The sequence below is a fragment of the Halomonas sp. MS1 genome (genome assembly GCF_024182575.1).
Taxonomy (GTDB): domain Bacteria; phylum Pseudomonadota; class Gammaproteobacteria; order Pseudomonadales; family Halomonadaceae; genus Vreelandella.
In genome coordinates this window covers 3,684,851-3,742,521 of sequence record NZ_CP098926.1, presented here as the reverse complement: position 1 = coordinate 3,742,521, position 57,671 = coordinate 3,684,851, and the positions used below count along the sequence as shown (strand labels likewise).

At 51.0% G+C, this 57,671-nt stretch carries 56 protein-coding genes (2 of these 56 running past the window's edge); 45 read left to right on the top strand and 11 right to left on the bottom strand.

Features of this window, described 5'->3' with window-relative positions; translation table 11 throughout:
• The 5 genes from uvrB to NF683_RS17225 all read left to right on the top strand — a co-directional run.
• Positions 1–1,517 carry the 3' portion of an excinuclease ABC subunit UvrB gene (uvrB, locus tag NF683_RS17245; RefSeq protein WP_253920522.1) on the top strand. 508 nt of this gene lie to the left of the window's left edge, so only the last 1,517 of its 2,025 coding nucleotides appear in the window; its start codon lies off the left edge, out of view; the stop codon is at positions 1,515–1,517.
• Between the two features lie 3 nt (positions 1,518–1,520).
• Positions 1,521–2,342, top strand: coding sequence for an endonuclease VIII (gene nei / locus NF683_RS17240; RefSeq protein WP_253920520.1), 822 nt, complete (start codon positions 1,521–1,523; stop codon positions 2,340–2,342).
• A 176-nt stretch (positions 2,343–2,518) separates the two neighbouring features.
• The gene (locus tag NF683_RS17235; RefSeq protein WP_089038405.1) at positions 2,519–4,024 is read left to right on the top strand and encodes a fumarate hydratase; all 1,506 of its coding nucleotides are present in this window, start codon (positions 2,519–2,521) and stop codon (positions 4,022–4,024) included.
• Between the two features lie 118 nt (positions 4,025–4,142).
• Positions 4,143–5,561: a cardiolipin synthase gene (gene cls / locus NF683_RS17230; protein ID WP_089038404.1), complete on the top strand. Its 1,419-nt coding sequence runs from the start codon at positions 4,143–4,145 to the stop codon at positions 5,559–5,561.
• Positions 5,562–5,613: 52 nt separating this feature from the next.
• Entirely contained in the window at positions 5,614–6,531 is a 918-nt protein-coding gene (locus NF683_RS17225) for a LysR substrate-binding domain-containing protein (protein ID WP_089038403.1), read from the top strand.
• Positions 6,532–6,563: 32 nt separating this feature from the next.
• Here NF683_RS17225 and NF683_RS17220 read toward each other — a convergent pair whose 3' ends face one another.
• Positions 6,564–7,658, bottom strand: a complete 1,095-nt coding sequence (locus NF683_RS17220; RefSeq protein ID WP_089038402.1) for a bifunctional nicotinamide-nucleotide adenylyltransferase/Nudix hydroxylase — start codon at positions 7,656–7,658, stop codon at positions 6,564–6,566.
• A 175-nt stretch (positions 7,659–7,833) separates the two neighbouring features.
• On the opposite strand from NF683_RS17220, the gene NF683_RS17215 reads away from it, so the two are divergent.
• On the top strand, positions 7,834–8,733 hold the full coding sequence (locus tag NF683_RS17215) for a YihY/virulence factor BrkB family protein (protein ID WP_089038401.1): 900 nt from the start codon (positions 7,834–7,836) through the stop codon (positions 8,731–8,733).
• Between the two features lie 144 nt (positions 8,734–8,877).
• Positions 8,878–9,153: an acylphosphatase gene (locus NF683_RS17210; RefSeq protein ID WP_089038400.1), complete on the top strand. Its 276-nt coding sequence runs from the start codon at positions 8,878–8,880 to the stop codon at positions 9,151–9,153.
• Here the strand turns inward: NF683_RS17210 and NF683_RS17205 are convergent.
• Complete coding sequence (locus tag NF683_RS17205) at positions 9,150–10,115, bottom strand: D-2-hydroxyacid dehydrogenase (RefSeq protein ID WP_089038399.1); 966 nt, start codon at positions 10,113–10,115, stop codon at positions 9,150–9,152. The genes NF683_RS17210 and NF683_RS17205 overlap by 4 nt on opposite strands.
• Positions 10,116–10,316: 201 nt before the next feature.
• On the opposite strand from NF683_RS17205, the gene NF683_RS17200 reads away from it, so the two are divergent.
• From NF683_RS17200 to NF683_RS17140, 13 genes are all read left to right on the top strand, one after another.
• Positions 10,317–10,598 (top strand): FmdB family zinc ribbon protein, encoded by a 282-nt coding sequence (locus NF683_RS17200; RefSeq protein ID WP_038484338.1) that lies wholly within the window; start codon positions 10,317–10,319, stop codon positions 10,596–10,598.
• Between the two features lie 66 nt (positions 10,599–10,664).
• Positions 10,665–12,446 (top strand): aspartate--tRNA ligase, encoded by a 1,782-nt coding sequence (gene aspS / locus NF683_RS17195; RefSeq protein WP_089038398.1) that lies wholly within the window; start codon positions 10,665–10,667, stop codon positions 12,444–12,446.
• Between the two features lie 117 nt (positions 12,447–12,563).
• The gene (gene ruvC / locus NF683_RS17190; RefSeq protein WP_089038397.1) at positions 12,564–13,115 is read left to right on the top strand and encodes a crossover junction endodeoxyribonuclease RuvC; all 552 of its coding nucleotides are present in this window, start codon (positions 12,564–12,566) and stop codon (positions 13,113–13,115) included.
• A gap of 70 nt (positions 13,116–13,185) precedes the next feature.
• Positions 13,186–13,794, top strand: a complete 609-nt coding sequence (gene ruvA, locus NF683_RS17185) for a Holliday junction branch migration protein RuvA (RefSeq protein ID WP_089038396.1) — start codon at positions 13,186–13,188, stop codon at positions 13,792–13,794.
• Between the two features lie 42 nt (positions 13,795–13,836).
• Positions 13,837–14,874 (top strand): Holliday junction branch migration DNA helicase RuvB, encoded by a 1,038-nt coding sequence (ruvB, locus tag NF683_RS17180; protein WP_089038395.1) that lies wholly within the window; start codon positions 13,837–13,839, stop codon positions 14,872–14,874.
• Positions 14,871–15,263, top strand: a complete 393-nt coding sequence (gene ybgC, locus NF683_RS17175; RefSeq protein WP_089038394.1) for a tol-pal system-associated acyl-CoA thioesterase — start codon at positions 14,871–14,873, stop codon at positions 15,261–15,263. The genes ruvB and ybgC overlap by 4 nt, the downstream gene beginning before the upstream one ends.
• A 182-nt stretch (positions 15,264–15,445) precedes the next feature.
• Positions 15,446–16,126 carry a protein TolQ gene (tolQ, locus tag NF683_RS17170; protein WP_226912576.1) on the top strand — a complete coding sequence of 227 codons (681 nt, stop codon included), beginning with the start codon at positions 15,446–15,448 and terminating at the stop codon, positions 16,124–16,126.
• Between the two features lie 11 nt (positions 16,127–16,137).
• Positions 16,138–16,575, top strand: a complete 438-nt coding sequence (tolR, locus tag NF683_RS17165) for a protein TolR (protein ID WP_089038393.1) — start codon at positions 16,138–16,140, stop codon at positions 16,573–16,575.
• 13 nt (positions 16,576–16,588) lie between these two features.
• The gene (tolA, locus tag NF683_RS17160) at positions 16,589–17,791 is read left to right on the top strand and encodes a cell envelope integrity protein TolA (protein WP_253920518.1); all 1,203 of its coding nucleotides are present in this window, start codon (positions 16,589–16,591) and stop codon (positions 17,789–17,791) included.
• The gene (gene tolB / locus NF683_RS17155) at positions 17,791–19,083 is read left to right on the top strand and encodes a Tol-Pal system beta propeller repeat protein TolB (protein ID WP_089038392.1); all 1,293 of its coding nucleotides are present in this window, start codon (positions 17,791–17,793) and stop codon (positions 19,081–19,083) included. Before tolA ends, tolB begins: the two co-directional genes overlap by 1 nt.
• A 46-nt stretch (positions 19,084–19,129) precedes the next feature.
• On the top strand, positions 19,130–19,675 hold the full coding sequence (pal, locus tag NF683_RS17150) for a peptidoglycan-associated lipoprotein Pal (protein ID WP_089038391.1): 546 nt from the start codon (positions 19,130–19,132) through the stop codon (positions 19,673–19,675).
• Positions 19,676–19,759: 84 nt separating this feature from the next.
• The gene (gene ybgF / locus NF683_RS17145) at positions 19,760–20,548 is read left to right on the top strand and encodes a tol-pal system protein YbgF (RefSeq protein ID WP_089038390.1); all 789 of its coding nucleotides are present in this window, start codon (positions 19,760–19,762) and stop codon (positions 20,546–20,548) included.
• A gap of 33 nt (positions 20,549–20,581) precedes the next feature.
• A complete protein-coding gene (locus NF683_RS17140; RefSeq protein WP_089038389.1) occupies positions 20,582–21,343 on the top strand; it encodes a YciK family oxidoreductase in 762 nt (253 codons plus the stop codon).
• A gap of 76 nt (positions 21,344–21,419) precedes the next feature.
• Here NF683_RS17140 and NF683_RS17135 read toward each other — a convergent pair whose 3' ends face one another.
• The gene (locus NF683_RS17135) at positions 21,420–22,085 is read right to left on the bottom strand and encodes an HAD-IA family hydrolase (RefSeq protein WP_089038388.1); all 666 of its coding nucleotides are present in this window, start codon (positions 22,083–22,085) and stop codon (positions 21,420–21,422) included.
• Entirely contained in the window at positions 22,086–22,829 is a 744-nt protein-coding gene (gene ubiG, locus NF683_RS17130) for a bifunctional 2-polyprenyl-6-hydroxyphenol methylase/3-demethylubiquinol 3-O-methyltransferase UbiG (RefSeq protein ID WP_193060448.1), read from the bottom strand. It abuts the gene before it with no gap.
• A 165-nt stretch (positions 22,830–22,994) separates the two neighbouring features.
• Here ubiG and NF683_RS17125 point away from each other — a divergent pair, with 165 nt between their 5' ends.
• The 6 genes from NF683_RS17125 to NF683_RS17100 all read left to right on the top strand — a co-directional run bounded on the left by NF683_RS17125 (position 22,995) and on the right by NF683_RS17100 (position 32,296).
• Positions 22,995–24,287 carry a nucleotide sugar dehydrogenase gene (locus tag NF683_RS17125; RefSeq protein WP_253920516.1) on the top strand — a complete coding sequence of 431 codons (1,293 nt, stop codon included), beginning with the start codon at positions 22,995–22,997 and terminating at the stop codon, positions 24,285–24,287.
• A 9-nt stretch (positions 24,288–24,296) separates the two neighbouring features.
• Positions 24,297–25,145, top strand: a complete 849-nt coding sequence (locus tag NF683_RS17120) for a hypothetical protein (protein WP_089038385.1) — start codon at positions 24,297–24,299, stop codon at positions 25,143–25,145.
• Between the two features lie 70 nt (positions 25,146–25,215).
• Entirely contained in the window at positions 25,216–27,069 is a 1,854-nt protein-coding gene (tamA, locus tag NF683_RS17115) for an autotransporter assembly complex protein TamA (RefSeq protein WP_089040870.1), read from the top strand.
• A gap of 9 nt (positions 27,070–27,078) precedes the next feature.
• The gene (gene tamB / locus NF683_RS17110; protein WP_253920515.1) at positions 27,079–31,086 is read left to right on the top strand and encodes an autotransporter assembly complex protein TamB; all 4,008 of its coding nucleotides are present in this window, start codon (positions 27,079–27,081) and stop codon (positions 31,084–31,086) included.
• A 9-nt stretch (positions 31,087–31,095) separates the two neighbouring features.
• The gene (msrA, locus tag NF683_RS17105; protein ID WP_089038383.1) at positions 31,096–31,716 is read left to right on the top strand and encodes a peptide-methionine (S)-S-oxide reductase MsrA; all 621 of its coding nucleotides are present in this window, start codon (positions 31,096–31,098) and stop codon (positions 31,714–31,716) included.
• 85 nt (positions 31,717–31,801) lie between these two features.
• Positions 31,802–32,296 carry a c-type cytochrome gene (locus NF683_RS17100; protein WP_253920514.1) on the top strand — a complete coding sequence of 165 codons (495 nt, stop codon included), beginning with the start codon at positions 31,802–31,804 and terminating at the stop codon, positions 32,294–32,296.
• A gap of 39 nt (positions 32,297–32,335) precedes the next feature.
• On the opposite strand, the gene can is transcribed toward NF683_RS17100, so the two are convergent.
• The gene (can, locus tag NF683_RS17095) at positions 32,336–32,983 is read right to left on the bottom strand and encodes a carbonate dehydratase (protein ID WP_089038381.1); all 648 of its coding nucleotides are present in this window, start codon (positions 32,981–32,983) and stop codon (positions 32,336–32,338) included.
• A 172-nt stretch (positions 32,984–33,155) separates the two neighbouring features.
• Between can and gorA the strand changes: the two genes are divergently transcribed.
• The 10 genes from gorA (at position 33,156) to yidD (ending at position 42,144) form a co-directional block, all read left to right on the top strand.
• A complete protein-coding gene (gene gorA / locus NF683_RS17090; protein ID WP_253920513.1) occupies positions 33,156–34,538 on the top strand; it encodes a glutathione-disulfide reductase in 1,383 nt (460 codons plus the stop codon).
• 235 nt (positions 34,539–34,773) lie between these two features.
• Entirely contained in the window at positions 34,774–35,352 is a 579-nt protein-coding gene (gene ectA / locus NF683_RS17085; RefSeq protein ID WP_030072977.1) for a diaminobutyrate acetyltransferase, read from the top strand.
• Positions 35,353–35,466: 114 nt separating this feature from the next.
• Positions 35,467–36,735 (top strand): diaminobutyrate--2-oxoglutarate transaminase, encoded by a 1,269-nt coding sequence (ectB, locus tag NF683_RS17080; RefSeq protein WP_089038379.1) that lies wholly within the window; start codon positions 35,467–35,469, stop codon positions 36,733–36,735.
• 84 nt (positions 36,736–36,819) lie between these two features.
• Positions 36,820–37,218: an ectoine synthase gene (locus NF683_RS17075; protein ID WP_009724424.1), complete on the top strand. Its 399-nt coding sequence runs from the start codon at positions 36,820–36,822 to the stop codon at positions 37,216–37,218.
• Between the two features lie 249 nt (positions 37,219–37,467).
• Entirely contained in the window at positions 37,468–38,307 is an 840-nt protein-coding gene (locus tag NF683_RS17070) for an ATP-dependent zinc protease family protein (RefSeq protein ID WP_253920512.1), read from the top strand.
• Positions 38,308–38,345: 38 nt separating this feature from the next.
• Complete coding sequence (locus NF683_RS17065) at positions 38,346–39,869, top strand: inactive transglutaminase family protein (protein ID WP_253921905.1); 1,524 nt, start codon at positions 38,346–38,348, stop codon at positions 39,867–39,869.
• Entirely contained in the window at positions 39,866–40,864 is a 999-nt protein-coding gene (locus NF683_RS17060) for an alpha-L-glutamate ligase-like protein (RefSeq protein ID WP_253920511.1), read from the top strand. The genes NF683_RS17065 and NF683_RS17060 overlap by 4 nt, the downstream gene beginning before the upstream one ends.
• Positions 40,865–40,895: 31 nt before the next feature.
• Positions 40,896–41,345: a transcriptional repressor gene (locus NF683_RS17055; protein ID WP_038484256.1), complete on the top strand. Its 450-nt coding sequence runs from the start codon at positions 40,896–40,898 to the stop codon at positions 41,343–41,345.
• Positions 41,345–41,812, top strand: a complete 468-nt coding sequence (gene hisI, locus NF683_RS17050; RefSeq protein ID WP_193068431.1) for a phosphoribosyl-AMP cyclohydrolase — start codon at positions 41,345–41,347, stop codon at positions 41,810–41,812. Before NF683_RS17055 ends, hisI begins: the two co-directional genes overlap by 1 nt.
• A 56-nt stretch (positions 41,813–41,868) precedes the next feature.
• Entirely contained in the window at positions 41,869–42,144 is a 276-nt protein-coding gene (gene yidD / locus NF683_RS17045; protein ID WP_205739042.1) for a membrane protein insertion efficiency factor YidD, read from the top strand.
• 26 nt (positions 42,145–42,170) lie between these two features.
• On the opposite strand, the gene NF683_RS17040 is transcribed toward yidD, so the two are convergent.
• Complete coding sequence (locus tag NF683_RS17040; RefSeq protein WP_038484250.1) at positions 42,171–42,587, bottom strand: SufE family protein; 417 nt, start codon at positions 42,585–42,587, stop codon at positions 42,171–42,173.
• Between the two features lie 38 nt (positions 42,588–42,625).
• Entirely contained in the window at positions 42,626–43,813 is a 1,188-nt protein-coding gene (locus NF683_RS17035; protein WP_193084861.1) for a tyrosine-type recombinase/integrase, read from the bottom strand.
• 202 nt (positions 43,814–44,015) lie between these two features.
• On the opposite strand from NF683_RS17035, the gene NF683_RS17030 reads away from it, so the two are divergent.
• Positions 44,016–45,050 (top strand): DNA-binding protein, encoded by a 1,035-nt coding sequence (locus NF683_RS17030; RefSeq protein ID WP_253920510.1) that lies wholly within the window; start codon positions 44,016–44,018, stop codon positions 45,048–45,050.
• 279 nt (positions 45,051–45,329) lie between these two features.
• Here the strand turns inward: NF683_RS17030 and nfuA are convergent, their stop codons facing one another.
• The gene (nfuA, locus tag NF683_RS17025; protein WP_038484241.1) at positions 45,330–45,941 is read right to left on the bottom strand and encodes a Fe-S biogenesis protein NfuA; all 612 of its coding nucleotides are present in this window, start codon (positions 45,939–45,941) and stop codon (positions 45,330–45,332) included.
• A gap of 287 nt (positions 45,942–46,228) precedes the next feature.
• On the opposite strand from nfuA, the gene metH reads away from it, so the two are divergent.
• The 4 genes from metH to NF683_RS17005 all read left to right on the top strand — a co-directional run bounded on the left by metH (position 46,229) and on the right by NF683_RS17005 (position 53,569).
• Positions 46,229–49,924 (top strand): methionine synthase, encoded by a 3,696-nt coding sequence (gene metH, locus NF683_RS17020; RefSeq protein ID WP_253920509.1) that lies wholly within the window; start codon positions 46,229–46,231, stop codon positions 49,922–49,924.
• Positions 49,924–51,240, top strand: a complete 1,317-nt coding sequence (locus NF683_RS17015; protein ID WP_253920508.1) for an MATE family efflux transporter — start codon at positions 49,924–49,926, stop codon at positions 51,238–51,240. Before metH ends, NF683_RS17015 begins: the two co-directional genes overlap by 1 nt.
• A 138-nt stretch (positions 51,241–51,378) precedes the next feature.
• Positions 51,379–53,037, top strand: a complete 1,659-nt coding sequence (locus tag NF683_RS17010) for a nitrite/sulfite reductase (protein ID WP_089038372.1) — start codon at positions 51,379–51,381, stop codon at positions 53,035–53,037.
• Positions 53,024–53,569, top strand: a complete 546-nt coding sequence (locus NF683_RS17005) for a DUF934 domain-containing protein (protein WP_253920507.1) — start codon at positions 53,024–53,026, stop codon at positions 53,567–53,569. Before NF683_RS17010 ends, NF683_RS17005 begins: the two co-directional genes overlap by 14 nt.
• Before the next feature lie 115 nt (positions 53,570–53,684).
• On the opposite strand, the gene smrA is transcribed toward NF683_RS17005, so the two are convergent.
• Entirely contained in the window at positions 53,685–54,275 is a 591-nt protein-coding gene (smrA, locus tag NF683_RS17000; RefSeq protein WP_253920506.1) for a DNA endonuclease SmrA, read from the bottom strand.
• Positions 54,276–54,396: 121 nt separating this feature from the next.
• Between smrA and NF683_RS16995 the strand changes: the two genes are divergently transcribed.
• From NF683_RS16995 to NF683_RS16985, 3 genes are read left to right on the top strand one after another with little or no spacing between them, the layout of a single operon-like run.
• Complete coding sequence (locus tag NF683_RS16995) at positions 54,397–54,867, top strand: gamma-glutamylcyclotransferase family protein (RefSeq protein ID WP_253920505.1); 471 nt, start codon at positions 54,397–54,399, stop codon at positions 54,865–54,867.
• A gap of 47 nt (positions 54,868–54,914) precedes the next feature.
• Positions 54,915–55,541: an NAD(P)H:quinone oxidoreductase gene (gene wrbA / locus NF683_RS16990; RefSeq protein WP_253920504.1), complete on the top strand. Its 627-nt coding sequence runs from the start codon at positions 54,915–54,917 to the stop codon at positions 55,539–55,541.
• Entirely contained in the window at positions 55,538–55,930 is a 393-nt protein-coding gene (locus NF683_RS16985) for a DUF2069 domain-containing protein (RefSeq protein WP_095602928.1), read from the top strand. Before wrbA ends, NF683_RS16985 begins: the two co-directional genes overlap by 4 nt.
• A gap of 30 nt (positions 55,931–55,960) precedes the next feature.
• Here NF683_RS16985 and NF683_RS16980 read toward each other — a convergent pair whose 3' ends face one another.
• Entirely contained in the window at positions 55,961–56,653 is a 693-nt protein-coding gene (locus tag NF683_RS16980; RefSeq protein ID WP_253920503.1) for a cytochrome b/b6 domain-containing protein, read from the bottom strand.
• A gap of 237 nt (positions 56,654–56,890) precedes the next feature.
• Here NF683_RS16980 and pdxH point away from each other — a divergent pair, with 237 nt between their 5' ends.
• Positions 56,891–57,535, top strand: a complete 645-nt coding sequence (gene pdxH, locus NF683_RS16975; protein ID WP_253920502.1) for a pyridoxamine 5'-phosphate oxidase — start codon at positions 56,891–56,893, stop codon at positions 57,533–57,535.
• Positions 57,536–57,651: 116 nt separating this feature from the next.
• Here pdxH and NF683_RS16970 read toward each other — a convergent pair whose 3' ends face one another.
• Positions 57,652–57,671 carry the 3' portion of a bifunctional acetate--CoA ligase family protein/GNAT family N-acetyltransferase gene (locus NF683_RS16970; protein WP_253920501.1) on the bottom strand. 2,728 nt of this gene lie beyond the right edge of the window, so only the last 20 of its 2,748 coding nucleotides appear in the window; its start codon lies beyond the right edge, outside the window; the stop codon is at positions 57,652–57,654.

The window sequence follows — 57,671 nt, the reverse complement described above, 5'->3', positions numbered from 1 at the left end:
GTGCTTTTTTACGCCGCTTGGCCGAGTTGCAATATACCCGCAACGATATGGATTTTCGTCGAGGCACCTACCGGGTGCGGGGCGATGTGATCGATATTTTCCCCGCGGACTCTGACGAAGAAGCGGTGCGGGTGGAGTTGTTTGACAACGAAGTTGATTCTATTCGCCTATTTGATCCATTAACTGGCGAGGTGCGTACCCATGTGCCTCGCATGACCATCTATCCTAAATCTCACTATGTTACTCCGCGAGAAACTATTTTAGGTGCTATTGATGCGATCAAGGCAGAGCTTAAGGAGCGTCTTGACTGGATGCGTAAGCACGAGCGTTTAGTTGAAGCGCAGCGCTTAGAACAACGAACCCTTTACGATATTGAAATGATGCTAGAGCTTGGCTACTGCAACGGCATTGAGAACTACTCGCGCTACCTTTCAGGCCGCGCACCTGGCGAGCCACCCCCGACGTTCTTCGACTATCTGCCGGATGACGCGTTACTGTTTATTGATGAGTCTCATGTGAGCGTACCCCAGGTTGGCGGTATGTATAAGGGCGACCGTTCTAGAAAAGAGACCCTGGTTGAGTATGGATTTCGGCTACCCTCAGCGCTAGATAACCGCCCAATGAAATTTGAAGAGTGGGAATCTATTTCGCCACAAACCATCTTTGTGTCGGCAACGCCAGGCAAGTATGAAGCAGAACATGCCAGTCAAATTGTCGAACAGGTAGTGCGCCCAACGGGGTTGTTAGATCCAGAAATAGAAGTGCGCCCCGCCAGTACACAGGTTGATGACCTGCTCTCAGAAATTGGCTTACGTACCGCCGTAGGTGAACGTGTTCTGGTGACGACGTTGACTAAACGCATGGCGGAAGATTTGACCGAATATTTTGATGAGCACGGTATCCGTGTACGTTATTTACATTCGGATATTGATACCGTTGAGCGGGTAGAAATCATCCGCGACCTGCGTCTTGGTAAGTTCGATGTTTTAGTGGGAATTAACTTACTTCGAGAAGGCTTAGATATTCCTGAAGTGTCGCTTGTTGCCATCTTGGACGCGGATAAAGAGGGCTTTTTACGTGCTGAGCGCTCACTGATTCAAACCATTGGCCGTGCAGCCCGTAACGCCCATGGTAAAGCTATTCTGTATGGTGACAAAATCACCGACTCAATGCGCAAAGCCATCGATGAAACCGAACGTCGCCGCGCCAAGCAGACCGCTCACAACGAAGAGCATGGTATCACGCCAACTACCGTGACGCGCTCCGTGGCGGATATTCTTGAAGCCGCCCAGGCACCAGGCAAGAAGAGCAGCCGTCGCCGTGGCAGCGAGCGCAAAGTGGCAGAGAGTGCTGCTGAGTATGATGTGGCCACGATGAGCAAGCACGATCTAATGGCGGCTATCAGCAAGCTAGAGGACGCCATGTTTGAAGCCGCGCAGAACCTGGAGTTTGAAGAGGCGGCGAGACTTCGTGATCAGCTTCATCAAATGCAAGAAAAACAGCTGGCGCTGGGGTAATCGATGCCTGAAGGCCCTGAAATCCGCCGTGCAGCAGACAGAATTGAGCAGCAGATAGGTGGCAAACATCTTGATGATGCGTGGTTTGCATTTCCTGAACTCGCCGTGCAAGCGGATTCATTGATTGGTCAACGGGTTCAGGCAGTTGATACGTGGGGCAAGGCCATGCTCGTCCGTTTTGCAGACCATCGTGTGCTGTATTCCCACAATCAGCTTTATGGCGTATGGAAGCTACATAGCGAGAATAGGCCGCCAAGCACGAAAAGGTCATTACGAGTTCGGCTGGTTGCTGAGGGCAGGGTGGCTAGTCTTTATAGCGCGTCTGATATTTCGCTCTGGCATGAGAGTGAGTTGAGCCATCACCCTTTCTTGTCTCGCTTGGGGCCTGATTTATTAAGTCAAAACGTATCGCCTGATGATGTGAAACAACGCCTGACTGGTTCAGCGTTTATGCGCAGAAGCCTGGGTGCATTGTTACTTGATCAAGGGCTTGTCGCTGGGTTAGGAAATTACTTGCGCTCTGAAATTCTTTTTTTATCTAACGTTCACCCTAAGAAGCGCCTATGTGACTTAACTGAAAATCAGTTAGACCTTCTCGCCACTATGATTGTGGAAACGACGCGTCAGGCGTATTTGGAAGCGGGTGTTACTAATCGTGAGGCCTGGATTAAACAAGCCATTGCCTCCGGTGAGCCACGCCGACAATGGCGCTTTAGTGTGTTTGAACGCGCTGGCCTTTCCTGCCACCGCTGCGGCTCAGTAATCGAACGCATAATGGTTGGCTCTCGCCGTTTATATTTATGCCCAACGTGCCAATCTCCATAATTTATACCGTTATCTTGTATGCGCTGATGAAAATCAGACTAATGCCCTAGTTATCAGATGTAGGTTAGCCGTGGTTGTGGCTGCCGCATATAAGACCAATACGGTATACTACCGGTACATCTAGACGGCCATTAAAAAGGCCGCAGCCAAGACGATAACCGAGGAGCTGTTTGTCCATGACCGTGATTCGCCAGGACGACGTCATTCAGAGCGTTGCCGATGCTCTACAGTACATCTCTTACTACCATCCTAAAGATTTCATTGATGCAATGTCAGCCGCTTACGAGCGTGAAGAGAACCCCGCGGCGAAAGACGCGATTGCACAAATCTTAATTAACTCAAGAATGTGTGCTACGGGACATCGTCCAATTTGCCAGGATACGGGCATTGTGACGGTGTTCGTTCACGTGGGTATGAACGTCACCTGGGACGCCGAGCTAAGCCTCGATGACATGATTAACGAAGGTGTGCGCCGCGCGTATCAGTTGCCTGATAACGTGCTGCGTGCTTCTGTTCTTGCTGATCCCGACGGTAAGCGAGCCAATACCAAAGACAATACCCCCGCGATTATTCACCATTCGCTTGTGCCTGGCGATAAGGTCGATATCCACGTCGCCGCGAAGGGCGGTGGTAGCGAAGCTAAATCTAAGTTTGCGATGCTAAACCCATCCGATAGTGTTGTGGACTGGGTGATGGAGCAGTTGCCCAAAATGGGCGCAGGCTGGTGCCCGCCGGGTATGTTGGGAATTGGTATTGGCGGCACCGCTGAGAAGGCGATGATAATTGCCAAAGAAGCGCTGCTCGACCCTATTGATATACAAGATTTGCAGGCGCGAGGACCTAGCAACCGCGCTGAAGAGCTGCGTCTGGAACTGTTCGATAAAGTGAATAAGAGCGGTATCGGCGCTCAAGGCTTAGGTGGGTTAACCACGGTGTTGGATATTAAAGTTAAAGACTATCCAACCCATGCGGCCAATAAGCCTGTGGCAATCATTCCCAACTGTGCAGCCACGCGTCACGCGCATTTCACGCTTGATGGCAGTGGCCCCGTGGCGCTTCCTGCTCCTAAGCTTGAAGACTGGCCAGAAATCACCCGCGAAGCAGGCGATAACGTCAAGCGCGTTAACCTGGATAGCGTCACTCCCGAAGAAGTCAAAACGTGGCAGCCGGGTGATACGCTGCTGTTAAACGGTAAGCTATTAACCGGCCGTGACGCGGCGCATAAGCGCATGGTGGACATGATTGCCAAAGGCGAGCCATTACCAGTTGATATGAAAGGCCGCTTTATTTACTACGTGGGTCCTGTTGATCCGGTAGGTGACGAAGTCGTTGGCCCCGCTGGTCCGACCACCGCGACTCGAATGGACAAATTCACCCGCACCATGCTTGAAGAGACCGGCTTGCTTGGCATGGTTGGTAAAGCGGAACGTGGTCAGGTCGCCATTGATGCCATTCGCGATAACCAGGCGGTTTATTTGATGGCTGTTGGCGGCTCTGCTTACCTTGTTGCCCAAGCAATTAAGAAGTCACGTGTTGTTGGTTTTGAAGACCTAGGAATGGAAGCTATCTACGAATTTGAAGTTGAAGATATGCCGGTCACGGTCGCTGTCGACAGCCAAGGAACTTCCGTCCACCAGACAGGCCCGGCCAAATGGAAGGAGATCATCGCTCAAAAGGCGTAGCATACTGATGGCGTAGAACCGCAGTCAGTGACAAATAAGCCCCGTCTCTCGCGGGGCTTTTGTGCATTAGCAGTGCAATAATCTGATCAACAGCTCACTTGATAGCGAGGAACAGGCAATGACCTCATGGTTGCTAGGGACCAGCATTATGCTGATACACCTATTGGGTATCGTGTCAGCGGTCATGGCGCTTATGTCGAGCAGAACGTCCCAGGGGGCTATCGCCTGGATTATTTCACTATTAACGTTTCCTTATGTTGCGCTGCCTGCGTATTGGTTTTTCGGACGCCCGCGTTTCTATGGCTATGTAACAGCAAGAGGGGAACGAGATAACGTATTACGTCGAGTGTTGGTACGTTATCGCCATAACATTAAGCCGCACCTTTCATCGCCGACTAGCACTGATATTCAGGCAGTGGAGCAGCTGGCAATGATGCCGTTGACTAAAGGTAATAGTGCCGACTTGTTGATCGATGGTGAAGCCACTTTCACAAGCCTTTTTGAGGGTATTGATCAGGCAAAAGATTACCTTCTGCTGCAGTTTTTCATTGTACGTAACGATGCTTTAGGCAAACGATTGCAGCATCATTTGATTAAAGCTGCACAGCGGGGTGTGCGTGTTTATTTTCTATACGATGAAGTGGGTAGCCGGAAACTAAACGATGGCTTTTTAAATGAGATGATCAAAGAAGGCATCGAAGTAAAAGCATTTCGTTCTTCTCGTGGCTTCAAACATCGCTTTCAGCTTAATTTTCGCAACCATCGTAAAATAGCCGTCGTAGATGGTAAGCAGGGCTGGGTAGGTGGTTTTAATGTTGGTGTAGAATACCTTGGGCAAAATCCACGGCATGGCCCCTGGCGTGATACCCATTTAGCGCTTGGTGGCCCGTGTGTGCTGGGTTTACAGGAAGCTTTTTGGGAAGATTGGCACTGGGCAACAGGGGAAGTCATTACCTTAAACTGGCATGCCGAGAGTCATCCGCAAGATGATCATCATGTGGTTATCGTGCCCTCCGGCCCGGCCGATAAACAGGACACGGCTAGCCTTTTAATCCAACAGTTAATTCATAGTGCTAATGAAAGGCTCTGGGTAACCAGCCCGTACTTCGTGCCAGATCAAGGAGTACAGGATGCGCTTAGGTTAGCAGCAATGCGGGGCGTAGATGTACGGGTTATGATTCCCGAGCGCCCCGATCATTTATTGGTGTTTCTATCTGCATTTTCATTTCTGCCTGATATGTTAAGAGCAGGTGTAAAAATATACCGTTATCTTCCTGGTTTTTTACACCAAAAGGTCATGCTTATTGACAGCAACGCAGCAACTGTCGGCACAATAAACCTGGATAATCGATCTTTTAGGCTCAACTTTGAAATAACGGCTTTCATACCCAGTGCCGCATTTGCTAGTAAAGTACATGCCATGTTAGAGCAAGATTTTGCTCAGTGCCGACGCGTTACAATTGACGAAATTAGCCAGCGCCCAATGTGGAAGAAAGTAGTTTCTCGTGCGGCATATTTAACCGCACCTATTCAGTAATCAATAATAACCCTGCACGCCGCTAACAACGATTAGGCAAAAGGAGTTTTGGGTGAATTTAGAAACAAAATGGCTCGAGGATTTCGTTGCATTAGCCAATACACGAAGTTTTTCGGCATCTGCAAGGCAGCGCCATGTTACTCAGCCTGCATTCAGTCGCCGTATTCGTGCGCTAGAGCAAGCGGTAGGGGTCATCTTAGTAGATCGTTCGACAACACCGATTGGCCTGACCTCAGAGGGCCAATTGTTTTTGATCACCGCACGCAACCTAGTGGAGCAATTGAACGAGTCATTAAGCCATCTCCGGGGAGTTTCTATTGCGAATGAAGCGCTTGATATCGTCGCGGCACACTCGCTGGCATTAAGCTTTTTCCCACCTTGGATTTCTCGTTTACAAAAAGGCTTGGGTGAACTGCCTACACGATTGGTCGCCATGAACGTTGGGGAGGCTATCCATGTTCTGCGCGAAGGTAACTGTGATCTGATGCTGGCATATTATGACCCCTTTGCCACTATGCAGCTGGACGCAGAAGTCTTTCCCTCTTTCTCGATTGGCCAAGTAAAAATGTTGCCGGTTTCACTACCAGATGAAGACGGCAAACCGCTTTTCTCGATTCAAAATGACAGTTCAATTCCCTATTTAGCTTATACGCAGGGGGCATTTCTGGGACGAAGTGTACGCATGCTGCTCAAAAACGATCCATTACGACTAAAGCTGCGTACGGTTTATGAAACGGCCATGGCGGAAGGATTAAAAGGCATGGTGCTTCAAGGAGTGGGGGTTGCTTGGATTCCTGATTTTTGCATTCGTGAAGAGCTCAAAACCGGCAAATTAGTAAGAGCTGGCGATGAAAATTGGGATATCCCTCTAGAAATTAGACTTTACCGCTGTTCGTTAGTCCATAAACCCGGCGTTGAGCGTCTCTGGCGTCAAATGATGAAATTGCCACGCGATTTTCTGCAGGCTTAGCCTGCAGAGCGACTAGAAAAAAGCCTTAGATTTTAAAATGTGCCTAAATCTGCCGGTAATCCAAGAAAATTTTGAATAATAAAGAAGTGATCTTCAAACAAGCTTTCTGGTTCTAGATCAGCAAGGGCGACCCAGCGAGCATGATCGCCGCCCTTGACTGGCTTTAAACGGGGCAACTGCTGCTCAGGTCTGAGAGCAAAATAGAAGGCTTCTGCTAACGTTCGTCCACGCCAACTGCGATGAGGTTCATCAAACAAGCGCTGTCCACGTAACGAGCCCTTTAAAACGGGTTCGGGCACTTTAAGCCTTAAACGTTCACGGAGCTCCCTTAAGCAAGCATCTAGTAAGCGCTCATGAGGGTTGATGAAACCTCCGGGTAAAGCAAGAAGCCCTTTACCCGGCGCAGCCATTCGCTTTACCAACAAAATATGGCCTGATTGGACGACAACCGCATTAACAGTCACAAAAATGGGCGGATAGGGAGCTTGTGCCCAGGCTTGTTTGTATTGATCGAGTAGCTGCTGCTCTTCCAGTAGGCCGTGGTAGGCAATACCTTTGCAAAACTTGTCAACGCTTTTGACGACTTCTGGTGGTAAGTCGTGGTATGCACCTGTACTCAAATAGTCATCGGTAGAACCAGGCGAGCGAAACAACCGCTCACGTATTTGACTCGCTGAAATACCTTCAACGAGTGGCACACTAATGGACTCCCATTGGGGGAAAAGCGATAAATAGTAGCTTGATTGTCCTCTGCTTGCGCCAATCAAACCAATACGGGGTAAGCGAGCGTTGGCAGGGGACGTCAAATCACGCACTTTGCGCTGCACATCTCGTACCCACACATCATCGTTATAAAGCGCATCAAGTAGTGGCGTGATTTCCAGGCGTTGATTGTCTTGATCATCAAACCCAGAACGAATCATTGCCTGTCGCTCATCGAACGTCCACGGGTTGCGTAAAGAGCGAGCCTGCCAAGCAGATCCCACTAATACAATGACTTGACGTGCCTGTTTTAACGCCTCTCGGATAATGGCAAGGTGGCCAAGATGGGGAGGCTGAAAACGACCAATAAACACCAAGCAATCAAAGTCGTAAGCCGTAGTAGATTTAACAGCATCCGAATTCATAACGCTTCCTTGGTCGTGGGTGAGAAAGTAACAGAGAAAAGAGAGCCATTATGAAGTGGGCAGTTAAGGTGCGCAATGCGCCTCCGCCTGCGCTCAACGTTTTAGTTCGGTATGATTGTTAGATGTATCTTGCGCTAGTGCTAGATAGGGACACTCTTTTGTTAAGGGAATGAATATGCTGAAAAAAACGATCACTTTTTGGTGGAACGTGGTTCAAGATGCGACGGCGTTATGGCTTGAACGAAATGCCTTCAGCTATGCCGGATCATTAGCGTTCTACACACTCTTCTCCTTGGCGCCTACCGTTATTATCGCGGTAACAGTGATTGGCGTGGTGCTGGGTGAAGATGCCGCTCAAGGTCAAATAGTTGCTCAGCTTCAGGACACGTTAGGCGCTGACGCAGCACTTGCGATTGAGCAGGCTGTTGCTCAGTCACGTATCGAAGAGTCAGGTATCTTACCAACAGTGCTTGGCTTTGTAGCCTTGTTAGTGGGTGCCACAACCGTGTTTGCGCAGATGCAATTTTCGCTCAATACCATTTGGGGCGTCACTGCAAAACCCACCTCCAACAGTGCTCTTATCTTTATAAAAAATCGTTTGCTTTCCTTAACCGTCGTGTTGTCTATTGGCTTCATTCTACTCGTATCGTTAGTGCTGGGGGTTGTCTTGCGAGGGATGCTCCACGGAGCCGGTAACTTATTACCCTATGCCAGTTTATTAACGACATCGCTTGAGTCATTAATCTCACTGGCGATGGTGGCATTGTTATTCGCTACTATTTTCAAAGTGTTGCCGGATGTTGTTCTCCGTTGGCAAGATGTGCTGATTGGCGCGATAGTAACTGCTGTGTTGTTTACAATTGGGCGCAGCGTTATTGCTATTTATTTAGCATATACTGCCACAGCGTCGACCTATGGTGCAGCGGGGTCTGTTGTGATGATTTTGTTATGGGTATATTACAGTTCATTAATTCTACTATTTGGCGCCGCTTTTACTCGCTCCTTGCTACTTCGTCGTGGGCGGCCATTGGTGCCACGTAATAGTGCCGTGCTGGTGAAGAGAGAGTTAGTGTAAGACAAGAATTGGTTTAAAAAAGGTGGTAGAAAGAGCCCTCTATAGGGCTCTTTTGAAAAGAGCGAATATCAACAGATTTCAGCCTGTCGATTTATCAGGCTGAAGTCTATAAACGCTATTGTATAAACACTGAGAGGACAGTTTATGCCTACTTGTTGTGTACGTGCCTATGTAACAGGAAAAGTGCAGGGAGTATGGTTTCGGCGTTCAACACAGGAACAAGCGCTTCAACGAGGGCTAACAGGTTACGCCAAAAACTTACCCGATGGGCGGGTAGAGGTGTTGCTATGTGGCAATTCCACTGCCGTATCTACGCTAACTGAATGGTTATGGCAGGGGCCCGAAGGAGCGCAGGTAACCCATGTCACTATTGAAGTGCTGGATGGCCACCGCGCTCCCGATCACTTTGCGACCTATTAATCAGTGCTCAATACGTTCGCCTCAGTTTGCCATTGCTTAATATTATCAGCAGTGAGCGCCACAATGTTCTGGCGAGCCTCAGGCGTGATCCAGGCATTGTGAGGGGTCACTATCAAATTAACTGCCTCGCCTTCTGCTAATGCTGTTAATAAAGGGTGTCCGTCTTTCGGCGGCTCAGTGGGCAGCACATCAACTGCTAACCCTCCAATCTTGCCAGCACGAAGCGCCTCAAGTGCCGCTTCTTCATCGATGATGCCGCCCCGGGCACAGTTGACTAATAGCAGTGATGACTTTGCGTTTGCCAAGCGTGTGCGATTAATAAGGTGCTTGGTTGTTTCGTTAAGCGGGCAATGCAAGCTAATAATATCTGCCGTCGGTAATAAATCGTCGAGAGAGGGCCGTTTATCGTTTGATTCATTGCCAGGGCGAGCAGCAAATGTAACCTTCATTCCAAATGCTTCAGCTAGACGTGCCACTTCTGAGCCAAGCTCTCCTTGCCCCACCATCACCAGATGCTTATTGGAAAGCTGCAGCGTCGAGTGAGCTTGTAAGCAAAAGAAATCGCTGCGCTGCCATTCGCCTTGTGCGATGTCAGCTTGATAGCGAGGCAAACGGTTTGCTAATGCCAGCATAAGCAGTAATGTATGCTGAGAAACGCTTGCTGTTCCGTAGGCGGAGACGTTCTTTACAAGAATGTTTTGGGCTTTAGCTGTGTCGAGATCAATATTGTTAAGCCCTGTCGCCAGCACACATATAAGCTTGAGTTTAGGTAAGGCTGATAGTGTTTCTGCGTTCAGTACAACCTTGTTGACGATCGCTATGTCCGCATCCGACAAGCGCTCACTTGCCTGTTCGGCAGTGCTTTGCTGGTACACCTCTAAATGACTAACAAGGTCTCGAATTGCTGTTAGATCGATATCCGCGCCTAAGCTCTCGGCATCCAGCATTACCGCATTGGGCATTTTTCTTTTCTCCATTATCTGCCGAAAGGCACTTGGCCTTGCTCAGCAGGGGGCACAAAAGGGTATAATGTGTCGCTCTATCAACCGCAGTCTTGGAATTTATCCCAGCAGGCCACATATTCTTTGCCTGGCAAGCGTTGTTTTGCCACTAGTTTATACAAACTTAGCCTGTCGGAGTTGAGCTTTTCAGGAGTTATCAACATGCCCATCTATGAGTACGAGTGCAAGGCCTGCGGTCATCGCATGGAAAAATTGCAGAAAATCAGTGCGGATCCGCTGAAGGATTGCCCCGCGTGCCAGCGAGCCAGTCTTGAGCGTTTGGTCTCGGCGGCTGGTTTCCGCCTTGCTGGCGGCGGTTGGTATGAAACCGATTTTAAAACAGGAAGTAAGAAAAACTTGGCAGCAGAAGGCCAATCTACTTCTAGCACTGGTGCCACAAGCGATACCAGTAGCGCATCAACGAAAAAGGGCGCCGCGGCTTAGCCGCGGTTGTCAGGGTCACAACGGCCCACGACAATCTCATTGCCACGTAACAGAACAGGATTAGACATGCGCAGCCATTATTGCGGCCAGCTTAACGAAACTTTGGTGGAACAAACGGTCACTGTCTGCGGTTGGGTACATCGCCGCCGTGATCATGGTGGGGTCATCTTTCTGGATATGCGCGATCGCGATGGCATCGCTCAGTTCGTTGTCGACCCAGATACCGCCGAGGCATTTGCTAATGCTGACCGTGCTCGCAGTGAGTACGTGCTTCGTATTACTGGCCGTGTCCGGCTGCGCCCTGAAGGAACGCAAAATCCTAACATGCCAACGGGCATGATTGAGGTATTAGCTAAAGAGGTGGAGGTGCTCAACACAGCTGCCACACCACCTTTTCAGTTGGATGAGCACAACAAAGTAGGCGAGGAAGTTCGCTTAAAGCATCGCTATATCGACCTTCGACGCCCAGATATGATTGAGAAGCTGCGCTTGCGTTCGCGTATTTCTCACAACGTCCGCGCTTACTTGGAAAACCAAGGCTTCCTGGATATCGAGACGCCGGTATTGACTCGCGCAACACCTGAAGGTGCCCGCGACTACCTCGTTCCTAGCCGGACACATGCAGGCAGCTTCTTTGCACTACCGCAGTCGCCACAGTTGTTTAAGCAGCTGTTAATGGTGGCCGGTTTCGATCGCTACTACCAGATTGCTAAATGCTTCCGTGATGAAGATCTGCGGGCTGATCGCCAGCCTGAATTCACGCAAATCGATATCGAAGCCTCTTTTGTGGAAGAAGACGATATCATGGGCATTACCGAAGCCATGATTCGTCAACTCTTCCAGGAAGTGCTGAGCGTTGAGCTGCCTGAGTTCCCACGCATGACCTGGCAGGAAGCAATGGATCGCTTTGGCTCTGATAAGCCTGATCTGCGCATTCCGTTAGAATTGACCGATGTTGATGACCTGATGCAGCAGGTTGATTTCAAGGTCTTCTCGGGCCCTGCAAGTGCGGAAGACGGCCGCGTAGCAGCATTGAAAGTGCCAGGTGGCGCCAAATTGTCTCGTAAAGAAATCGACGAATATACTAAGTTCGTTGGTATTTACGGTGCCAAAGGGCTGGCGTGGATTAAGGTCAATGAGCGTGCCAAAGGGCTTGAAGGTCTTCAATCACCCATTGTTAAGTTCATGGAAAATGTGGTTGAAGAGCTGCTTGATCGCGTAGGCGCTGAAGATGGCGATATCATTTTCTTTGGTGCGGATAAAGCGCGCATCGTCAATGAAGCCATTGGTGCATTACGCGTCAAGCTAGGTGCCGACCTTGAGCTTTATACCCAGGCGTGGGCGCCGCTATGGGTTGTCGATTTCCCGATGTTTGAAGCGGACGACAACGGTCGCCTCAGCCCGTTACATCACCCGTTTACTGCACCTTCTTGCTCGCCAGAAGCGCTTAAAGCTGACCCAGCAAAAGCCTTGTCGCGTGCCTACGACATGGTGCTTAACGGAACCGAGCTTGGTGGTGGTTCCATTCGTATTCACGATCAAACCATGCAAAGCACTGTGTTTGAAATTTTGGGCATTGGCCAAGAGGAAGCGCAAGAGAAGTTTGGCTTCCTGCTGGATGCGTTGCAATACGGCGCGCCTCCCCATGGCGGCCTAGCGTTCGGCTTGGATCGTTTAGTGATGCTGATGGCTGGAGCTAAGACAATTCGTGAAGTGATTGCCTTCCCGAAAACCCAAAGCGCCGGCTGTTTACTGACTGATGCACCAGGTGAAGTCAGCGCGGATCAGTTGAAAGACTTGAACATCCGTCTGCGCCAAAAAGCGAAAGCAGAGACCGCCAGCGAATAATTGCTCAGCTCTGCTTTGTAGCTCAGCAACGAGAAGTTCGCCAACTAGTAGTTCAGCACCGACGTTTAGGCGTCGGTGTTTTTGTTTGAACCGCTCGCTACCAATAGGACAGCTGCCATGGATGAAAAACAGCCCGCTCCCGCGATTAGGATTTTGGGTATCGACCCTGGTTCGCGTATCACGGGCTATGGGGTCATCGATTTAATAGGTGCTAAGCCTCATTATGTCGCCAGTGGCTGCATTAGAACGACCGATGGCCCTTTAGAGCAGCGTTTGGCGCAAATTTATGCAGGTTTAAGCGAAGTAGTGGGGCTGCATCGGCCCAATGCCGTCGCCGTTGAGCGAGTCTTTATGGCTAAAAATCCCGATTCAGCATTGAAGCTTGGCCAAGCACGGGGCACGGCTCTCGTCTGCATCGCGAATCACGGTCTGAACATTGCAGAATACGCAGCAAGGCAGATCAAACAAGCCGTTACGGGCCAGGGAGGCGCGGAGAAAAGCCAGGTGCAGCATATGGTCACCGCTATTCTGCAGCTCTCTTCAACGCCACAGGCGGACGCCGCGGATGCGCTAGCTATCGCGCTTACCCATGCGTATGCAGGACATGGCTTACTTGCCACACCCGCTAAGGGCAGTCGTCGGCGCAGCACAGGGCGGTGGCGGCTTTAGTTGCTTACTGGTCATTTGTACAGAGTGTCTTTATAGTAAATGACTGCTTTTTATTATTGCGAGCATACCTATGATCGGTCGTATTAATGGCTTTTTGTTAGAAAAGCACCCCCCTTGGATTGTGGTTGATGTGCATGGTGTCGGTTACGAGCTTGAAGCCTCTATGAACACCCTAGTGGCACTTCCAGCCGTAGGAGAGAGCGTATCCATGTATACGCATCTTACAATTCGTGATGATGCCCATTTGCTTTACGGCTTTGGCCGTGAACAAGAGCGTGCACTGTTTCGCGCCCTAATCAAAGTCAACGGCGTAGGGCCAAAGCTTGCACTAGCCATCCTTTCCGGAATGGATGAAGCCGCCTTTATGCGCTGCGTCCGTGACGACGATAGTAAAGCACTGACGAAGCTTCCGGGCGTTGGTAAAAAAACTGCCGAGCGGTTAATTATTGAAATGCGTGACCGTTTCCCTGAATGGGAGAACGCGGCGGATGCGCCCCTCGCGTTAGAAGCGGCGAATGGAGAGCCTGCTCCCCGTGACTCGTTAGCAGATGCGGAAGCTGCCTTGGTGAGCTTGGGCTATAAGCTTACTGAAGCCTCAAAAATGCTGGCTGACATTAATCCCAAGCAGTCAACAGAGGCGATTATTAAAGCCGCGCTGACAAAACGCATGACTGGGTAACAACGTGGGTTATTTCATGGAACGACTGATAGTGCGCACTTTATGTTAGAACATGACCGATTAATCGCGGCTGAGCCCGAACAAGGGGAAGGGCGTATTGATCATGCTATTCGTCCCAAACATTTAAAGGATTATATTGGGCAACCGCGAGTACGCGAGCAGCTTGAAATTTTCATGGGAGCCGCAAAGCTACGGCAGGAAAGCCTAGATCATACCTTGGTATTTGGGCCCCCTGGGCTTGGTAAAACAACGCTTGCGAATATTATTGCTACCGAGATGGGGGTAGGGCTGAAGTCAACTTCTGGCCCAGTGCTTGAGCGTGCAGGTGATTTAGCCGCCATGCTGACGAACCTTGAGCCAGGTGACGTGCTGTTTATTGATGAAATTCACCGGCTGTCCCCCGTGGTAGAAGAGGTGCTTTATCCGGCAATGGAAGATTTCCAGCTGGATATTATGATCGGTGAAGGGCCCGCTGCCCGCTCAATCAAACTAGATTTGCCTCGCTTTACCTTGGTAGGTGCGACAACGCGCGCAGGCTTACTAACCTCTCCATTACGTGATCGCTTTGGCATTGTGCAACGCTTGGAGTTTTACAACCTTGAAGAGCTGACTGAGATTGTCACTCGCTCAGCCCGCTTGCTAGGTGTTGAAACGAGCCATGAAGGTGCTATAGAGGTTGCCAAGCGCTCCAGAGGCACCCCGCGTATTGCCAATAGGCTGCTGCGTCGCGTACGTGACTATGCAGAAATAAAGGGCAATGGCATTGTTGATGTTACTCTCGCCGATGCGGCACTCAACATGCTAAATGTCGATCACCATGGGCTGGATCATATGGACCGGCGGCTCTTGTTGGCAATGATCGATAAATTTGATGGCGGACCTGTTGGGATTGACTCAATCTCAGCCGCTATTAGTGAAGAACGCGGTACCATTGAAGACGTCATTGAACCTTACCTAATACAGCAGGGGCTGATGATGCGCACGCCAAGGGGGCGCGTAGTGACGCGACAAGCGTGGCTACACTTCAACAAAACGCCTCACGAACATGCTATTGATCCAGAAGGAGAGCGGCGCCCATGAATAATGGGTTCACGATGCCGGTGCGCGTCTATATGGAAGATACTGACGCCGGTGGAATTGTCTACTACGTTAACTACTTGAAGTTTATGGAGCGCGCCCGCAGCGAATGGTTACGTACGCTAGGCCTTAATCAGCAAACTTTGCTAGACGATGGCACCCAGCTAGTGGTATATCGCTTGGCCTGTCACTACAGCAAGCCGGCACGCTTGGATGACTCACTTATTGTCAGTACAAATATTGAGAATGTTGGTCGATGCCGGATGACTTTTTTGCAGCAAGTGCAGCGAGATGAGGAACTCTTATGCGCTGCTACAGTCGAGATAGCCTGCTTATGCGCGCATAAGATGCGGCCAAAAGCATGGCCAAAAACATTGCAGGTGCTGGGTTGATTCGTTTAAGGCGAACACCGAGAACACGCATAAATCTGTGATATGTGTAAACCTATGGCATGTGTAAACCTATGGAGTAATAGCGCGATGTAGCGTGCGTACTTCATGGCCTTTATATACCACCACTGTTCGGAAATTCCGACATTAATAGCTTGATGAGGGTAACTGTGAACGATAACACCATGTCCATCCCCCACTTGATAATGAGTGCCAGCACGGTTGTTCAGCTGGTGATGTTACTGCTGGTGGTGGGGTCAATCCTCTCATGGGTGGTTATTTTCCAACGCAGCATTGCCCTACGCAGGGCAAAACAGGAATACAACCAATTTGAAGAATCCTTTTGGTCGGGTGTCGATTTAAACGAGTTATACCGAGAAATTCCTGCTGACGACCCACGCTATGGAGCAGAGCATATTTTCCAGGCGGGCTTTCGCGAATTTAATCGTTTAATGCCAAAAACACGCAACCCCGACACAATCTTAGAAGGTGTGCAGCGGAGTATGCGAGTCGCCTGGTCTCGGGAAGAAGACCGCCTAACGCAGCATCTTGTATTTCTCGCAACGGTGGCATCCGCGAGCCCTTACATTGGCTTGTTCGGAACGGTTTGGGGAATTATGGGTTCATTTCAATCCCTTTCTATGACCCAGCAAGCTACATTGGCAACCGTTGCGCCTTGGATTGCTGAAGCGTTAATTGCAACGGCTATGGGCCTGTTTGCAGCTATTCCCGCGGTAATTTTCTATAACCGTCTATCGAATGATGCCGCTCGTTTGTTGGGCAAATATGAAGACTTTGCCGAGGAATTTCACGCTATCTTGCACCGTAATTTGCAAGGTCGTGAAAGTAAGTCCAGCGCTAGCTAAGGGAGTACGCTATGCAAGGCCCGTTTAATCGCAGCGGCAATAAAAAGCCGATGGCTGAAATCAACGTAGTCCCCTTTATTGACGTCATGCTGGTCTTGCTGGTGATCTTTATGATCACCGCACCAATGCTCACTCAAGGGGTGCAAGTCGATCTACCTCAAGTCACATCAGAGCCTATCGAAAGCCAAGACGATAGCGATCCGATTATTATCTCGGTCGATCAGGATGGAGGCTATTTCATCACGCTTGGCGAAGACTCAACGGCTGTTTCTCTTGAGCAAATGGCAGAGCGAGTAACAGCGATATTACAGCGACGACCTGAAACACCTGTCATGGTTCGCGGCGATCGCAACGTTGCGTACGGACAAATAGTCGTATTGATGAGCACACTGCAACGCTCGGGTGTCGCTAATGTAGGTCTGTTATCTGAGCCGCCACAAGATGGTTAAACGTAGCGCGCAAATGGCAATCAAACCACCCCGTGACCCACAGGATGTTGGCTATACTTGGCCTACTGTCCTGGCGGTTGCGGTGCATCTATTAGTTGTGCTTTTTAGTTTGGTTAGTCTGCCAAGTTCTACGGCAGAGCCAGACTCGTCCTCTATTGTGCAAGCGACCTTCGTCAGTACTGAAACATTCACTGACCAAGCACAGCAAACAACGGATCAACAAGCAGCTCTCAATAGTTCAACCGACCCCGATGAGGCTGAGCCAGCACCAGAGCCTGATGCAAGTGAGCAAGAAGCATTGCAGCAGCAGGCAGACGAGGCCGCTGCGAGAGAAGAAGCTCAAGCTCAAGCACGAGCAGAAGAGCAAGCTCGCGAGCTGCAAGAAGCTCAAGCTCAGGCCGAAGCCGAGGCACAGCGACGAGAAGAAGAAGCGCAACGTCTAGCCGAACAGCAAGAAGTAGCAGCTCAAGCCAGAGAAGAGGCTCAGCGGGAAGCTGAGGCAGAAGCCCAGCGCCAACGTGAAGCCGAGGCAGAAGCCCAGCGCCAGCGGGAAGCCGAGGCAGAAGCTCAGCGCCAACGGGAAGCCGAGGCAGAAGCCCAGCGCCAACGTGAAGCCGAGGCAGAAGCCCAGCGCCAGCGGGAAGCCGAGGCAGAAGCCCAGCGCCAACGTGAAGCCGAGGCAGAAGCTCAGCGCCAACGGGAAGCCGAGGCAGAAGCCCAGCGCCAGCGGGAAGCCGAGGCAGAAGCCCAGCGCCAACGGGAAGCAGAGGCAGAAGCCCAGCGCCAACGGGAAGCCGAGGCAGAAGCTCAGCGCCAACGGGAAGCAGAGGCAGAAGCTCAGCGCCAGCGGGAAGCCGAGGCGGCCATGCAGCGTCAGCTAGAGGGGGAAGCCCAAGCTGCTGCTAACGCACAGCAGGCGCAGCAAGCAGCGAATGGTTTTATTAATATTGTGCGTCGAGCGGTAGAGCAGGCATGGTTAATTCCAGCAGGTGCCAGTGACGCAATGAGTGCTACGATTCAAGTAAGGCTTGGGCCATCAGGAGAGGTACTTTTAACCACTATCGCCACATCCAGCGGTGATAGTGCCTTTGATCGGTCTGCAATGCAGGCTGTTGAACACGCTGCTCCGTTCAGCGAGCTGAGGGATTTGCCCGCAGAGCAGCAGCGTAACTTACGTCAATTTAATCTGCGATTTACCCCGGGGGATGTTCGCTGATGCAAACCATAAGCAAAGTGTGGCTGTTTTGCGTACTGCTATTCGTTAGTAGTTATGCAACTGCAAATGCAAACCTGACTATCGAAATAACACGTGGGAGCGACCAGGCTTTACCGATTGGTATCGTTCCCTTTGCAGGCGGCGATAACATGCCTGAAGACGTGGCTCAAATTATCCAGGACGACCTTGAGCGCAGCGGTTTTTTTGCGCCCTTAGAACGCAGTGCCATGTTTGATAGGCCAAGCCAGGCGGATGACGTTGAGTTTGGCACTTGGCGTTCGCTTGATGTTCGATATTTGGTGGTAGGCCGAGCACAACAGACAAATAGTGGTTATCAGATTCAATTTGAGTTAATGGATATCAGTGGACAGCGCCGTATGATTGGCGAAACGGTCACGGCAAATGTGAACGATTTGCGTGGTGCTGCTCACTATATGAGCGATCAAATTTTTGAAGAAATTACCGATATCCGGGGGGCTTTCTCAACTAAAATTGCTTATGTAACCGCTCAAGGGTTGGGCGATAACATGCAATTTGGTCTGTATGTGGCCGATGCGGATGGACGTAACAGTCAACAAGTGCTTACCTCCGACCAACCGATTATGTCACCTGCATGGTCTCCCGATGGCCGGAAGCTGGCATACGTATCCTTTGAAACAGAGCGTCCGGCTATCTATATTCAAGATGTTTCAACTGGGCAACGGATACAGGCAACTTCTTTCGACGGTATTAATGGTGCCCCTACATGGTCACCTGATGGCCGCAAAATCGCTATGTCGCTGTCCAAAGATGGACAACCAGAAATTTATATCCTAGACATCGGTAATCGCTCAGTAGAGCGTATAACTCAAAACAGTAGCATTGATACCGAACCAACTTGGGCGCCCGATGGACGTAGTTTGTTGTTTACCTCTGACCGTAGCGGTGGACCGCAAATTTATGAATACTTGCTAGGTAGCGGTGAAGCAAATCGCATTACATTTACCGGTAACTACAATGCTCGCGCGCGCTATTCACCTGACGGAGAGCAAATCTTTTTAATTCACCGCTCCAACCGCGGATACCAAGTTGCGCGTCAGGAGCGTGATGGGGGACGTCTTGTTGTAATAAGCGAAACAACAAGAGATGAATCTCCTAGTGTTGCGCCGAACGGGACCATGGTAATCTTCGCTACCCAACAGGGTAGTAATGGGGTGTTAAGTGCCGTTTCAGCGGATGGCCGCTCGTCATTTAGATTACCCGCAGCGCAGGGTGATGTTCGCGATCCCGCGTGGTCACCTTTTTTAAATTGATTGACGAAAAGTTTACATTTTTTGTTTTCAGGCAAGGAGTCTGATTATGCAACTTAAACCGTTGGCTCGCTCATTAGCAGTAGCGCTATCTATCGTAGTAATCGCTGGCTGTTCCAGCACCGGCGGAACCCAGGATGGTGACTCTTATGGAAGCCAGGATGGCAGCGGCACAGGGACTAGCACCTCAGGTGCTGGCACTGGTGGCCAGTATGGCTCTACATCAGGTTCTGGCGCAGGCGCTGGTCAACAAGCCGATTCACGCATTCCAGAAGTCCGTACTATCTATTTTGACTTTGACCGCGACACTATCAAGGGCGATTACGAATCAGTCGTGATGGCTCATGCTCGCTATTTGCGTGCTAATCCCAGCGCCCAAGTTGTTCTGCATGGCCACACCGACGAGCGTGGCACTCGCGAATACAACATGGCCCTAGGTGAGCGTCGTGCCGGTGCTGTTAAGCGGTTCTTAAATATTCAAGGCGTGTCTCCCTCGCAAATGAGCGTCGTGAGCTATGGTGAAGAGCGTCCGGCTGCTAGCGGCCAAGGTGAAAGTGCCTACTCTCAAAACCGTCGCGTCGTCTTTAACTACTGATGGCATTGGCGTACCTAGGTGCTCAACATCAAGTACTCGCTATTAGGCGCTAGGTACGCTAACTAAGTAATGATTGGAGTCATCATGAATCACAGTCTCAAACGTTATTTTGAGAGGCTGTGCGGTGCGGGAGCCATTGTGCTCCCGCTGTCCGTATTGCCCTTGACAGCTTTTGGTCAACAGCCCCTCGTTCAAGACTTATCAAGCGGGTCTGGCTTTTATCAGCAAACCCAACGCCAGGAAGCATCTGGTGGTAACTTGGTACTCTTTAACCAAGTGCAAGAGCACCAGACAGAGATCCAGCAGCTACGTGGTCAAATTGAAGAACTGCGACACCAGTTAGAGCAGCTTCGTCGGCAATCACAGCAGCAGTACCTGGATATTGAAGATCGTTTGATGAATAGCGGCCCTAGCCAAATTGAACAATCGACGCCTGCAGTGGAGCCCGAGGCGGCAGAGCAAGTTGCCAACGCACCTTCTGCTCGGAACGTCAGTGAAGACGCTCAGGCTGATTACCAAGCAGCGTTTGCCCACGTTCAAGCACGTCAATTCGCAGATGCGATCAATGCGTTTAAAGCCTTTGTCACTGATCACCCCGACAGCAGTCTGACCTCTAACGGCTATTACTGGCTGGGGGAACTTTATGCTGCTGAAGGCGAACTTAGCGCTGCTGATGAATCATTTAGCCGTGTTATTGAGCAGTACAGCGGCAGCAGTAAAGTCCCCGATGCGCTTTATAAGCTAGGATTAGTAAAAGCACGGCAGGGCGAGGCTGAACGCAGTCGTGAACTGCTCGAACAAGTACGTGATGATTACCCGCAGAGTAGCGCGGCAGGGCTTGCCAATGACTTTTTACGTCAGTCTGCAGGATAACGTCTGTTTACATTTTTGTATCAAGGAAACCTCATGAGCTGCAAAATCGACTATCAACCAGCGTCCAATCTTTTGGAAAACCGCGTCGTGTTGGTAACCGGTGCGGGTGATGGAATTGGACGTGCGGCGGCACTTACCTACGCCCGCCATGGGGCAACTGTGATACTGCTTGGCCGCACGATAGCCAAGCTTGAGCGTGTCTACGATGAAATTGAAGCAGAAGGCGGACCACAGCCGGCAATTTTTCCGCTCAACTTTGAGGGCGCAACGCTCAAAGACTTTCACGATATGGCTGAAACGCTGGACAAAGAGTTTGGCCGTTTAGATGGATTGCTACATAACGCTGGCTTGCTAGGCAGAATTACGCCTTTTGAGCAGTACAATCCAGAGCTGTGGGAACAAGTCATGCAGGTCAATATCAATGGGCCTATTTGGATGACCCAAGCGTTGCTACCACTGCTTCAGCAGTCAGCTGATGCTTCTGTGGTCTTCACCTCATCAAGCGTTGGACGAAAAGGCCGGGCCTACTGGGGGGCATATTCGGTTTCAAAGTTCGCCACTGAAGGTTTTGTGGAAGTGCTTGCTGACGAACTTGAAAACCAGTCTACTGTGCGGATCAATACGTTAAACCCAGGGGCAACACGTACCCAAATGCGCCGAACTGCTTATCCAGGTGAGGATCCGTTGACGCTGCGTACCCCTGAGGAAATTATGCCCACTTACTTATGGCTTATGGGGCCAGACAGCACGGGGGTTAGTGGCAAGAAGTTTGACGCTCAACCACCACGTGCATAAATGCATCTTACCCATAGCTTTCTGACGTACCGCACCGCTTGTCGATGTTCTAGGCATTTTCATTCAATTAACGCTATCAATGAAAAGCAGCCAGAGCATCGACTAAGTCTTTACAGGTTTCAAACCATAAGTCAGCTGGCCACTGCTGATAATCGTCTTCCTCGCTGATATACCCGTAGCCAACGGCGACAGCCGTCATTCCTGCCGCTTTTGCCGCCTCCATATCACGAATATGATCACCGACGTACCAACACGCTTGTGGCGCCACGTTAAGCCTGCGCGCAGCCTCCCAAAGAGGCTCCGGAGCGGGTTTTCTGACCGCTAGATCATCTGCACATAAAAGAGCCCCTGGCGTTAGCGCCAATGCATCTAACAGCGGAAGGGTATAGCGTCTTGGTTTGTTCGTTACGATTCCCCACGAGCGTGATGCTGAATGCCAGCGGTCTAGCCATTGGTCAAGGGGTTCAAATAGCCGACTGTGAACAGCAACTGCTTGTTCATAATTATCTAACAAATACTGCCGCGCCGTATCGTGTTCAGTAGAACCACTTTCGATACCAATAGCCAAGGTTACTAAGGCACTGCCGCCGTTAGAAACTTGGCCTCGTATTTTCCCGTAGGGCAGTGGTGCCAGCCCATGATGCCGCCTCAATGCATTCGTTGCTTCAGCAAGATCAGGGGCAGTGTCAACAAGAGTTCCGTCTAAATCAAACAGTATGGCTTCAGGTATTGATGTTGACATTTATTGGCTCGCTTTCCGGCAATACATCATGTAATTGACCGATACATCGTTTGCGACCAAGCGGTAGTGACGAGTCAGTGGGTTATAGGTCAGCCCCGTTTGTTCGTTAATCTCAAGATCTGAGGCTCTCGCCCATGCGGCCATCTCAGAAGGGCGGATAAATTTTGCATAATCATGGGTGCCGCGCGGCAATAGTTTAAGCACATACTCAGCGCCTAAAATCGCAAAAGCATACGATTTTGGGGTGCGATTTAGGGTCGAGAAGAAAACATAACCCCCAGGGCGAACCAGCTCACTGCAAGCACGAATGACCGATGCAGGGTCAGGCACATGCTCAAGCATTTCCATGCAGGTTACGATGTCATAATGCCCTGGCTGCTCTGCTGCAAGCGCTTCAACGCTTATCAGTCGATAATCCACCGATGCACCGCTTTCTGTCGCATGTAGCCGGGCAACGCTAAGAGGCGCTTCTCCAAGATCAATGCCGGTAACACTAGCTCCTCGATGAGCCATTGATTCACTTAAAATCCCACCGCCACAGCCGACATCGAGCACCTTTTTACCGGCTAGACCTGCACGCGCGTCAATAAAGTCCAGACGCAGGGGATTGATAGCGTGCAGCGGCTTAAACTCCCCCTCTGCGTCCCACCAACGACTAGCAAGTGCTTCAAATTTCGCAACTTCCGCTGCGTCGACATTGTCGTGGTTGCGATGAGTAGTGCTATCCTGAGGTATCGCTTGCATGTTTTAACTCCCATTGTCGGTAAGTTGGCATGAAGGTGGCAACCAACCAGTCGTTCAGTATTATGTCATTCTAACCACTCCTGGAAAGGAACGCATGAAAAGGAACGCGACATGAATCTTAACCCCCTATTTTCGCGACTTTTATTTTCTCAGGGAGCGTGATGAATGCGAGTATTACTCCACGGAAGTGAACTAAGTGCCGCTACCGCCGCCGCCGCGTTAGCCTGGGTAGGCCATCAAGTTGAGTGGCTACTACACGAAAGCGCACCATGGCCACAGCTTTTAAAGGCGGACTGGCTACGCAGTGAACCGGAATTAATGACGCATATTGAACAAGCGTTAGCCAATGGAACATTGAAAATCATTGAAGCGCCAGAGCAGGCTAATTCTCCTGATGTGGTGTGGTTGGCTCTGTCGCCCGATCAGCGCCAGGCGGCCAAGACACTGCTTGAAGCCCCTATATTTGAGCACCATAGTGGTGCTGTATTAATTAATAACTCAACATTTCCAGTAGGCGAAACAGAGCAGTTGCACGCGCTTATGGGGCCCCAGCACAGTAGCGTTGCCTTACCTGACACCCTGGAAGAAGGGCGGGCCTGGCTCTCCTTTACGCGTCCTTCACGCTGGCTGCTCGGTTGTGACGATGCAACAGGTGAACAGGTGGCGCGCGAGCTTTTACGTGCCTTTAATCGCCGCAATGATGTGTTCCAGCGTATGCCTTGTAGAGCGGCTGAGCTGACTAAGCTCGCTATAAACGGCATGCTGGCAACACGTATCAGCTACATGAACGAGATTGCAGGCCTTGCAGATACGCTCGGAGTTGACGTTGAACATGTACGCCAAGGTATGGGCGCTGATACCCGAATTGGCTATGAATATTTATACCCTGGCTGTGGCTTTGGTGGCCCCAACTTCTCTCGCGACCTAATGCGCTTAGCTGATGTTCAGTCAGCCAGTGGTCGTAATTCGGCATTGCTAGAGCAAGTAATGGACATCAATGAACAGAAAAAAGAGACGTTATTTAGGAAACTCTGGACGCTCTTCGAGGGCGATTTAGCCGGCAAAACGATTGCTATTTGGGGAGCCGCTTTTAAACCAGGAACCACTCGAATCGATCACGCGCCTGTGCTGACACTCCTTGCTGCCTTATGGGCGCAAGGCGTAAAGGTAAATCTTCATGATCCAGCGGCAACCCCCGCGCTGCTCAACGCGGTCGGTGACCGAAACGATCTAACTACATTCACCAGTGACCCATACTTGGCATGTGAAGGAGCTGACGCACTGATGCTGGTGACTGAGTGGAAAACTTATTGGAACCCTGACTGGCATCGTTTAGCCTCGTTATTGAGCGCTAAGTTGGTGCTGGATGGACGAAATATTTATGACCCAGCCTTCGTGGCTAGCTGTGGCTTACGGTATAGAGGAATCGGGCGTCGAGCAGATCCCACAACGCATTGAGGAAAAGTCATGCCCAACAGTACTGCATCTTCTCGCATTGTTCCCGATGTGGACCAAAGCTTGACCGCACAACACTTGCGTCATCGCAGGGGGCCCAAACTGTGGCCATTGTGGTTATTGATGATGCTTATTATCATTTCGCTGGGGGCCGCCGCGGTGGGCCTTTGGTATGAAAGAGAGCGCTTATTAGAAGAGGTCCATCGAGTAAGTGGAGAAGTCTCTAATCTTCATGCAAGACTCGACTCGGGTGACACGGACACGCAAGATGCGATAGCCTTTGTACAAGCACAGATGACAACGCTGTTCCAAGAACAGGAGCAACTAGCCGTTGCGGTGACACGTACCCGTGAGGAACTCTACGGTCTTTTGACGTCAAACGAAGAGCTCGTGAATGGTGATGCCCTAAGCAGCATTGCTGAGCGTATTAGTCAGTTGGAAGAACAAGCAGCGTTGCGTGACCAACAGCTTGCCGCTATACGCACATCACTTGACTCACTTGAGCAAGCGGGCATGTCTGGGCGGCAAAATCTAGCAGAAGAGGTAACTTACCTCGAAGAGATGCTGTCGCAGCGCCTATCTGCGACTACCAACCGACTCGATGATATTGCTAAGTTAGAAAACGAAAACAGCGAATTGGTAACAAATGTTACTGCATGGCAAGAAGAGGTCGATCAGCGTTTTACTGAGGTAAACTCAACCCTTGAAATGCTAAGCAGCACTGATACTTCAGCTACTCAAGAAGCGTTACAAGCGCTTGAACAGCAATGGGCGCAACGATTAAACACCTTAGAGAGTGATATCCGTCAAGTGCGGCAAGCCCAGCTGGCATTTAGTGCTCAGATGGAGATGCTCCGCTAGCAATTGTCACCAGCATAAAGCAATGGGTAATAAAGCCACCGAGTCGCTGATTTGGTTAGGGATGAACTGCATGGAAAGAATACGGCGATGGCCTACCGTTAAACAAGCGACTCGTGAGGTGGTTTTACCGCTTCTTGTAACGTGGTCAGCTCCCGTATGGGCACTTAACGCGTCAATCGATGGTGTCAGTAGTGAAGTAGAGGACAATATTGATGCCTATTTACAGAACATTGACGAAGATCAGTACACCGATATCCGTTTGGAAGGCGAAATACGTAAGCGTGCGCAAGAAGCCATGCGCGTTTTCGGCTACTACGAGCCTGACATTACGGTTGATGTTGATAGCTCACCTATCACACTTCGCATAGAACCCGGCTCGCCGGTCAAAATCGACGTGCTTTCTGTCAATATCAGCGGTGAAGCAAGCGATGACCCTCCGTTTCAGGAAGCACTCGATGCATTTCCCTTGAAGGAAGGCGATACACTACGGCATGCCCCATGGGATCGCCTACGCAACCAGTTTTCAGGCCTAGCACTTGAGCGTGGTTATTTCGACTGGGGGTTTACTGACCGCCGAATGGAAATAAGGCCATACCTTGAAAGCGCTCGTCTCTATATGGATTTCGACAGCGGCCCACGCTATCAATTTGGCAATACGACTATTTCAGGTAGTCATATCGAACCTGAGCGTTTGCTTCAAATGCAGACCTTTGAAGCAGGGGAGCCTTATCTAGCGGAATCGATAGCCCGCTATAATCAACGTTTAGCTGAGACAGAATGGTTCAGCTCTGTGACGGTACGACCACGCTTAGAGACAGCGCGGGAGCTGACCCTATCGCCGCCAACAGGAAGCTCACCGTGGTGGAATGAAGCAACGGCATCGCAGCCTCAACGTCCTAGGCTGTCCAGCGCAGCGCTTGTCAGCGCACTTAGTGTCACTCAGCGGGACGATACCAGTCTGCCTATTGACGTAAGTGTAGAGCCTGCCGATCGCCATCAATTTGAAGTCGGGATTGGCTTTGCAACTGACGTAGGGCCGCGCATGCGCTTTGGCTGGAAACAGCCATGGATTAACCGCTTTGGCCATAGCCTGGATCATGATCTGTATGTTTCAGCCCCCGACCAGCGCTTCACAGGGACTTACAATATCCCGTTAGAAGATCCGTTACGCGATAGCTATCGTCTGCAATATGGCGTGCGTAACCTGGATGATGGCGATACCCAGTCGTTAGAGGGTACCGTGGAAATCGCTCGTCGATGGGAGTTTGAAAATCGCTGGGTACAAACACTTTACTTCCGTACGACCTATGAAGACTTCACCCAAGGGGGAGTCTCAGATGAAGTATTGCTGTTTTATCCAGGCATTCAGTGGTCCCGTACAAGAACGCGTCCTCAGCGGTTTCCGCTTTGGGGAGATAGGCAACAATTATCGCTCGAGTATTCAGACACGATATGGGGATCCGATGCCAAGTTCGCGCGTATGACGGGTGACACAGAATGGATTCGCACCATTGGCGATGATAATCGTTTTTCGGCACGGCTAAGTATCGGCGCTATCGAAACAGATAATTTCGATAAACTGCCTCCTTCGTTACGCTTTTTTGCGGGCGGTGACCGAAGTGTCCGGGGTTACTCCTACGAAAGCCTATCTCCGCGAAATGAAGAAGGGCTGTTACGTGGCGGCCAGCAAATGCTGACCTCGACTCTAGAGTACCAGCGTCGCGTGACTGGCGACTGGTGGGGAGCAACTTTTGTCGATACTGGAGATGCCTTCGATAATTGGGGGCCAGAAGAGTTAAAAACGGGCGCAGGGGTTGGCGTACGCTGGATTTCCCCTGTGGGCCCTATCCGACTTGATGTAGCACACCCATTTGACGATGAAGACGATTGGCGCCTGCATTTTTCCATCGGACCGGAATTTTAGGAGAGCATTTTGGCTAAGGTTGCAAAAGCGGCATCTATCAAGCGTCAACCGCTCTCAGGTAAACATCGTGTAGGGTTATTTTTGTGGAGTTTTGTACGATTAGCCATTGTGCTACCACTCTGGCTATTTGGTCTGGTCGCTCTGCTACTCGGCGTTGCGCTCTCTCCTTGGGGAACAGGTCAACTGTTTTCTCAAGGCGAGCAACGGGGCTTCTTTACGTATGAACACCAAGAAGGCGCACTGCTTGACCAGTTTGCGTTGCGCGGTTTTCAACTATCGCTTGGTGAGACACGCATCAACGTCGACAGCCTTGAACTGGCCTGGGCTGAAGATTGTGTGCTGTCAGGTAAGCTTTGCCTGGACAAACTTCATGTAGAAGGCGCAGATATACGTTTGGGCGAGAGCACTGAAGCGGAGCCAGACTCATCAGAATCTGATGGGATGCCTAGCATCCAACTGCCTTTTCCTATTGAACTACGTTCAGTTGAGTTCACTAACGTCCAACTGCAGCTAGCTGATGGAACTCGCGTCGGCTGGGAGTCGTTTTCAACCGCGATTACCGCGCAGCAACATCTTGTCAGTATCGCGCCCACCACGCTCATGCAGCCAACCGTGTACTTGCCTCCCACGGCAGGCACTCAACTAACAGAAGGTATCCAGACACCGTTACATGCATCTGCTATTGATGGTGCGGTTATGGTTACCCAACCGGTCATAGCAGAACCAGGTCAAGCGGTCGAAGCCTTAACAGCACGGCAGCGCATTGAGCTGCCTGAAATAATGCTGCCCATTGATATCGACTTAGCATCCTTCACCGTGACTGACGTCACTGTCAGCGGAGCCGTTGATTACCAAGTCGAAAGATTAGCGGTGGTTGCGAGTGCTGAAGGCAACCAAATAGCGCTCCGCTCATTAGAGTTACTTACACCTGATGCCGAGGCGAACTTAACAGCCAACGCCACATTATCAGGCAGCTATCCGTTAGATGCTCGATTAACAACAACCTTGTTTTTACCCGAAATATTTCCTGAGCTAAGTGGCGAAGAGCTTGTTTTGGAACTGTCAGGATCCCTAGATGAGCTGACAGCCAGTTTAGGGGCAGCCGGTGTCGTTAATGCAACGTTCGAGGCTCAAGTCGATGCGCTGGCACCGACGCTACCTTTCAATGTAAGACTGCAGAGTGACCGCCTGCAGTGGCCACTCACACAACCTAGTAGCGATGAGTCATCGGCAGAACCCTATGTTGTTGAAGATATAGACATCGTTGCTAGCGGCAGCTTGGAAGCGTACCAGACAACGCTTTCCTTAAACGCTCAAGGCCCGCAAGTGCCGGCCACCGATATTCGACTCAGTGGCAACGGAGATCTTTCATCGTTCCGCTGGACGCCGCTAACCCTAGCGATTAATGACAGTTCGCTCAGTAGTGAAGGGGAAGTGAATTGGGCTTCGTCACTACGGGTTGATACCACCATCCGACTGGATCAATTCGATCCATCGCTGTTTGTCGAACAGCTCAACGGCAATCTCAATGGCGACATTACCGCTAGTGTGCGTCAAACCGGCGAGCTATGGGAAATCAGCCTGCCAGTCCTCGATATTACTGGGGAGCTCCAGGAGTATCCCTTGGCGCTTCAAGCCTCTTTAGAGGCTAACAGTGCGCTTGAAGTAGATATCCAAGAACTACTTTTCACTCAGGGAGACAACCGGTTAACGGCCTCTGGTCAAGTTAGTGAGCAAGCAATGTCGCTAGATACCGAGATTGCATTGCGACAATTACAAACGCTGCATCCAGACTTAGCGGGGACATTAACAGGTAATATTCTGGCCAGAGGTAGCATTAGCCAACCTAAGGTGGAAGCCGAATTAACTGGCCGTGATTTGCAGTTTGCCGAAAACCGTATTGAAACGTTATCACTGACCAGCAATATCGAGGGAATCGAAGACCCAACGCTAGACATTAACCTTGGTTTGCAGCAAGTCAATGCAGGTGGGCAGGCATTTTCAAGTATTGCCCTTGAGCTTAACGGACGCCTATCTCAGCACGCACTCACTGTCAGTATCGACGGCCAAGCCGATAACATGCTAAGCCGTGCACTTGTAGCGCTAGATGGTCGTTTTGATCAACAAGCGCAGCAGTATCAGGGCCAACTAACACCGCTGGAAATCGACTCCGAGTTCGGCAATCTACGTTTAGAAGCCCCTCTTGATATTCGTTACAACCTAGCTAACGGCCAAGCGCAACTCTCACCTTTCTGTGTGCGTCGCGAAGAAGGAGGGCTTGTTTGTTCGCAAGAACAGATTGCCGCATCGGCCGACCAAGGGCGCGCGGTGTTGAGCATCAGAGAAGTGCCGATGGAAGCACTCGAGCCTTTATTGCCAGAAGAGTGGAGCTTTGAGGGTGATACGACAGCAGACATTGTTGCAGCTTGGCGCCAAGGCGGGGCTCAGTGGCAAGCCGATGTTCAGGTATTAAGTGAGTTAGCGATTACGGCAGTCAACGATTACGGCCAGCCCGTACAGCTTCCTGTGATTAGTTTAAACACGCAGTTAGACGCCAGTCAGGCTCAAGCTGATGCCGATATTGTACTGTCGTTTGCAGATGCTGGTGAGCTGGCACTCGATCTCAGCATTAGTGATCCACTTGATCGTGGTGGTCTTAGTGGCGAGCTAAGCGCCCAAGCGCTTTCTTTAGCACCTTACCGCCCGTTGGTGGTGGGCATGGATCGCTTAGAGGGCGACTTAAATGGCCGTATACAAATTGCAGGAACCACCAGTCAGCCCGATTTACAGGGGCAGCTTGCGCTTCGTAATCTAAGCGTTCATGGCCCAGATATTCCTATCGATATCAAAGATGGCGAGCTGGTCGTTGCGTTTGACGGCGAACAAGGGGACATAAATGGTTTTGTTGCTGCTGAACGTGGTCGCTTGAATATCGCTGGGGATGCTTACTTTCCTGCAGGCGACGACTGGCGTATTGGTGTCGATGTTAACGCGACTCAGGAGCCATTATTAATCGTTTTGCCACAGTTTGGGCGTTTAGAAGCAGCGCCTGATATCCGCATTCGTGTAACACCGGATCGCTTGCAAGTACGTGGCAATGTCGATCTACCATGGGCGCGCTTAGAAGTTGGCGATCTTCCTGCCTCAGCTGTTAGCCCAAGCTCTGACGAAGTCATTATCACCGAGCGCGATGATCGAGAAGCTGAGCGAGTGGCTCAGCAACGGACTGCCAATGGCGAGCCAAGCGCTGCTGATGAGCTTTCACAATCAGGAATGGACATTGATGTGCTCATCACACTAACCTTGGGCCGTGATATGCAAATATCAGCATATGGGCTTAATTCTGATTTGGGTGGCACGTTAGAAATTCGTCAAGGCAGCGGTGCACTTCAGCTGTTTGGTGATGTCAACCTTATCAATGGTCGTTTTAAAGCCTTTAGTCAGGATCTGCTGATTCGCCGTGGACAGCTGATATTCAGCGGCCCTCCAGGGCTGCCAATTCTCGATTTCGAAGCAATTCGTAATCCTGATATCACGGAAGATGAGGTTATTGCTGGCATTCGTGTTAGTGGCAATGCAGAAGAGCCCAACTTACTGATCTTTTCTGAACCAGCAATGGATGAAACCCGTGCGCTGTCATATTTATTGAGAGGGCGTGCACCCGATGCTGCTGGAGGAGGGATTGATAGTGCGCTTACTACCGCCTTAATCGGCATGTCTCTCGGTAAGACAGGCGGAGCCGTTGGCTCCATTGGGGAAGCGTTTGGTATTAGCGATTTGACCTTGGATACCACTGGGGCAGGTGACAATAGCCAAGTGGCGCTGACAGGGCAGTTAACCGACGATATCCGGATTAGCTACGGTGTTGGCATTTTCTCGCCCATTGCAGAACTGACATTACGCTACACACTTTGGCGCAATCTATATGTGCAGGCAGTATCAGGCGCAAATCAAGCCGTCGACTTAATCTACACATTTACTCGGTCAGGTGACCCTACGATTTATCCACGGCAATAAGAGGGCGTTATGACGCTATTTTCTAAAGCAAATTCAGCACCACTTGGCCGCGTAACGCCGATTGAAACGAGCAGCGTACATACCGTTACAGGCCACTCACTTCACCCTCCTTTCCCAGCAGGGTATGAAGAAATTGTGTTAGGCATGGGGTGCTTTTGGGGCGTTGAACGCCTGTTTTGGCAAGTGCCGGGAGTTTACGTCACTGCCGCCGGTTATGCCGGGGGAGAAACACCAAACCCAACTTATCAAGAAACGTGTACGGGACAAACAGGCCATACCGAGGTAGTTCGAGTGGTATACGACCCCAGTGCCACATCCTTGGCTACGCTGTTGCAAATTTTTTGGGAACAGCACGACCCTACTCAAGGCAATCGTCAAGGCAACGATGTGGGTAGCCAGTACCGCTCTGCCATTTTCACAACAACGGCTGCTCAGTTGATGGCTGCTGAAAAGAGTGCCAATGCCTATCAAAAGGCGCTCGATGAGGCTGGCCGAGGTACTATTACTACCGAGATCAAGCCGCTGAATACTTTTTACTACGCGGAGGCTTATCATCAGCAGTATTTAGACAAGAACCCCGCTGGTTACTGCGGGCTCAAAGGTACTGGCGTTACTTGCCCCATCGGTTAGTCGTGGTGAGAAGAGCCAAGTACTCCATCACAAGGTCAGTAATAAGGTCAGTAAAATGCCACATACTTTAAAACGTTCATGGCTCATGCCTTCGGTTTGGGCCCTGGTCGTCTTTGCTGCAATTACTACGCCGACCATGGCAGAGGAAGTTACTGAAGATGCCGTTCCAGCGCCACAAACGGTTGAAGATAGCCCGTTTGCAAGTGAGCGAGAAGCGGTCATATGGCGTCAGGATGAATTGAAAGAGCTAGAAAGCCTTCTGCGTCAGCTGCGTTTTGACTTGGTGAATAATCAGGATGCACGCGGAGCCGCGCCGCGGTTAGCAACGCTTCAGGAACAAGCGACTCAAGCTCATTTTTTGCCCGCGTTTATTGTCGGCACTCATGGGCGTGGGTCTGACGCTCGCCCAGAAATCTGGGAAGAGTGGGAAGATTTCGCAGCGGGATTTACGGATCTTGAGCAAAAAGTGGCGACGCTAATCGATGCGACCGAGCAAGAGGACTATCGCGCGGCCACGCGAGCATTTTCTGATGTTGGCTTAAGCTGTAAAAGCTGTCATCGCGCCTACCGCTATAACTGACCGAGATCGATGTCATCAGAGCGATAGGCACAGATGGTGTCAGTCGCTTTGTTGAAGGCGGTCGATACGATAAAGGGTCTCAACCTGCTCCAGGCCAGTTATGGTGCATTTGAGATCTTTTACACGGCCGTCGCTCAACCCATAGACCCAACCATGCACTGAAATATCTTGGCCTCTCTGCCAAGCACGTTGCAGAATTTTGGTTCGGCACAAGCTATTAACTTGAGCTTTTACATTCAATTCGCACATGCGGTCAATTTGCTCTTCCATTGGTAAATGTTCAAGCGTATTACGGTGATGGTTATACTGTTCGCGCACCGAATGCAGCCAGTAATCGACGACCCCGCACTCACCGCCGGTTACTGCCGCCTTAATGCCACCACAACCGTAGTGCCCCACAATCATGATATGACTGACCTTAAGTACATCCACCGCAAACTGCACAACTGACAGTGCGTTCATATCGGTATGGTGGAGCAGGTTAGCGACATTACGATGGACAAAAACTTCGCCTGGCGGAAGGGCAATAATCTGGTTAGCAGGCACACGACTGTCAGAACAACCAATCCAGAGGTAATCAGGGTTTTGCTGATTGGAAAGGCGTTTAAAGTAGTCAGGATCTTCCTCACACATACGCTCTGCCCAGGCGCGATTATTATCAAGCAGTGTTTCAATAGCGTTAGACATTGGATCTCCGTCACAGGTTAGGAGCTGTTAGGTTCAAGATAGAGCAAACTAGGGTACAGAGAGAGGGGTTTTAACCTTCTCAGAATCTAAGGTCAATCTTTGTGCTTAACGACCGTTGTCGGTAAGTACATGACCGATAAGTACATGCAATGGTTCAGGATAGGAATAGCACATGGCAGATAACGCGGAATATGAATACGATTTATTGGTAATTGGAGCAGGGTCAGGGGGTGTTCGCGCCGCACGAATGGCAGCTGCAAGCGGCGCCAGAGTTGCTATAGCAGAAGATCGTTACTTGGGCGGCACCTGTGTCAATGTCGGCTGCGTGCCTAAAAAACTGTACTCCTATGCGGCTCACTTTCACGACAGCTTCGATGATGCCGCAGGCTTTGGATGGCAGTTGCCTGGGCCTGCTGTCTTTGAGTGGTCAGTGCTACGCGATAATAAAACCAGTGAAATAAAACGGCTTAATGGCATTTATCAGCGGATGTTAGAGGGTGCGGGAGTCGTACTGCTTCATGCTAGAGCAACCGTGACAGGGGCACACAGTGTTTCATTGACCTCTGAAGAGGGTGTTTCCCAAGTAACCGCACAAAAGATACTGCTAGCGACAGGTGGTTGGCCATGGGTACCTGATTTTCCTGGCAGTGAATACACAGTCACTTCAAACCAGATATTTGACCTTGACGCTTTCCCAGAGCGGTTTCTGGTTTTGGGAGGCGGCTATATTGCGGTCGAATTCGCGAGCATTTTTAACGGCCTCGGTAGTGAAACACATTTGATTTATCGTGGAGAGCTGTTTCTAAAAGGGTTTGATGAAGAAGTTCGAGCTTTTACCCGCGATGAAATGAGCAAAAAAGGCGTCAATCTGCATTTCAATACCAATATTGAACGGATTGAACCCAATGGCTCGGCGTTTAACGTGTATTTAACTAACGGTGATGTTCAAGAGGTAGATGCCGTCTTAGCAGCGACAGGACGTAATGCCAATACGCAGGGGCTAGGGCTTGAAGCATTGGGTATTCATCTTGATAGCAGTGGAAAAATCCCAGTAAATGCGCGCTACGAGACGACGGTCCCTTCGATCTTGGCGCTTGGCGATTTGACCCAGGGGCCTGAATTGACGCCCGTAGCACTGGCTGAGGCGATGCAGTTAGTCGATATCCACTTCAATGAAACACTGCCTAAACCGCTGGACTACGCCACGATTCCTACGGCGGTTTTTTGTCATCCCAATATTGGGACAGTAGGGTTATCTGAAGAGGCTGCTAGAGAAAACATTGGCAAAATTCGCGTTTATAGCGCGGACTTTAAAGCAATGAAACACACCTTGTCTGGTAGCCAAGAACGCACTTTAATGAAGCTAATCGTTGATGACGCGACAGATGTTGTCGTAGGGGCTCACATGGTCGGTGAAGAGGCCGGTGAATTAATACAAGGGATCGCCATTGCGGTCAGAGCTGGGCTTACAAAAGAAGATTTTGATCGTACCATCGGCATCCATCCAACAGGTGCGGAAGAGTTTGTGACAATGAGAACAGCTACGCGCAATTAATTACATAAAATTTACATTTTTAAGGCGAGCATTAGCTCGCCTTTTTTGTCTCGCAGCTATGTGAGGTTGATCTAAACTCTTCCAATACAGCGGCTCTTTCAGCTGATTTTTGCAGGTAGAGACGCCTTTGATAACCAAAAATTATGGAAAAGGACAGGATGAATAATATGATTTTTGAATTGCTCATAATCAGCTGTTATAATGGCGCTCAAATTCGCTACAGCGAAGCATAACCATGAGCACGCCAATAACACCTTTTACCCCTTCTGCAGACCTTGCACGCCCAACAGTCGCTGATGCTGTGGTCGGGCATGCATCTACTCCGTTATTTATTCGCAAGCCGAATGCAGATGATGGTTGGGGCGTCTACGAGTTGATAAAAGCTTGCCCGCCGCTTGATGTTAATTCTGCTTATGCTTATTTACTGTTGGCAACTCAGTTTCGCGACACCTGTGCGGTCGCGACAAATGAAGAGGGCGAGATAGTAGGATTTGTATCTGGCTATGTGAAAGACAACGCGCCGGATACCTACTTTCTATGGCAGGTTGCCGTCGGTGAAAAAGCACGTGGCACAGGCTTGGCGCGCCGCTTAGTCGAAGCCATTATGTCGCGTCCAGAACTTGATAATGTGCATCACCTGGAAACGACGATCACTCCAGACAATCAGGCCTCTTGGGGCTTATTTCGCCGCTTAGCTGCACGCTGGCAAGCCCCTTTAAATAGCCGTGAATATTTCTCTACCGAACAACTCGGTGGGGAGCATGATCCTGAAAACCTAGTTCGTATAGGTCCATTTCAAACAGACAGCATGTAACGGAACGGACCAGCTATTGCCCAATACGCGGTTCTTGCTAGCTGGTTACGTGTTACCGCTGTTTCCGCCAGTTTGTCCTACGCTTGGCTCAATGATTTAAAAAGGAGGTCGTTAATGCAGACCCAAACGCTTGAACGCATGGAATCTAACGTACGTACTTATTCGCGCTCATTCCCCGTTGTGTTTACCAAAGCCCAGAATGCTCGTTTAACGGACGAGAATGGTCGTGAGTACATTGATTTCCTAGCCGGTGCCGGCACGCTCAATTACGGCCACAATAACCCACACCTCAAACAAGCAATGATCGACTATCTGTCAACAGATGGCATTGTTCATGGCCTGGATATGTGGACCGCTGCAAAGCGTGATTACCTGGAAACCCTTGAAGAAGTTATCTTCAAACCGCGTGGCTTAGACTACAAGGTACATCTGCCTGGTCCGACAGGCACTAACGCAGTAGAAGCGGCCATCCGTTTGGCCCGTGTTGCTAAAGGTCGCCATAACATTGTGACCTTCACCAACGGCTTCCACGGCGTCACTATGGGAGCACTGGCAACCACGGGTAACCGCAAGTTCCGCGAAGCGACCGGTGGCATTCCCACACAGGGCGCAAGCTTTTTACCCTTTGATGGTTATATGGGAGAGCATGCGGATACGCTGGATTACTTCGAGAAATTACTTAACGACAAATCTGGCGGCCTCGATATACCGGCAGGTGTTATTGTCGAAACCGTGCAAGGCGAGGGCGGTATTAACGTGGCAGGCCTTGAGTGGCTCAAGCGTTTAGAAAGTATCTGTCACGCCCATGATATTCTGTTGATCATCGACGACATCCAAGCAGGCTGTGGCCGCACGGGTAAGTTCTTTAGCTTTGAACACGCGGGCATCACGCCTGATATCGTGACGAACTCAAAATCACTCTCTGGATTCGGGCTGCCATTTGCCCATGTATTGATGCGTCCAGAGCTTGATAAATGGAAGCCTGGTCAGTATAACGGCACGTTCCGTGGTTTCAGCCTGGCGATGGTGACCGCCACGGCTGCGCTCAAAAAATATTGGTCAAATGATGTTTTTGAGCGTGATGTTCAGCGCAAAGCGCGTATTGTTGAAGAACGTTTCCAAAAGCTGGCAGCCTTACTCAGTGAGAACGGCATGCCTGCCACTGAACGTGGACGCGGCCTCATGCGCGGTATTGATGTTGTCTCTGGTGATATTGCCGACAAGATCACCAGCAAAGCATTTGAGCACGGCCTTATTATTGAGACCAGCGGCCAAGACGGCGAAGTAGTGAAATGCCTATGCCCGCTGACCATCAGTGATGAGGACTTGCTGGAAGCGCTGGATATTCTAGAAGCCTCAGTCAATGCTGTTATCCAAGCGTGATGTAGAGTTAGGCTAATTTTGCAGCATCGATTCAGCACTGGGCCGCTTCGGTTAATACCAAGTGCCTCATAACGGAGCAATTCTATGATCGTTCGTAATCTTGAAGAAGCACGTAAAACAGATCGTCTTGTCACCGCCGAGAATGGAAATTGGGACAGCACGCGTCTTGTTCTAGCCAATGATAATGCGGGTTTTTCATTTCATATTACCCGTATTTTCCCAGGCACTGAGACGCATATTCATTACAAAAACCACTATGAAGCTGTGTTTTGCTATGAAGGCGAAGGCGAAGTAGAAACCCTAGCCGATGGCAAAATCTGGCCGATCAAAGCAGGCGATATTTATCTGCTGGATCAGCACGACGAACATCTGTTACGCGGTAAAGAAAAAGGCATGACCGTCGCATGCGTTTTCACGCCAGCAATTACCGGTAATGAAGTACACCAGGAAGACGGCTCATACGCTGCACCCGCTGGTGAGTAAGGCCCAACGTTAGCGTTACGGATTGGCTAATGACAAAACAGCCTGCTTAAAAAGCAGGCTGTTTTTTATGAGGGTTGTCATTGATGATTAGGATTTTAACCTGATGCCTGTGAGATCATACGGGTTCGCATAATATATATTATGTTAAATTAGGCAAATAAAGGTTCCAAAACCAGCGGATCAAGTTGGACAATACAATGTCCTTCTCCTTATCATTCATGCTCTTCTTGTTTAAGGATATCTCACGTTATGCGCTCAGGTGTATTGTGTCTAATGGCTGGTTTGTCGCTTTCGTTTGCAGGCTGTGCTGTGACACCGCCAGAAACGAATGAGCCACCGCCATTAAGCGAAGCGTCTTTTAACACCCGCATCCTTGAACTTGAAACCTCTCTTGCTCAGCAGTGTGCATCCGCGTCTACACGACTGCACGAGCAGCAGCTTAGCCAACAGCGAGCGTTAACAGCTGATGTTCGCGAAGTCGGTAGCCTGTTGCGCTATTTGCGCCAAGATGTGGCTGGCCTACAAGCTCGCGGTGAAGATCCCGTTATTGTTCGTGAAGAGTGCGATGTTGATGCCACTCAAGACAACAAAACACTGCTGGGCCGCAGTGAATGGGTTGGTTTACCCAGTGTTGGCACTTATTTGAAGGCGCGCGTTGATTCTGGAGCCAACACGTCATCACTATCAGCATCCGAAATTACCCGCTTTGAACGTGATGGCGAAAATTGGGTGCGCTTTAAGTTGGCACTAAATGACAATGACGTGGTCGTAGATCGCGTGCGTGATGAATGGATCGAAGCGCCAATTGTACGTAGGGTGCGTATTGTTCAGGCATCTGGTGAAGAGTCTCGCCCAGTGATCTCACTGTTAATGACCTTGGGCCCAATCCGCGAAAACGTTGAGTTCACGCTTAATAATCGCACCCATTTGGACTACCCAGTGCTGTTAGGACGGCGATTCATGATGGATATTGCCACCATTGATGTTGCTCAAACCTATCTTTATGAACGTCCAGAATTCCCTGGCGGTGAACCTGCCGATCAAGCCGCTGAAGATGAAGCAGCAGATCAAGACGATACTGAAGAGTAACAGTTCTCCCCCGCCGTTTTTCGCTGAAAGGAATCATGATGTCACGGTTGCCGTTTTATTTGATCGTTGGACTACTGCTGTTGGTTGGTATTGCCGCCAGTGTGCATCGACATGTTCAGTTCGAAATCCCCTGGCTACCCGGCGAACAGCGCCAAGTATGGGAAATCGAAGCTGTTATCAACTTTAATGCCCAGGACGGCCCTGTGCAGGTTGATCTAGCGCTGCCTTCACATCAGGCTGGGTACCGGGTTTTGACCGAAAACACCGCGTCTTCTGGCTATGGGCTTGCCTACAAAGCAGATGAGCTAGGTCGTCAGGCTGAGTGGACTATTCGTAATGCCGCTGGCAGCCAGCAGCTTTACTATTCGGTGCAAATGCTGGTTTCGCCAGATGCGCGCTCACCGGTACAAACGCCACCAGAATTATCGTCTGTTCCCCCCTGGGAAAGCCCGTACGACACTGCCGCTAGCCAATTAATTGATCGTGCTTGGGCACGTAGCGCCAATAACGCCACCTTTGCGAGAGAATTGATTTTAGATATTAATGGCGAACGCCAAGGGGAAAATGCACGACTACTCTTAGCCCAGGAACAGCCATCGCCACTGATTGTGCGTTTGTTGAACCAAGCGGGTGTTCATGCAAGGGAAGTCAGCGGCCTATTGATGGAGGATGGTCGTCGTCGACAAACCCTCAGCAGTTGGATTCAAGTGTTCGACGAATCTGCCGAAACGTGGACACTCTTTAACCCCACTACCGGCGAGCAAGGAAAACCCGACAACCTTCTGCTCTGGGAAACAGGTGGTCGTGCGGTGCTAGAGGTTCAGGGCGGAACCAATTCGCGGGTCACCTTTTCAATGTTGACGCATTACCAACCGGCTTCTGCGGCGGTTCGCAATCACTACTCTGATGACACGCTACTCAACTTCTCTATCCATAGCCTTCCTTTGGAAGAACAGGCACTTTTCCAAACGATTCTGCTGATTCCCATTGGCGCGCTGGTAGTAGTGTTTTTGCGCGTGCTGGTTGGGGTAAAAACGTCGGGCACGTTTATGCCGGTGCTGATTGCATTAGCATTTATTCAAACTACCCTGCTAACGGGCTTAATTGGCTTCCTGCTGATTGTGGCCATGGGCCTGATCATTCGTAATTATCTTTCATACCTCAATCTATTGCTGGTGGCGAGGGTTTCGGCGGTCATCATCACTGTCATAGCAATCATCTCAATTTTCACTGTTATTGCTTATCGTATGGGGCTAAGCGCGGGGTTAACCGTCACGTTTTTCCCGATGATTATCTTGGCATGGACGATTGAGCGGATGTCGATTCTCTGGGAAGAGGAAGGGCCAAAGCAGGTATTGATTCAAGGCGGGGGCAGCCTCTTAACCGCTGTATTAGCGTTCCTTGCCATGAACAACCCCTGGGTTCGCCACATTACTTTCAACTTCCTTGGCGTTCAGTTCATTCTGATGGCGCTCATCTTGTTGCTTGGTAATTACACGGGCTATCGTTTATTGGAGCTACGCCGCTTTAAGCCAATTATAGATGAAGAGAAATCCTCATGAGCTGGCTAAAGAACTGGACGTGGCCGACACGACTTAGAGACAAGGGAATTATCGGCATGAATCGGCGAAATATTCGCTACATTGGCCGCTATAATTCCCGACGCTTATATCCGCTTGTTGACGACAAGCTGAAAACCAAGCTTCTTGCGCAACGTTACGGCATCACAACGCCAGAGCTCATTGGTACGGTAACGACTCAGTTTGGTGTCAAGCATATCAGTGAGATGCTGAGCGGCCATTCAGGCTTTGTGATCAAGCCCGCCAAAGGCAGTGGCGGAAAAGGCATACTTGTTATTGAAAAGGTACAAGAGGGTATCTTTATCAAGCCAAGCGGTGTCAGTTTGTCGATTGAAGATATTGAGCGCCATGTTTCGAACATACTTTCTGGGCTGTATTCGCTAGGCGGCTCACCGGATGTCGCCGTTATCGAAACACTGATCAATTTCGATGAAAGCCTGATGGCCTATACCTATGAAGGCGTACCGGACATTCGAGTCATCGTGTTTAAAGGTTATCCCGTGATGGCCATGATGCGGCTTTCTACCGCTGCGTCGGATGGCAAGGCCAATCTTCACCAGGGGGCCGTGGGTATTGGGCTGAACATTGCCACAGGCGCGGCCCTACGTGGAGTGCAGTTTGATCGTCCATGCTTTAGCCATCCCGATACAGGTCACGACTTGGCAAGTCTGGTTGTCCCACAGTGGGATACCCTGCTCCACCTGGCAGCAGGCTGCTACGAGATGACCGGGCTTGGCTATCTTGGCACCGATATGGTGCTAGATAGAAAGCATGGCCCCATGCTGCTTGAGCTTAATGCGCGCCCCGGGCTTGCTATCCAAATGACCAACGGTGAAGGACTTCGCCGTCGGCTTGACCTGATCGAGCAGCAGCCTGACGGTGTTCCCGTCGCGGAACGGGTAGCGTTTGCACAACACCACTTTGCCCGCCAAAGCGAACTCGTAGAAACGCCTGACACTTCTTCGGCGACGGCGTAGACTACGCATATCCCGTTCAACGAGTGCCCTAATGACAGAAGCTAATACGCTATTACAACAAGCGGAATCCCAGTGCCATACCCGAGGCGTGAGATTTACACCTATTCGTCGCCGAGTATTAGAGCTGATTGCTGAGAATGGTGGCGGCCTAAAAGCGTATGACTTGTTAGACCAGCTATCCACTGAGCATGCCGCAGCAAGACCTCCCACGGTTTACCGTGCTCTCGACTTTCTTATCGAGCAAGGTCTCGTTCATCGTATAGAGTCACAAAACGCTTACGTTGCCTGCGCCTGCCCTGAGCATGCCCATGGGTTTCAGCTGTTGATTTGTCGCCATTGTGGCTATGTTGAAGAGCTTCACTTAGATGAAATAAGCGCTCAACTGGCCGAATTAGCCAAACGACAAGGGTTTAACGTCGAGCGCCAAACGATAGAACTTCAAGGCTTGTGCCAAAATTGCCGATCAGCGAGTAACGAGTAATGTCACGTTTTGACCAATTAGCCCCGCGCGACCTATTCAAAGCCCTAGAATCTGCCAGCCCTTCCGATACGTTGCCCGGGACCGAAGCGCTTCTTGACGCAGTACACTTTAACGAACAAGGCTTGCTGCCTGCCATTGCGCAGCAGTTTGATTCGGGTGAGGTGTTAATGATGGCGTGGATGAACCGCGAGGCACTTGAAGAAACGCTAGCAACGCAGCGTGTTTGCTACTATTCACGCTCGCGTAAAAAGCTCTGGCGTAAAGGTGAAACCTCGGGTCAACAACAGCAGCTGAAATCTGCGGCTCTCGACTGCGATGGTGACACGCTATTACTGCAAGTCGATCAAACTGGACCCGCTTGCCACACCGGTCGACGCAGCTGTTTTTACTTATCGGTAAACGAACAGCGTGCGACGATTACCAGCGAACCGCTTATCGACCCAGCGGCGCTTTACGGCAAGAAATAGTGGTAAAGCTGCTATCCCAAGCAAAGCACTGGGCCTTGAAGGCCCTTGCCATCGTCATGATTGGCTGTATCAAGGTCTATCAATACACCATTAGCCCCCTACTGGGGCCGCGCTGCCGCTTCTGGCCAAGCTGCTCGTCCTATACCGTTGAAGCCATTCAAGTGCATGGCCCTTTCAAGGGCGGCTGGATGGCGATAAAGCGTATTATGCGATGCCACCCAGGCAGCGCCGGTGGTATCGATCCCGTGCCTGGTGGCAGAAGCGAGCAGTTGTGTCGTGAAGACCCGGACTTAACGGCGCCGCCGCACTCAAAGTGCGACCATCATCACTGAGAAAGCTTTCCAATGCGCGTTTACAATTAAGACTGTTTTGCCACTTGGTAAATACGCTCCAACATGGCATGCAAGCCGTTACTGCGGGTAGGTGATAGGTGCTTATCCAAACCTAAATCTTTCAAGAAGTGAGGCTCGGTTTGGCTAATCTCATCAGGTGTGCGATCGCTATAGATTCTCAGCAGCAACGCAATCAGTCCTGAAACGATGGCCGCATCCGACGTTGCCTTGAAGATAAGCTTGTCGCCCTGCCCTTCGTGGCACATCCACACGTTAGATTGGCAGCCCTGAATCTTAAACTCTTCAGTTCGCTGCTCCTCCGGAAAGTCAGGCAGTTGCTTCCCCATATCGATAATGTATTGATAACGATCCATCCAGTTATCAAATATTTCAAACTCTTCGACCAGTTCTTGCTGGGCCAGCTCAGCGCCTGAAGTTGCCATGGCGTTTCCTTTGGGTTGGTGTCTCAATATCATGCCTATTATAACGGGTCAGAAGGCGTTTTTGGGGCTGTTTTCAAGCGATGACGCTGCTGCTCTTGGTGCCATTCATTATCTTCGGTGTGTAAGTAGCGACTCGTCGTATCCAGTTTAGAATGGCGCGCACTCTCGGCTAAATAGCGCAGGCTTACCCCCGATTGCGCTTGATGTGTAATCGCCGTATGCCGCAGCCAGTGGGGGGTTGCACGACGCAGCGCACTCACATAGGCAGGCTTACCATTTTGCGCTTCTAGTGCATCAGCCGCCTCGCTAAATACGCCTTTAATCAGCCGATAAAGTTGGTTATCGCTAATGCCACGACGTTTATCTAACGCACGGATAAGAGGGTCGGGTTCGTGATAACTGGGCAGGCCTGCTAACCCAAGCGCTTCCCGCCATTCGAGCACACACTCAAGCATGTCATCGGGCACCGGAATACGTGCAAGCTTACTCCCCTTACCGACCACCACCCACCACCACCGCCCCTCGCTTTCCTGAAAGTCATCCATCCGAGCGTTAGCCATTTCACTAATACGAGGTGCTAATAGATAAGCGAAGCTGAATATAAACCGTCGCCGCGCTTGCTCGTATGCCTCTCGTTCGCTGGCGGGCGCTGTTGGCGCATTCAGCCACTGCCAAAGCCATGCCCAAAGATCTCGTTCTAGATAACGCTCAATGGTTTGAGCCTGGTTATTCAGCCGCCTAGCCTTGTCGCGCATTAGCACAAATGGGTTATGGCGTACCCACCCTGCTTCCACTAGCCAGCTAAATAAGCCCTGCAGAATAATCAGACTTTGCCGCCGGCTTGCTGGCGAAAGCCCACCACGAAAAGGTCGCCATTGCGCATGATAGCGAGGCTTACTTGCCCCCACCCACTGCTCAGCTGGCTGAGGATCTGCCAAAAAAGCCTCGTACTGGCGCAACATTTCACGATTCATATCGCATAACGACGTGTTGTGGCTGGACAGCCAAAGCAGCAGGCGCTCCGCCTCTCGGCGATAACTTTTCAATGTCTGAGGGCTGTCTTGGTACTCCCTAAGCCACGCAGCAACAGCCTCAACGTCGTTTTGAGCATCAATTAGCTGCGTTGGGGTGACGGGCACGGAAGACTTAGCCAGCAAGTCAGGCCAGCTGCCCTTTTCTAGGCCTTCACGTACGTGTTTTTGCTGTTTTTCGACCTCTCTGGGCATCGCCACATTCCCCATATCTACCGCGTTATTTTTCAATGGGTTAAGTGTGCTGCTATCGGCACTAAAATTCAAGATAATAGCAGTAATCTTGAATTTATAGCGATGAATGTAAATAATATTACGTTTTATGTATTACGTAATTATTGTAATTTTAACCAAACCCTACGAAAATAGCGCTACCAATCTGACAGGGATAAGCACCATGGCTCGCAGCGGGATTCAATACAGTGATGTTCAGCAAGCCATCGACACCCTGCTCGCTCGCGGCGACACCCCTAGCGTGCAACGCATTCGGGAAGTACTGGGAACCGGCAGCTTCACAACAATCAGTGAGCATTTCCGTAATTGGCGTATTGAACGAGAGCAAAATCGCGATGTTCCGCCACCTAAAGGCGTCCCAGAGGTCATCGTTAACGTCGCAACCGAGCTATGGCGCGAGGCGCAAGAGGTCGCCAATCAAGCGCTCGTCCACTATCGTGAAGATGCTAACCGGCAGGTAGAGAGCGCCCAGCAGGAAGCTGCCGAAGCACTTCAGCAAACAGCCAATGCGCAGCAACGAGAAAGCGCCCTTGCAGAGCATTTGCGACATACAGAACAGCGTTTGGAAGCACTTAATCGCGAGCTGGCCGCTAGCCAAGCGAACGAGCATCAGTGGCAGCAACAGGCAGAGCAAGCCAACCAAGATGCTAAGCGATACCAGCAGTTGCTTACCCAGTCGGAGCATGACGTAGCTGCGCTGAAAGAGCGCTTCACTGAAGAGCTGCAACAACGCCAAGCCGCTTGGGAACAGCGCCTTGCTCAGGAAGAACAGCGTAACGAAGCAGCGGAAGGAAAACTGATGGCGTTGCTAGACACGCTAAGACAAGAGCGTGCCCAAGAAGAAAAAGCACTACAAAAGCGCCTGCTCCAGTTCGAGCAGCGCTCAGACAGCTTGGCGAAAGAGCTTCAGCTCAAAAAAGACACGTTGCAGCACTACCAGTTAGACAACAGCAGCTTGCAACAACGTATTGACGAGCTTGAGCGCAACAATATATCGCTACAAGAGCTGCACTCCAGCCTGCAGAGCGAGCTTGATAAAGCCCACCAAGCACTAGAACAGCAGCACAAAACGGCGCTTCAGGACGAAAACTGGCAGCAACAGCTTTGGCAACGAATGGAAGCCCTTCAGGCGCAATTAACAGCCCTGCCCGAGACACTCTCCTCGCAGGATAAAGAAGGCACCTCAACTGACGAGTAATGCATTGCGTATAAAAAAGCCCAGCCCACCGAGCCGCCTTCGTCATTCCCGCAGGCCCTTAGCGGGAATCCATGTTGACCTGGAATTTGGGGCTCCTGCAGGTCAAGGTCAAGGTGGATTCCCGATAACCCCACTCGGGAATGACAGTGCGGTTCACGCTTTGGAAGGTGGTCGCTTTGCTGTATGTGGCTAGTGGATAATGCCAGCCAGCCTTGGCTGACTGGCATTACGCAGATCTACTGGGCATTTTGAAGCGAACACGGTGCCACCAACAGTGCGTTAGCGGTAGTAAGCGTTCGTTGTATCCGTGTGATCGGTCACATCACGGATACCCGCTAGCTCAGGAATCCGCTCCATCAGTGTTTTCTCAACGCCATCTTTAAGCGTTAAATCTACCGCTGCACAACCTTGGCAGCCGCCACCAAAAGCAAGGATCGCCACCTTGTCTTCGGTCAGCTCTACCAGCTTGATTTCACCACCGTGGGCCGCCAGCCCTGGGTTAATCTCGCTGTAAAGCGTGTAGTTGATGCGGTCTTCCAGCGGGCTGTCCGCATTAACTTTAGGCATTTTCGCGTTAGGAGCCTTGATGGTTAACTGGCCGCCCATACGATCCGCGTTAAAATCAACAACCGCCTCGTCTAAAAACGCCAAACTGTTTTTATCGAGAAATACGTTAATTTTTTCAAGTTCAAGCTTAACGTCAGTGGGTTCTTCTTCACCTGGACGGCAATAGGCTAAACATGTTTCCGCGTAAGGCGTGCCGGGTTGGGTGATAAAAATACGTACAGCAATGCCTTCAACATTCTGCTTTTCCAACAGTTCAGCAAGATATTCCTGAGCACTGTCAGTAATATCAATACCTTGGGTATCTGTTTCGATAGTCGCGGTCATAAGGGATGTTATCCTCCCGTGGTTGTGGCTTGGCCACATCACATGTCATTTATAACTATTTCATTAACGCCTATGGTAAGCAAAACTGCTCGCCAGCACAATCCCGACTATTTTAGTAGGCTATTGCCTATGTATATGAGCGCGCCTCATTAAGATACTGCAATAACTTCACGCCCTTACTTGCTGCCCTATGGTGTGCCCTTTGTTATGATAGGCGCCGCTCACACTATGACGACGACTATAAAAAATATCCTTTTCGACTGAGACGCTGGAGACTTCCCCCTGCCATGGCTGCTAGTGATTTGACCGCTTCCCTTACCCAACGCCTTGCCCAACGTATCCTGATTTTGGACGGCGGCATGGGTACCATGTTGCAGAACGCCGAACTCAGCGAAGACGATTTCCGTAGTGACCGCTTTCGTGACTGGCCCTCGGATCTTAAAGGTAATAATGACTTATTAGCACTTACCTGTCCGGACTTAGTGGCACGTATTCACCGAGACTATCTAGAAGCTGGCGCGGATATTATCGAAACCAATACATTTAATAGCACACGTCTTTCCCAGTCAGACTATGGCATGGAAGATTTGGTGCCTGAGCTGAATCGTGAGTCGGCACGTTTGGCGCGTAATGTCTGTGACGCCGTGGCTGCTGAAACGAATATCCCGCGGTATGTCGCTGGGGTACTTGGGCCAACCTCACGCACCGCGTCTCTGTCGCCGGATGTCAACGACCCTTCTAAGCGCAATGTCACCTTCGACGAGCTTCGCGAGAACTATTATGAAGCTGCTAGTGCGTTAATCGAAGGCGGTGCCGATCTTATTATGATCGAGACTATCTTTGACACACTTAATGCCAAAGCCGCTATTTATGCGCTTGAAGAGTTGTTTGATGACCTGAACACGCGGCTGCCGGTGATGATTTCCGGCACCATTACCGATGCGTCAGGTCGCACGCTTTCTGGTCAAACCACCGAGGCATTCTGGAACTCTGTTCGCCACGCTCAGCCTCTCTCAGTTGGCTTGAACTGTGCTCTAGGTGCGGAGGAGCTGCGCCCTTACATCGAAGAGCTTTCCACTAAAGCCGATACCTTTGTTTCTGCGCACCCCAATGCGGGCCTACCCAATGAGTTTGGTGAGTATGACCAAACCCCAGAGGAAATGGCGGCCATTGTCAGCGAGTTCGCGGCAAGTGGACTGGTCAATATTATTGGGGGCTGCTGTGGCTCAACCCCTGAGCATATTCGCGCCATCGCTGAGGCAGTCAGCTCGATGGCGCCCCGCAAGATTGCAAAGCGTGGTCATGCGTGCCGACTGTCTGGCTTAGAACCCTTCAACATTGAAGCCGACGCGCTGTTTGTCAATGTCGGTGAGCGCACTAACGTGACCGGCTCGGCACGCTTTAAGCGGCTGATCGTCGAAGAAGACTTCACCACCGCGCTTGAAGTCGCCTTGGAGCAAGTCGAGAACGGCGCGCAAATTATCGACATCAACATGGACGAAGGCATGTTGGAGTCCCAGGAAGCGATGGTTCGTTTCCTTAATTTAATCGCTGGCGAACCCGATATCGCTCGCGTTCCGATCATGATCGACTCCTCTAAATGGGACATCATCGAAGCGGGCCTTAAGTGCGTTCAAGGCAAAGCGGTTGTTAACTCTATCTCGCTGAAAGAAGGCGAAGCCGCGTTTCGCGAGCAAGCCACCAAATGTCGCCGCTTTGGCGCCGCCATTGTGGTCATGGCGTTTGATGAAGAAGGCCAAGCAGATACCTTTGCGCGTAAAACCGAAATTTGTGAACGCGCCTATCGCTTACTGGTCGATGACATTGGCTTCCCGGCGGAAGATATTATTTTCGATCCTAATATCTTTGCTATCGCTACCGGCATAGATGAGCACAATAACTACGCCGTCGATTTCATTGAGGCTACCCAGTGGATCCGTGAGCACCTACCTCACGCGATGATCTCCGGTGGCGTGTCGAACGTCTCGTTTTCATTTCGAGGCAATAACCCTGTTCGTGAAGCCATTCACTCGGTATTCCTTTACCACGCCATTCGTGCAGGCCTCAGCATGGGCATCGTCAATGCGGGCCAATTGGCGGTTTATGATGACTTACCCGCTGAACTGCGTGATGCGGTAGAAGACGTCGTACTCAACCGCCGTAGCGATGGTACCGAGCGGCTGCTTGACCTTGCCGACAAGTACAAGGGCGATGGCAGCGGCGCCGCCAAAAAAGAAGACCTGGAGTGGCGCAGTTGGCCGGTTAATAAGCGTATCGAGCATGCGTTGGTTAAAGGCGTAACGGCATATATAGAAGAGGACACCGAACAGGCTCGCGCCGAGGCCGCTAGGCCCATCGAGGTGATCGAAGGCCCGTTAATGGATGGTATGAACGTGGTTGGCGACCTGTTTGGTGCCGGCAAAATGTTCCTACCCCAGGTAGTTAAGTCGGCTCGCGTCATGAAGCAGGCGGTTGCCTATCTGATTCCCTATATCGAAGCGGAAAAAAGCGAAGAGACCAAGGCCAAAGGTAAGATCGTAATGGCCACGGTCAAAGGCGATGTTCACGATATCGGCAAAAACATTGTCGGCGTGGTACTGCAGTGTAATAACTACGAAGTCATCGACCTTGGCGTGATGGTGCCCACCGAAAAAATTCTTCAGGCCGCCCAAGACCATAATGCTGACATCATTGGGCTTTCAGGGCTGATTACCCCATCGCTTGATGAGATGGTGCATGTTGCTAAAGAAATGAAGCGCAGAGGCATGGATCTGCCGCTGCTCATTGGTGGTGCCACTACCTCCAAAGCCCATACAGCCGTAAAAATTGAGCCACAATACGATCACCCCGTGATTTATGTAACCGATGCCTCCCGGGCGGTTGGCGTCGCGGGCCGTTTACTGGCGCCGAACCTTAAAGCCGCCTACGTTGCCGAGATTCGCGAAGAGTACGAAAAAGTGCGCGAGCGTAACGCCAAACGCCGCCCTAAAGCCGCAGACCTGGACTATACCCAAGCCCGTAAACGGCGCTTCCGCACGGATTGGAACAGCTTTACTCCAGTTAAACCTCAGGTGTTGGGTCTCAAAACCTTCGACGACTACGACCTTGAAGAGCTGGTTGAACGCATCGATTGGACACCGTTCTTTATGAGCTGGCAGCTTGCTGGCAAGTACCCCAAAATCCTTGAAGACAAGGTGGTCGGGGAAGCTGCGCGCAATTTGTTTGCAGATGCCAAAGTGATGCTGCGCAAGTTAATCGACGAAAAGCGTGTTCAGGCGCGCGGCGTCATTGGCCTGTGGCCCGCCAACAGCGTCGATGACGATGTCATCGAAGTGTATGCCGATGAAAGCCGTACCGAGGTCGTTGAGCGCTTGCATCACATTCGTCAGCAGACCACCAAAGGGCGTGACGGGATCTGCTACAGTCTGGCGGATTTTATTGCGCCTAAAGAGAGCGGCAAAGCCGACTGGATCGGTGGTTTTGCCGTTACCACAGGCCATGGGGTTGATGAACTTTCCAAAGCCTATGAAGCAGCTGGTGACGATTACAATGCCATCATGGTGCAAGCGTTAACCGACCGTTTGGCAGAAGCGTTTGCCGAGCGCATGCACGAGCGCGTGCGCAAAGAGTTCTGGGCCTATGTGCCGGAAGAGACGCTGGATAATGACGCGCTTATTGCCGAGAAATATCAGGGTATCCGCCCTGCTCCCGGCTACCCAGCCTGCCCTGACCATACCGAAAAGGCCACGCTGTTCCGGTTGCTTGATGCGACGGAAAATACCGGCTTGGCACTGACCGAAAATTTTGCCATGTGGCCTGCGGCGGCGGTCTCTGGCTGGTACTTCGCACACCCCCAGTCCAAATACTTCTCCACCGGAAAAATCACCCGGGATCAAGTGGAAGCGATTGCGCAACGCAAGCAGATGCCATTAGTGGAAATGGAACGCTGGCTATCGCCAGTGCTCTCTTACGACCCTAGCTAATGTCAGCAGTGGGCCGCCGCCAAGGTAAGGTCATGCGCTTAGCCTTACCGATCATGCTGGGCATGCTCTCACAGAGCATGCTCAACCTTATTGATGCTGCACTGGTAGGCCATTTAGGCCAAGAGGCATTGGCAGGTGTTGGTATCGGCGGCTATGCCATGTTTATGATGACGGCATTGGTTTTTGGCCTCTCTTCCAGCGTCCAGTCGCAAACCTCTCAAGACCTGGGCGCAGAACACTTCCCGCTAACACGCTCACTTCACTCTGGCTTGCTGATCGCCGTTATGGTCGGCATTCCATTATCGTGTCTCGCGTGGTGGCAGGCTCCCCGGTTAATACAGCTAATGACGCCAGCAGATGACGTGACGGCGATTGCCGTGGAGTATTTCCGCTGGCGCGTTGTATCGTTAGCCGCGATTGCCCTGACACTTTGCTTTCGCGGTTACTGGAACGGACGGCAGCACACGCACCTTTACCTGCGTATTATCGTCATTGTGCATGTGTTCAATGTGGTCGCTAGTGCAGGATTAATTTATGGCATTGGTGGCTTTCCGGCGCTGGGTGCCAATGGTGCAGGTATGGGCACCACGCTTTCGCTACTGCTGGGACTGATTATTTGGGCTTACGTGACGTATAACGCCCACGCACTTACCCGACAGAAGCTGACATTGCGCTCATTACAGACCACACTATTTTTGGCTATCCCACACTCACTGCAACAAGTATGGTTTGCCGCCGGCTATGTGGTGCTGTTCTGGCTATTAGGTAGGATGGGCACGCAGAGTGTCGCTGTGGGCCATGTGCTAGTGAATCTATCGTTGCTACTTATTTTACCTGGCGTTGGGGTGGGTGTGGCGGCAATGAGCTTGGTCGGTGAAGCGTTAGGGCGCGATGATCAACAGGCAGCACACCGCTGGGGAATCGACGCATTAAGCGTCGCTGGCTTGCTGCTGACAGTGTTGGCACTCCCTATGCTGTTGTTCCCGGCCACTGTTCTGGCTATTTTTTTTGAAGATCACTCACTTATTCAGTTAGGCACTCTTCCCTTACAAATTACTGGCTTAATGATAGTGCTGGATGCTGCCGCATTGGTGCTGGCCCAAACGTTAATGGGCGCTGGCGCTCAGCGAACAGTGATGTTGCTTACTTTGAGCATGCAGTGGCTAGTGTTTCTACCACTGGCCTGGTGGGTAGGCATTGAGTTGGAATATGGGCTGCTTGGTGTATGGCTAGTGCAGCTCTTCTACCGTGCGCTCAATTCCAGCAGCTTCTTATGGGTGTGGCAGCGTCGACGCTGGCTAGCTCAAACGCTATGACTTATAAACCTCAAATACCATTTAGCGATAAAAAGATAATTATATATTCTTTTGTAGAATATGACGCCCGCGTTAAGGTGACGGCACATTACCGTCCGTCTCGACGTGACCATTTCGCTTTTAGCAGGATCGTGCCACATGTACCGTTATGATATTCACGACCAAACGTTGGTTGACGAGCGCGTCGCTCAGTTTCGTGACCAAATGGACCGCTACCGCGCCGGGCGTTTGGGAGAAGAAGAGTTTCGCCCGCTGCGACTCCAAAACGGCCTGTATATTCAGAAGCATGCGCCAATGCTGCGAATCGCCATCCCCTACGGCATGCTAGCGGGCAAGCAGCTTCGCGCGTTAGCGGAAATTACCCGCCGCTATGACCGTGGCTATGGCCACTTCACGACTCGGCAAAACTTGCAGCTGAACTGGCCCGCATTGGAAGACGTGCCCGATATTTTGGCAGACCTCGCTAAAGTACAAATGCACGCTATTCAAACTAGCGGCAACTGCATCCGCAATACCACCAGTGACCAGTTTGCCGGTATTGCAGGGGATGAAGTGGAAGATCCACGCCCTTGGTGTGAGCTAATTCGTCAGTGGTCGACCTTACATCCTGAGTTCGCCTACCTGCCACGCAAATTTAAAATTGCTGTCAGCGGTGCCGCCCAAGATCGCGCAGCTATTCAAGTGCATGATATCGGCCTGCGGCTATGGCGTAACGAAGACGGTGACGTCCGCATTAAAGTGCTGGCAGGTGGCGGTCTTGGCCGCACACCGATGATTGGCGACGTGGTGCGCGAAGATCTTCCCTGGCAGCATCTGTTAACGTATTTGGAAGCGTGTGTTCGCGTATATAACCAATTTGGTCGCCGCGATAACAAGTTTAAAGCACGTATTAAAATTCTCGTCAAAGCGCTCGGTATTGAAGAGTTTCGCCGCCGCGTTGACGAAGAGTGGGCGCATCTTAAAGATGGCCCGCAAACACTTAACCAAGCAGCGGTTGATGCGGCCAAGATTCACTTCCCTGAACCAGAGCGCCGTCCGGTTGCTGAGAGCGCCATTGCCGATTTCGAACAGCTACGCAGCGAAAATCGTAGTTTGGCCCGCTTTGTGACGAATAACGTCACCGACCACAAGGTCCCTGGTTATAAAGCGGTGACCCTTTCACTTAAGCGCCGCGAACACGCGCCTGGTGATGTCACAGCGGATCAAATGGAAGCCGTCGCCGACCTGGCCGATCGCTATAGCTTCGGTGAAGTGCGCGTGACCCACGAGCAAAACTTAGTGCTGTCTGACGTTCCCGTCGATGAGCTGGAAGCACTCTGGAAAGAGCTTGATGCACTGGGCATGGCTAATCCAACCGTAGGTACGCTGAACGATATTATCTGCTGCCCTGGCGGCGACTACTGTGGCTTGGCCAACGCGGTCTCGATTCCCATCGCCCAAGCACTGCAGGAGCGGTTTGAAGACCTGGACTTCCTCTATGACCTCGGCCCGCTGGATCTGAATATTTCAGGCTGCATGAACGCCTGTGGGCATCACCACGTTGGCCACATCGGCATCCTCGGCGTCGACAAAAAAGGCGAAGAGTATTACCAAATCTCGATTGGTGGTAACTCAACTGATGATGCCTCGTTAGGTAAAATCCTAGGGCCTTCTTTCTACCGCGAAGACGTGCCGGACGTTGTCGATAAGGTACTTCAAGTCTATGTGGCCGAACGCCACGCAGACGAGCGGTTCCTCGACACCTATCGCCGTATTGGCTTAAAACCCTTTAAGGAGCGTGTTTATGCCCAGCAATGACACTCAGACTGACGCGGTTGAGCTCACGCCAGTACATGTCGACCATCTGATCGCTGATGGTGAACTGGCAGCAGAGAATGCGTGGTGTGTGTCCTATGACGCAGACACGCTCCCTGAACAGCGTCCCGCCTTTGTGCCGCTGGCACTCTGGCAAACAAATCAGGACGATGCCGAGCTAGCACCGCTGCTTTCAAGTGATACCGAGTTAACCACGGAACTTGGCCAGCAGCTAAGCCGTACCAGTGCGATTGCCATCGATTTCCCGGCATTTACGGATGGACGTGGCTACACGCTTGCTCGTTTGCTTCGCGAACGCTACGGCTATACTGGCGAAGTACGTGCAGTCGGTGATGTGTTGGTCGACCAGTTGGATTACATGCGCCGCTGTGGCTTTACCGCCATGGCTCTGCGAGATGATCAGCATCCAGACGACGCTATCCGTGCGTTGAATATGTTTAGTGTTCGCTACCAAACCGATGTTGAGCAGCGTCAAGCATTGTTCGAACGCCGCCTGGCGGACAGCAAGCAGTAACCGCAAACGGTATCGAGATAGACGTAGAAAGATAGAAGTAGAGATAGAAACAGAAAGGGCAGCTCCTCGGCTGCCCTTTTGCTTGATAAACAATTACTCGATAAACAATGGCAGGCTATCCGCGACGTTTTTGCTGGCGCTCACGGTTGTTAGCTTTGGCACGGTCACTTTTACGTAGCATGACCCAGGTGGCACCAAGGCCACCCTCCGCAGGCTGCGCAGAAATATAAGCCTGCACTTCGTCAAACTGGGTAAGCCATTTAGCCAGATAGGAACGCAGGACATTCGCAGGACTATCTATTTCTCGACCTCTCCCATGCACAATGAGCACAGAGCGAAGGTCGTGGAGGTAAGCTTCTTGAATAAACGGGAACAGCATTCTGCGGCACTCTGCCAACGGCCGCCGTAGCAGATGTAGCTGGGCCTGAACACTGTAACCACCATGCTTCAGTTTATCGACCACTCCTTGCTGAATACCCTCCCGGCGGTATTCAATCGGATCAAAGGGCGGCAACAAGTCGACAAAATCATCGGATAAGAAATTACGCTCTTCCAGACGCTGCTCAGCACTTTCACGACGAGCAAGCTGGGCCTCTGTAGGCCGCTGGCGCTGGGTACCTGTATCTGCGCGGTTATGCTTGGTTAACGGCTTTACATCGCCGACCAACGCACTGAAATCCATCTCATCACGAAGTGATTGATTCATAACAGGCTCCTCTGACAGGGTCTAATGCCTCTATCCTAGCAAACCCGCCGACATTGCTTAAGACTTGTTTTCATTAACATCTAACGCCACGCTGATAGCCAACATCATCAAAGGAGTGGGCATGGTTTGGTTAAAACGTTTGATCGCGTGTAGCGCAGCACTACTAATCGGTGCTGCAGGTTGGCTTTGGCTGACAATGCTGAGCCCGTGGTTTTACGAGCGCCCCTCCCACTTGCCGATCATTGAAGAGCGAACCCACAGTGTCTTCGTCTATGGCACGCTGCGCTATCTTCCTGTGCGCTGGGTGGTGATGGGCAGTTCAGGCAACCCACAACCTGCACGTCTTGAGGGCTTTAAAAAACAAGGCCTGGACTTGACTCCCGATACCCATAGCCATGTAGAAGGGTTACGGCTAGAAGTCACTGCGGATCAGCTATTGCGCTTGGATCGTTATGAGCGCCTAGGTATTCGCTATGAGCGGGTCAAACAAACGCTAACGGACGGTTCAACCGCATGGGTTTATCTACGCCTGCCCACGCTTAGCCAATTGCTTAACGCATCTCCTGTACAACCGGTAGCTCTGGTACCATAAGCAGACAACGCAGTGCCCTCTTTACGTCGTTATTTCTAGGATACCTCATGAGTGATTCCACGCCGTTTGTTTTAATTCTTTACTATTCGCGCTCAGGAGCCACTGCGGATATGGCAAGGCAAATTGCAGCAGGTGTCGAAAGCATTACGGGGATTGAAGCGCGGCTGCGCACCGTTCCCCCTGTCTCCACAACCTGTGAAGCCGTTGATCCCGAAATTCCAGCAGAGGGAGCGGTTTATGCAGACCTCGAAGATTTGCGCAACTGCAGCGCGTTGGCACTGGGTAGCCCAACACGTTTTGGCAATATGGCTGCGCCGCTTAAGTATTTTCTAGATACGACCAGTAGCCTATGGATGAATGGCGCGTTGATTGATAAACCTGCCTGTGCGTTCACATCCACTTCCAGCCTCCACGGTGGCCAGGAAAGCACGCTTCTTAGCATGCTAATTCCGTTACTGCATCACGGCATGGTCTACGCCGGCATCCCCTATAATGAAACCGCCCTTCTCAGCACCCAAACCGGTGGCACTCCCTACGGGGCTAGTCATGTTGCCGGTGCGCGAAGTGACCGCTCTGTCGACGAGCACGAGCGTGCACTGTGTCTTGCTCAAGGCAAGCGGTTGGCTAGGCTTGCGCGAGCGCTGCATAAAATGCGCCAGGAGGAAGCGGCATGAGGCAGTGGTTAGAAGGTCTCGAGACTCGCCATGGACTCGATAAGCTCACACAGCAAGCAAGGCAATTAGTGCTCGTCAGCTTTGTCATTCTGCTGCTGCTAGTTATCTATCGTGGCTTTTTTATTCAGGGTGATACCTTTAACTGGCGTCCTGTGGTCGCATTTGTACTGCCACTCTTACTATTCCTACCCTCTATCATTGGTCAGCGAGCCAGAGGCCATGCTTGGTTAGCATTTGTCAGCCTACTGTACTTTACTCAAGGCACTATGCTGGCAACTCTACCCGGCCAAGGGGTTCGCGGTGTGCTGGAAGCGGTTGTATCGCTGGCACTATTTACTGGCTGTATGGCGTACGCACGTTTTCGCAGTCGTCAACAGCGCCAGGAGTAAGCTTAGATAACGCTCTGTTTGCTAGGAATATCAGTAGGGATAAAACCACAGCCAGCCACAAACGCCCGCCGCAACTAAAAAAGCACCTAGCGCAAACAGGCGATGCTTAGTTCGGTGGGCAGGTTTTATATCAATCGGTTCACTGTTGAAATGTTTGATCCCCGTCACCATCGCAGCGACTAAATTTTCTCCTTGCAGAGCATGCACAATGATGCCCGCAATATGGATGCCTATCAGGATAAGCAGCACATCACTATTGAGTGAATGCAAACTGGCTAGCTCGCCACTTATGTCTCGGCCCAACAAACCGTAAAGCGGGCCCTGAAAGAAGATATCGTCACTCAAAAACAGTCCACTGACTGCCTGAAAACTCAGTGAGAGCAGCAAAAGAACGACCATCCAACCACCCAGGGGGTTGTGGCTCGCGTAGCGAGGTGCGCGTCGCTTGAGCAGCGCATTCGCATAAATTGCCGTATCTGTTGGCCCATAAATAAACGTACTAAAGCGAGCATAGGCAGGGCCTGAGACGCCCCATATCACGCGAAATATCAATAAACCAATAATGAGGTAGCCTGCTTGGGCATGAGCCTCAATCGGAAACAAAAACGGTACACCATCGGTTTTCGCGGTGTAAAACGAAATGATCACCGCTGCCAGCAGACACCAATGGAATAAGCGTACAAAGACGTCCCAAACGGCCAGCTGTTTTCTTTCATTCTGCATTACGTTGCCCTTTATCTTCTATTCATACATTTTCTCATTTCTTCAATGTTTCTGATATAACGCATTACAGAGCACAGTCGACGCGTTATACAATCAAGCAACTTTGCATTACCCGTAACGCCATCAACCTCTCGGCTGGGCTTCTAAATAGAGCTTGTCAGCAAAGCTTAGAGACAGGGCTTGAGCTTTACCGAAAGACCAGCGACCATGAACAAAATTTAAAGGGAGCAGTATTCAATGACACGCAATATAGCTGACATTAGGCGCGATTATGAAGGTGGCCGCCTTGATGAAGCCCAAGCCCCCGACAATCCCTTTGTGCTGTTTGATGAGTGGTTTAGCCTAGCGCTGGAAGCAGAAGGACAAGACGGTAACGCAATGACCCTTGCTACGGTAGACAGTCAGGGGCGCCCTCATGCCCGTGTCGTTCTGCTCAAGGGGTTTGACGAGCAAGGCATGGTGTTTTTCACCAACTACCATAGCCACAAAGGTAGCGAGCTGAGCAACGTACCTTTTGCTGCCATCACCTTTTGGTGGCCTTCGCTGTCACGGCAAGTGCGCATCGAAGGTCCCGTAGAACAAGTGGCACAAGAAGAGTCTGATGAATACTTCTCGAGTCGGCCACGTGGTAGCCAGTTGGGTGCCTGGATTGCTACCCAAAGCGTTGTGATCCCTGATCGCAATTGGATTGAAGAGCGGCAAAAACGCTTTGAACAAGCCTACGAAGGACAAGATATTCCACGTCCGAATCACTGGGGCGGCTATCGAGTTAATCCTGAAATGATTGAGTTCTGGCAGGGGCAACCCAGTCGTCTTCACGACCGCCTACGCTTTGAACGGCGTGACGGCGGCGATTGGAGTCGCTTCCGCTTAGCTCCTTAATTAAGAAATCCATTAATTTAGTGGCTTCTTAATTTAGACATTTCGTCACTCGCTTTTACCCATCCCATGAATGAGCCTGCCTCTTTTGAGGCAGGCTCATTTGTGTCAGCAATAGCCTAGTCAGGCTGGCTCTCCA

Bases quoted from the DNA above. Each gene is read 5' to 3' on its own strand.
- nei (WP_253920520.1), top strand. From the start codon at position 1,521: ATGCCTGAAGGCCCTGAAATCCGCCGTGCAGCAGACAGAATTGAGCAG.
- NF683_RS17235 (WP_089038405.1), top strand. From the start codon at position 2,519: ATGACCGTGATTCGCCAGGACGACGTCATTCAGAGCGTTGCCGATGCT.
- cls (WP_089038404.1), top strand. From the start codon at position 4,143: ATGACCTCATGGTTGCTAGGGACCAGCATTATGCTGATACACCTATTG.
- NF683_RS17220 (WP_089038402.1), bottom strand. From the start codon at position 7,658: ATGAATTCGGATGCTGTTAAATCTACTACGGCTTACGACTTTGATTGC.
- NF683_RS17215 (WP_089038401.1), top strand. From the start codon at position 7,834: ATGCTGAAAAAAACGATCACTTTTTGGTGGAACGTGGTTCAAGATGCG.
- NF683_RS17210 (WP_089038400.1), top strand. From the start codon at position 8,878: ATGCCTACTTGTTGTGTACGTGCCTATGTAACAGGAAAAGTGCAGGGA.
- NF683_RS17205 (WP_089038399.1), bottom strand. From the start codon at position 10,115: ATGCCCAATGCGGTAATGCTGGATGCCGAGAGCTTAGGCGCGGATATC.
- NF683_RS17200 (WP_038484338.1), top strand. From the start codon at position 10,317: ATGCCCATCTATGAGTACGAGTGCAAGGCCTGCGGTCATCGCATGGAA.
- aspS (WP_089038398.1), top strand. From the start codon at position 10,665: ATGCGCAGCCATTATTGCGGCCAGCTTAACGAAACTTTGGTGGAACAA.
- ruvC (WP_089038397.1), top strand. From the start codon at position 12,564: ATGGATGAAAAACAGCCCGCTCCCGCGATTAGGATTTTGGGTATCGAC.
- ruvA (WP_089038396.1), top strand. From the start codon at position 13,186: ATGATCGGTCGTATTAATGGCTTTTTGTTAGAAAAGCACCCCCCTTGG.
- ruvB (WP_089038395.1), top strand. From the start codon at position 13,837: ATGTTAGAACATGACCGATTAATCGCGGCTGAGCCCGAACAAGGGGAA.
- ybgC (WP_089038394.1), top strand. From the start codon at position 14,871: ATGAATAATGGGTTCACGATGCCGGTGCGCGTCTATATGGAAGATACT.
- tolQ (WP_226912576.1), top strand. From the start codon at position 15,446: ATGTCCATCCCCCACTTGATAATGAGTGCCAGCACGGTTGTTCAGCTG.
- tolR (WP_089038393.1), top strand. From the start codon at position 16,138: ATGCAAGGCCCGTTTAATCGCAGCGGCAATAAAAAGCCGATGGCTGAA.
- tolA (WP_253920518.1), top strand. From the start codon at position 16,589: ATGGCAATCAAACCACCCCGTGACCCACAGGATGTTGGCTATACTTGG.
- tolB (WP_089038392.1), top strand. From the start codon at position 17,791: ATGCAAACCATAAGCAAAGTGTGGCTGTTTTGCGTACTGCTATTCGTT.
- pal (WP_089038391.1), top strand. From the start codon at position 19,130: ATGCAACTTAAACCGTTGGCTCGCTCATTAGCAGTAGCGCTATCTATC.
- ybgF (WP_089038390.1), top strand. From the start codon at position 19,760: ATGAATCACAGTCTCAAACGTTATTTTGAGAGGCTGTGCGGTGCGGGA.
- NF683_RS17140 (WP_089038389.1), top strand. From the start codon at position 20,582: ATGAGCTGCAAAATCGACTATCAACCAGCGTCCAATCTTTTGGAAAAC.
- NF683_RS17135 (WP_089038388.1), bottom strand. From the start codon at position 22,085: ATGTCAACATCAATACCTGAAGCCATACTGTTTGATTTAGACGGAACT.
- ubiG (WP_193060448.1), bottom strand. From the start codon at position 22,829: ATGCAAGCGATACCTCAGGATAGCACTACTCATCGCAACCACGACAAT.
- NF683_RS17125 (WP_253920516.1), top strand. From the start codon at position 22,995: ATGCGAGTATTACTCCACGGAAGTGAACTAAGTGCCGCTACCGCCGCC.
- NF683_RS17120 (WP_089038385.1), top strand. From the start codon at position 24,297: ATGCCCAACAGTACTGCATCTTCTCGCATTGTTCCCGATGTGGACCAA.
- tamA (WP_089040870.1), top strand. From the start codon at position 25,216: ATGGAAAGAATACGGCGATGGCCTACCGTTAAACAAGCGACTCGTGAG.
- msrA (WP_089038383.1), top strand. From the start codon at position 31,096: ATGACGCTATTTTCTAAAGCAAATTCAGCACCACTTGGCCGCGTAACG.
- NF683_RS17100 (WP_253920514.1), top strand. From the start codon at position 31,802: ATGCCTTCGGTTTGGGCCCTGGTCGTCTTTGCTGCAATTACTACGCCG.
- can (WP_089038381.1), bottom strand. From the start codon at position 32,983: ATGTCTAACGCTATTGAAACACTGCTTGATAATAATCGCGCCTGGGCA.
- gorA (WP_253920513.1), top strand. From the start codon at position 33,156: ATGGCAGATAACGCGGAATATGAATACGATTTATTGGTAATTGGAGCA.
- ectA (WP_030072977.1), top strand. From the start codon at position 34,774: ATGAGCACGCCAATAACACCTTTTACCCCTTCTGCAGACCTTGCACGC.
- ectB (WP_089038379.1), top strand. From the start codon at position 35,467: ATGCAGACCCAAACGCTTGAACGCATGGAATCTAACGTACGTACTTAT.
- NF683_RS17075 (WP_009724424.1), top strand. From the start codon at position 36,820: ATGATCGTTCGTAATCTTGAAGAAGCACGTAAAACAGATCGTCTTGTC.
- NF683_RS17070 (WP_253920512.1), top strand. From the start codon at position 37,468: ATGCGCTCAGGTGTATTGTGTCTAATGGCTGGTTTGTCGCTTTCGTTT.
- NF683_RS17065 (WP_253921905.1), top strand. From the start codon at position 38,346: ATGTCACGGTTGCCGTTTTATTTGATCGTTGGACTACTGCTGTTGGTT.
- NF683_RS17060 (WP_253920511.1), top strand. From the start codon at position 39,866: ATGAGCTGGCTAAAGAACTGGACGTGGCCGACACGACTTAGAGACAAG.
- NF683_RS17055 (WP_038484256.1), top strand. From the start codon at position 40,896: ATGACAGAAGCTAATACGCTATTACAACAAGCGGAATCCCAGTGCCAT.
- hisI (WP_193068431.1), top strand. From the start codon at position 41,345: ATGTCACGTTTTGACCAATTAGCCCCGCGCGACCTATTCAAAGCCCTA.
- yidD (WP_205739042.1), top strand. From the start codon at position 41,869: ATGATTGGCTGTATCAAGGTCTATCAATACACCATTAGCCCCCTACTG.
- NF683_RS17040 (WP_038484250.1), bottom strand. From the start codon at position 42,587: ATGGCAACTTCAGGCGCTGAGCTGGCCCAGCAAGAACTGGTCGAAGAG.
- NF683_RS17035 (WP_193084861.1), bottom strand. From the start codon at position 43,813: ATGCCCAGAGAGGTCGAAAAACAGCAAAAACACGTACGTGAAGGCCTA.
- NF683_RS17030 (WP_253920510.1), top strand. From the start codon at position 44,016: ATGGCTCGCAGCGGGATTCAATACAGTGATGTTCAGCAAGCCATCGAC.
- nfuA (WP_038484241.1), bottom strand. From the start codon at position 45,941: ATGACCGCGACTATCGAAACAGATACCCAAGGTATTGATATTACTGAC.
- metH (WP_253920509.1), top strand. From the start codon at position 46,229: ATGGCTGCTAGTGATTTGACCGCTTCCCTTACCCAACGCCTTGCCCAA.
- NF683_RS17015 (WP_253920508.1), top strand. From the start codon at position 49,924: ATGTCAGCAGTGGGCCGCCGCCAAGGTAAGGTCATGCGCTTAGCCTTA.
- NF683_RS17010 (WP_089038372.1), top strand. From the start codon at position 51,379: ATGTACCGTTATGATATTCACGACCAAACGTTGGTTGACGAGCGCGTC.
- NF683_RS17005 (WP_253920507.1), top strand. From the start codon at position 53,024: ATGCCCAGCAATGACACTCAGACTGACGCGGTTGAGCTCACGCCAGTA.
- smrA (WP_253920506.1), bottom strand. From the start codon at position 54,275: ATGAATCAATCACTTCGTGATGAGATGGATTTCAGTGCGTTGGTCGGC.
- NF683_RS16995 (WP_253920505.1), top strand. From the start codon at position 54,397: ATGGTTTGGTTAAAACGTTTGATCGCGTGTAGCGCAGCACTACTAATC.
- wrbA (WP_253920504.1), top strand. From the start codon at position 54,915: ATGAGTGATTCCACGCCGTTTGTTTTAATTCTTTACTATTCGCGCTCA.
- NF683_RS16985 (WP_095602928.1), top strand. From the start codon at position 55,538: ATGAGGCAGTGGTTAGAAGGTCTCGAGACTCGCCATGGACTCGATAAG.
- NF683_RS16980 (WP_253920503.1), bottom strand. From the start codon at position 56,653: ATGCAGAATGAAAGAAAACAGCTGGCCGTTTGGGACGTCTTTGTACGC.
- pdxH (WP_253920502.1), top strand. From the start codon at position 56,891: ATGACACGCAATATAGCTGACATTAGGCGCGATTATGAAGGTGGCCGC.